Source organism: Nocardia sp. NPDC059240, from assembly GCF_042753865.1.
In the GTDB taxonomy this organism is placed as follows: Bacteria; Actinomycetota; Actinomycetes; order Mycobacteriales; family Mycobacteriaceae; genus Nocardia.
The window spans coordinates 228407-284276 of record NZ_JBHZAC010000003.1; the positions used below are offsets into that span (position 1 = coordinate 228407).

Below are 55870 nucleotides of genomic sequence, written 5' to 3' on the forward strand. Positions count from 1 at the left end.
GAGAAGATCCCCGCGTCGTGGGAATTGATGACCGTTACCTGGTCGCCGTGCTGCTTGCGCAGCTCCCGCAGTCGCCGCTGATTGGCCCGGTACGCGTCGCCCACGATGGCCCCGGTCTCGTACATCTTCCATCCGAAGGGCGTGAACGGTTCCTCGGGATGCACGCTGGATTCGGTGACGAAGGCGTCGCCGGCATGCAGCAGCCACCTGTTGCCGTGATCGATGGCCACCCCGGCATGCCCGCGCGTGTGCCCGGCCAGCGGCACCACCAGGATCTCCGGCGGCAGCCCCGGCAGATCACGGACGGCGGTGAAGCCGAACCATTCTTCGGCCCCCTCGACCTCGTTGACCATCCACTTCGGTCCGTGTGACCACTGCGCCGCGCGGTAGCGCAGCTTCTCCGAGAGCGTGGGTTTGGCGGTGGCGGCCCGGAATTCGGGTCCGTGCACGTGCACGGTGGCCTCGGGGAAGTCCGAGAGTCCACCGGAATGGTCGAGATCGAGGTGGGTGAGGATGATGTGGCGGACGTCGCGCGGGTCGTAGCCGAGCCGCTGGATCTGATACACCGCGGTCTCGGCCTCGTGCAGCTTCGCGCCCAGCGCGAACCGCCCGGCACCCAGCATCTTCGCGGGCTGCCGCACCGCGTCCACCCCGAACCCGGTGTCGACGAGCACCAGCGCGTCGCGCGTCTCGACGAGCAGACAGTGGTCGACCAGGCCGAATCCCATGGTGCCGCAGTTCAGATGGTGAATCCGCATGGCCCGAGCGTTTCAGACGGTCTGGGACGGCGCAACCGCGCAGGTGCCGGATATGTCCCGCCACCCACCGCCGGTTATGTCCGGCCTCACTCCGGTCGGCACTCGCGAATGATCTCGGCCAGCAGGTCGTAGTCCTCGCCGCGCGCCGTGGACGAACGAAACGCCAGCCCGACGGTGCGCCCGGGCGCGGGTGCGGCGAAGGTGGCGATATCCAAGGTGCCGCGCGCGGTTTCGGCACCGACGGCCATGGCCGGGATCAATGTCACCCCGAGACCGCCTGCCACGCACTGCACCACGGTGGCCAGCGACGCGGCCCGGGTGTCGCCGACCGCACCCGGATGAGCCTCCGCGGCCCGGCACAGATCCAGGGTTTGATCGCGCAGGCAGTGGCCCTCGTCGAGGAGCAGCAGCGGAAGCGCGTCCAGCTCGGCGGCTTTCAGGTCGGAGCGTCCGGCCAGTTCGTGGCCGCGCGGCAGCACCAGCACGAACTTCTCGGTGTAGAGCGGTATCTCGACCAGTCCGGCGGCGTCGGCGGGCAGCGCGATCAAGGCCACGTCCAGCACGCCCGAGCGCAGGCCGGTGAGCAGCCGCGCGGTCTGGTCCTCGATGATGTGCGGCACCAAAGTGGGCATTCGCCTGCGCAATTCGGGCAGCAGCGTGGGCAGGACATAGGGGGCGACGGTCGGGATGATGCCCAGCCGCAGCGCGCCGCCGATCCCCTGCCCCGCCGCGGATACGACAAATCGGTCAGCGGCTTCGAGCGTGGCAATGGCTTGCGGCAGTAGCCGTTTACCGTCGACGGTGACCAGCACCCGGCGCGTACTGCGCTCGATCAACTGGAGCCCCAGTCCGTTTTCCAGTGATGCCAGGGCCTGCGATAGCGTGGGTTGGCTCACGCCCAGCCGGGTCGCCGCGGTGCCGAAGTGCCGGTATTCCGCGATGGCCACGAACGCACGCAGCTGTGACAGGGTGGGCTGATAAGACTGATCAGTCACGCCTATGAGTGTAGTGCGACCGATCACGTTTACCTGTCACAGCAGTTCGGCCAGGATCAAGAATCGTATATAGGTCTCGACACAATCGGTACGACTACATATGAGGAGCAAGCATGGCCCTGCTGACCATCGGCGACCAGTTCCCCGCCTACAACCTGACGGCAGTCATCGGCGGTGACCTCTCGAAGGTGAACGCTCAGCAGCCCGACGACTACTTCACCCAGATCTCGAGCGACGACTACGTGGGCAAGTGGCGCATCGTCTTCTTCTGGCCCAAGGACTTCACCTTCGTGTGCCCGACCGAGATCGCCGCGTTCGGCAAGCTGAACGACGAGTTCGCCGACCGCGACGCCCAGGTGCTCGGCGCGTCTGTCGACAACGAGTTCGTGCACTTCCAGTGGCGGGCCCAGCACGAGGAGCTCAAGACCCTGCCGTTCCCCATGCTGAGCGACCTCAAGCGCGAATTGGCCGCCGCCACCGGTGTTCTCAATGCCGACGGCGTCGCCGACCGCGCCACCTTCATCGTCGACCCGAACAACGAGATCCAGTTCGTGTCGGTGACCGCGGGCTCGGTGGGCCGCAATGTGGACGAGGTGCTGCGCGTGCTCGACGCCCTGCAGTCCGACGAATTGTGCGCGTGCAACTGGAAGAAGGGCGACCCGACCATCAAGGCCGGCGAGCTCATGACCGCCTCGGTGTAGGCACCGAGCATTCTTCAACCACCAGCACTCGCAAGGGAATTCGTCGTGACCATCGAAAATCTGAAGAACTCGCTACCCGAGTACGCCAAGGATCTGAAGCTCAACCTGTCCTCGCTGTCGCGCACCACCGTGCTCAACGAACAGCAGTTGTGGGGCACCCTGCTGGCGTCGGCGGCGGCCACCCGCTCGGCCACCACGCTGCGGGAGATCGCCGAAGAAGCCGCCGATGTGCTGTCGGCCGAGGCGTACAACGCCGCGCTCGGCGCCGCGTCGATCATGGGTATGAACAATGTGTTCTACCGCGGCAAGGCGTTCCTCGAGGGTCGCTACGACGATCTGCGGGCGGGCCTGCGCATGCAGATCATCGGCAATCCGGGTGTGGACAAGGCGGATTTCGAACTCTGGTCGTTCGCGGTGTCCTCGATCAACGGGTGCCAGCACTGTCTGGAGGCGCACGAGCACACGCTGCGTGAGGAGGGCGTGTCGCGCGAGGTGATCTTCGAGGCGTTGCGGGCGGCGGCGATCGTGGCCGGGGTCGGCCAGGCCGTGGCCTCGACCGAGGCGCTGGCGACGGTCACCGCGTAATACCCCGAAAGGGGCTGGGCAATTACCCGGGAAGGGGCTGGGCACCGCGAGGTGTACAGCCCCTTTCTCGTTTGCCAACAGATTGCTGCAATCGGGTCACCGGTCGGCAACAATGCCGGGATGGTCCGGAATGCCGACCTAGACTCCCCCGCATGCCCCCGCGCTCCCGGACCCCCGCCCGGCGTCGAAGGCGCAAGTTCCTGGCCTCCTCGGCCATCCTGCTGGTAGTCGCCGCGGGCGCGACGGCGTTATGGCTCGACCGCCACCAGGCCCCCGAACCCGCCCCACCCCCACTCGGCGGCGCCTCGGGCACCGCACTGCTGGACGCCGCGCAGGCGCGCGGTGGGCTCGACCGGCTCACCGTCGCGTGGAACCGCAATTGGGAGTCCTACCAGCGCAATGCCTTCGGCCCCGGCTGGTCGGGCCGCGGCGGCGAACCGGTGCTGCCCGACGGCTGCACCGCCCGCGAGGCCGTCATGAAGCGTGATCTCACGGAAGAACGTGCGGGAGACGGCAATTCATGTCTGGTGCTGTCGGGCACCCTGATCGATCCCTACAGCGGGGAACGTCTGCCCTACGACCGGTCGCACGCCTCGGAAATCGAGATCGATCATGTGGTGGCGCTCGGGGACGCCTGGCGCTCGGGCGCTTCCGAGTGGCAGGCCGACCGGCGCGAGCAGTTCGCCAATGATGTCGGCAATCTGCTGGCGGTGCAGAAGCAGGCCAATCAGGACAAGGGTTCGAAGACGCCGGACCAGTGGAAGCCACGCCAGGCGTACTGGTGTGATTACGCACGCCGCTGGATCAGCGTGAAGGCGCGATGGGGCTTGACCGTGCAGCCCACCGAGAAGAGCGCCCTGGCGGACATGCTCGACAGTTGTACGGCTCCCGCGAATCGATAACTGTCGGTAAGCTCGCGTGGCATGACCGTTCCGGAAAGCGATGGCGCTCAAATCGAAGTCGTGCGCGTGTTCACCGACCCGGCCGGACGCTTCGGCAATCCCCTCGGCATCGCGCGGCATTCGGCCGTCGAGAACGTCGACCATCAGGCGCTCGCGGCGCGGGTCGGCTACAGCGAAACCGTGGTGGTGGACGATCCGGCGGAGGGGCGGGTGCGCATGCGCATCTACACACCGACCGTCGAACTCCCCTTCGCCGGGCATCCCAGCGTCGGCACCGCATGGTGGCTCAACGACCAGCAGACGCCGGTCAAGGTGATCGACGTACCGGCCGGGCCGGTCGAGGTGACCCTCACCGACGGACTGACCTGGGCCCGCGCCCGCGCCGAATGGGCGCCGAACTTCGAATTCCACCAGTTCGAGGACGCGGCCGAGATCGCGACGCTGGATCCGGCCGATTTCCCCGACGGCAAGCACTACTGCTGGGGCTGGACCAACGAACCGCGCGGTGCGGTCCGGGCGCGAATGTTCGCTCCCGCCATGGGAGTTCCCGAGGACGAGGCGACCGGCGCGGCCGCCATCCGGCTCACCGCGCTGCTCACCCGGGGCCTCAACATCACCCAGGGCGAGGGGTCGCAGATCTTCACCGAATGGGATTCCGACGGCTGGGCCCGCGTGGGCGGTCGCGTGGTCGCCGACCACCCGATCACCATCTAGACCCGCGGGCTAGATCCGCTGCCCGAAGGCGAGCCGGTGACCACCGGGGATGCGGAGCACGAAATCGCGCAGGCCCCAGGGATGTTCGGTCAGGCCCGTAACGATATCGGCGTTGTGTAACACGCAGTGTGCATGCAGCGCATCCACATCGGCCACGCCGACGTACCCGGCGGTGGTCTCGTTGACGGCGGGGTTCGGGGTGGCGACGATGCCCAGCCCGACCCCGTCGCGACGCATCAGCGCCAGCCCCATCGCCGGTTCGTGCACCTCGACGGTGAAGCCGAGGACATCGCGCAGGAACTCGACGGTAGGGGTGAGATCGGCCACCTCGAGGTTGGCCCGGTAACTCTCGAATTCGACCATTCCCGCAGCGTACCGCCGGCCTGCCCGGGAAATTCGGTTGCGAACCTGTCGGTGGGCGATGAGAAGGTGGAGTCTCGGCCGTCTTCATCGGCAAAAGCTCAGCCTGGATCGGAAGGACTATTCGTCGTGGACACCGTCATGCCATCGACCACGCTCGCGGGGTCCGAGCGGGCGGGACGCCGCGAATGGATCGGCCTCGGCGTGCTGGCGCTGGCCTGTCTGGTCTACGCCATGGATCTGACCGTGCTGCACCTGGCCGTGCCGGAGATCAGCGCGACATTGCATCCCAGCAGCACCGAACTGCTGTGGATCATCGACGTCTACGGATTCATGCTGGCCGGTCTGCTGATCACCATGGGCACGCTCGGCGATCGCATCGGCAGACGGCGGCTACTGCTGCTCGGCGGCGCACTGTTCGGCGTGGTCTCGATCGTCGCGGCCTTCTCCCCCAGCGCCGAATTCCTGATCGCGTGCCGCGCATTGCTGGGCATCGCGGGCGCCACCATCGCCCCCTCCACCCTTTCGTTGATCTTCAATATGTTCCGTGATCCGCGCCAGCGCTCGCTGGCCGTGGGCACCTGGGTGAGCGCGTTCTCCGCCGGTGGCGTGGTGGGCCCACTGCTGGGTGGCGTTCTGCTGGAGCACTTCTGGTGGGGTTCGGTGTTCTTCCTCGCCGTCCCGGTAATGGCGCTGCTACTGGTACTCGGGCCCCGGGTACTGCCGGAGTTCCGTGACGCCGAAGCCGGTCGCCTCGATCTGGTCAGTGCCGCACTCAGCGTGGTCGCCATGATCTCGTTGGTACTGGCCATGAAGAAGATCGCGCAGGACGGAGTCGGCACGGTCCCGTTGATCGCGGCCGTGGTGGGACTCGCAGCGGGCGCGTTGTTCGTGCACCGTCAGCGCACCCGACCGGATCCGATGCTGGATCTGACCCTGTTCCGGCTGGGCGCCTTCCGAACCTCGTTGGGCATCAATGTGATCGCCATCTTCGTGGCCTTCGGCTACTTCCTGTTCGTAGCCCAGTACTTCCAACTGGTCCTGAACATGACCCCACTGGCCGCCGGCCTAGCCATGGCCCCCTCCAACATCGGCTTCATCATCGGCTCACAGGCCGCCCCGCGCATCGTCCGCGTGCTCCGCCCGGCCTATCTGATCGGCGCCGGAATGGTCCTGGCCGCAATCGGATTGGCCATGCTGACCCAGCTGTCGGTAACCGGCGGCCCCGCGATGGCGGTGATCGCCTCCCTGCTGATCGCCCTGGGCTTGGCTCCGGTGTTCGGCATCACCACCGAACTGATCGTCGGCTCGGCTCCCCCCGAACAAGCCGGCGCCGCCTCCGGCGTCTCCGAAACCGGCGCGGAACTCGGTGGCGCCCTGGGCATCTCGATCCTGGGCAGCATCAGCCTGGCCATCTACCGCAGCGACCTGGCCGATTCGCTGCCCCACAACGTGCCGGGAGCGGACTCCGTCCGCGAGACGCTCGGCGAGGCGGTCCAGGTGGCGGCCACCCTCCCGGCCGATCTCGGCGACACGGTCCTGACGGCTGCCCGCGCGGCCTTCATCCACGGCGTCCACATCACCGCCGGTGTCGCGGCGATCGGCGCGGTCGCCGTGGGCGTACTCGCGGTGGCCCGACTACGCCACGTGCCCGCTGGTGAACTCTCCGGCGGGCACGGGCACGACTGAACACCGGCTAGTTGTAGCCGTGTTGCTTGAAATAATCCGACGAGAAACCAATTGGAATAATATCGTCCCGCCCTTGTATGAACGCATCGAGATGCGCCTTTATTATTCCAAGATTAGGCTTGCCGCTCGAATCGAAGAATTCGTGAGTACGGCCATCGAATTCGTATTCATTGAACCTTTCGAACGTTCCCGGATGCGTATCGTTGTAGGCAGAAATCATTTCAACGTCTTTATAAATGGGGTCGATGTAACTCGTAGTGGGCGCTTGTTGCGTAGCAACGCTACTCGACCGGCCGGGATTCCCAGCCGAGCATCCGACCACAAGCAGACAGACGGCGCAGGAAACCGCAACAATCGGACCGAGAACAGCACACCTCATCGACTATCCCCGTCCTCCGGTTCGGCAACTGATATGTCGTCCTTCACCCAGCCCTGGTTATGATTCAAATCGTAGCGCCCGAGCGGTTTCTCCATTATGTCCGTCAGCGCCTGCTGAAATGCGTCCGGGTGCTTCTTTATCACTTCCACGTTGGGCCGACCTTGGTCGTCGAAGAATTTGTGAGTATGACCATCGAATTCGTAGGTGTTGAATCTTTCGAACGTTCCAGGGTTCAGCGAGTTGTAACCGCGGATGATGTTGACGTCCTGATAGAGGGGATCGGAGCTGCCGATACCCTGCGCCAGCGCGAGATCGTTGGACCAGTGCGTCGGGGTGAGATTGATGCCGTAGGTGTCGGGAGTTTCGATCTGGGCCTTGATAATCGGGTCGAGGATCCAGGCCGCGGTGGATATGGCCCCGCCTTCCGGGCCGAAGCTACCGGCTCCGTTGACGATTCCGGTGACAATGTCGGCGATTTCCAGCTTCTTGTTGTAGGCCGCGGTGGCAGCGTCGTTGGCGTTCAGGTGATCGATGTCGATCAGGGTTTTCAGCTCATCGTGCAGACCTGCCTGCATGGCCCCGGTGAGCTGGGCACTCTGGAGGGCTGCGTAGTCGTACCCGGCTCCGGCCTTGAAATCGAGTTGCCCGGCCAGGTGCGCAGCGGCCTCATTGAATTCCGTGGCAGCCTGCGGGTTCGAATCGATCACCTTGAACAGATTTGACAGATCGCCGGCGGTGTAGTCGACGCCGGCGTGTGTACCGGCGGTTGCGAGGTTGCCGGCGTAGTGATTGACGAGCAGGTCGGATTCGTGGATTCCGGCGTTGACTCCGACGAAGTTGGGGATGTAGGGCTCGAGTGACTTCGCTACGGCGATGCTCAGATTCGGGTTCAACTCGCCGAAGGAGACGTATCCGGAATAGCCCGGGATGTCATGCGACAGCGTTGCCTGGTTCTTGACGATTACATTCGCCAACGCAGTGGCTGATTCACCGGCACGCTGCTGGAGGAACTGGTTCGGGGAACCGGCATCCTGACCGATCCATGAGACGAGCTTCTGTGCGCCGAGCTGGTCGGGATTCCATTGGTGCTGAATGATGTCCAACACGTGGCTGTCCGCATCGTAATGTCCGCCGGGTGTGCAGGTGACATCCATGACGTTATCGGGGTTGGTGAAGGCGTCGCGAGCTGCGGTGTGGTCGCCGGCTGCGTCGAACAAGAACTTGTCGGCGAGCTTGCCGGTGTCGGAGTTCTTGTCGGTGTCGAGGGCGGCGATTTCGGCACCCTGCTTGATCAGGGCACGGTTGATGTCACTGCCTTGAATCGTGGTGTCGCCCTTGCTCATCAGGTCGGCCAGCGCACCCATTTGCTTGGTTCCGTCGCTCAGAGCGGCGGAGACGGCGGCATTCTTGTCTCCGCCGTTGGCCAGTGCGTCTTTGCCGTTCAGGTTCAACCCGGAAGGGTTGGGCCGCAGCCATGTTTGGACCGTGTCGGGGAGCTGTTTCATGCCGCCGGTGTCCGTACCGCTGGGTTGGCCGTCAAGGCCCGCGGCGTGGATCTGGGGGTTGGAGATGAGGCGGAAATCGTTGGCGATGGCGGCTTGGACCATGGATGGTTCGTTGCCCGGCAGGGTAGATCCAAGCTTGTCGATGTCGGCTGGAGACATGCCGTTCATGGCCTGAGTGAAGGCCTGGAGGTAGCCGAATTGGGGCAGGTTCACCGATTTGGTGCCGTCGGTATCCAGGGCGGTGGAGTCGTCGGCGGAGAGGTGGGTGGCGAGGCGGAGTCGTTCGACGGTGGACGGGTCGGCGGTGCCGTTCTTCAATGATTGGAGGTCTTTGCGGGCCTGGTCGGGGGTGAGCTGGTCGAGCGGGTTGGTCGCTGCCAGTTGGGCTTTGGTTGGGGCCATGCCGGAGATGGAGTTGATGGCATCGAGGATTTTCGGGGCCCAGTGGTCCATCGACTCGCCGATCGCCCGCGCCAGTCCCTGCAGGCTGACGCTGTCGTTGGCGGCTTGGTTCTTGTCGTTGTCGCTGGGTTTGTTGGTTTTGGACTGGTTGGGCGCTGTGACGGTGAAGTCCTCGGCCACCGACCAGCCCGTCGGCAACGATGTGAGCGTGGACTGGATTTGGCTGATCGGGTAGTCGATTTCACCTTCCGCGCCTTCGAGGGCGAGAGCGAAATTGTCGTACGAGGTGGCCAGGGCCCGCTGCTGGATCTTTTCGCTGTCTGCGCGGCCGAGTGCGCCGTCGTGGGCCGCTCCCGACCAATCCAGAGCGGAGATGGTGCGGTTGAGAGTGTCAGCCTGGGTATCGATGGCGTCGCGGACCTTGCCCGCGTCCAGTGCGATCTGGCCTAGTACCCCGGTCTTCCAGCTCATCACCTGCGACTTCGTCGGAGTGGCCATCAGACTTCGCTCGCGTTCAGATCGACCAGACCCTTGAACTGTGCGGCGAGCTCGGTGTCGGTATCGGCGAAGGTGACCGCCGCCTGCTCCAGCAGACCGGCGAAACCCGCGTAGCGGGAAGCGAGGACGTTCATCGCCTGCGCGCCCACATCATCGGCCTTCATCGCGAACAGCGAGCCGCCCAGTGCGGCCGCGATCTTGGAACCTTTCAACGCGTCCACCCCGCGCTGCGCGTTCAACGGCGGGAACACCGCGGTGTCCTTGACCGCCTCACCGAGCTCGCCGATGTTGACCGCGGCGCTCGTCAACGAATCCGGATCGATCTTCATGCCCCCACCTCAGGTCCCCTCCCAGGCCGATATTCACAATCGAGTCATCGACGCTATCCAAGACCGAAATGCCTTGCAATTACGCATCATTGACGATCAGGCGGGGATGGGGGGCAAATGCGCTGGTGGCCCGGGCGTCTGCCCGGGCCACCAGTTCACCGTTGTTCAGATTTCGTAAAGGACGCCGATTCGGGTCAGCCGAGGGCGGCGGCGAAGCGGGCGGCCATTTCGGCGACCTGGGGCTCGGTGATGACGAAGGTTGGGGAGATTTGGAGGGCTCCCTGGCCGGCGGCGCGGGTTGAGACGCCGTGGGCACGGAGGGTTTTCACCATGGGGAGGGCCTCGGCGGGGTCGGCGAGCTGGACGGCGGCTACTGCGCCGAGGCCGCTGCGGACCTCGGCGACGCGCGGGTGGGCGGCCAGCGGCGAGAAGTACTGGTGGAGGAGGGATTCCAGGTTCTTGCTGGCGGCGAGGAGGTTCTCGCGCTCGAAGATGTCGAGGTTGGCCATGGCCGCTGCGGCCGCACCGGCGTGGCCGCCGTAGGTGTAGCCGTGTCGCCACCACACGCCGCCGGAGAAGAACGGTTCGGCGATGCGGGGGGCGATGAAGACCGCGCCCATGGGGACGTACCCGGAGGTGAGGCCCTTGGCGGTGGTCATGATGTCGGGTTCGAGGCCGAATCGTGAAGAGGCGAACCAGGATCCGCCGATGCGGCCGAAGCCGGTGACGACCTCGTCGGCGACGAAGAGGATGTCGTTGTCGCGGCAGATCTGGCGGACCTCGGTCAGGTAGCCCTCCGGCGGCAGGTAGACGCCACCGGCGCCGATGATGGGTTCGGCGAAGAAGGCCGCGATGCGGTCCGCGCCGACCTCTTCGATGAGCGCGGTCAGACCCTTGGCCTGATCCCACTCGATGGTGCGGGTGTCGGGCATGAACACGCCCGTGTAGCCCTCGCCGTTGACCGGGATGCCGGCCAGCGAGGTGCCGCCGACGTGCATGCCGTGGTACGCCTTCTGGCGGCCGACCAGGATGGTCTTGTCGGGACGGCCCATCTCCTGCCAGTAGCGCCGGGCCAGCTTGGCGGCGGTGTCGATGCCGTCGGAGCCGCCGGAGGTGAAGAAGATCTTGCTGCCGGGCACCGGCGCGATTGCCGAGAGCCGTTCGGCCAGATCGCGGGTGACCGGGGCGGCGAAGTCACCGAAGTTGGAGTAGTGCGCGACCTGGGTCAGCTGCGCGGCCACCGCGTCGCCGATCTCGCGACGACCGTGTCCGATATTGGCGAACCACAGTCCGCCGGTGGCGTCGAGATACTGCGTGCCACCCTCGTCCCAGATGTACGCGCCCTCGCCGCGCGTCACCACGAACGCACCGTCGCGCTCGACCGCGCCCATATCGGCGAAGCCATGCCACAGCGAACCCATCAAGCACCTCCATCACCCGGCACCGGCCACACCCAATCGGGCGAACCGACTCAACCTCTCTATCTCACCATTTCGACGGTGATCAGGTCGAACGGCCCCCGGGTCAGGCGGTCGCGGCGGCCACCAGCATGTAGGCGGTACCGAGATCCATCACCAGGTGCGGGATGACGGTCAGTGATCCGGGCGTCCCCATGGGGTGCGGGAACACCCGTGGCAATCGGGCGCGCAGGGCGGGCACGGCCATGACGAGCGCGTCCACCGCGAACAGGGCCGCCAGGGCGTACATCGGTGCGGGCGCGGGCCCCCCGTGCCCGCGCATCACCATCTGCCCGTGCGACCCGTGCCCGCTCATCGCGTACAACATCGCCGCGGCCGTCACCACGTGATACGCGAACACGCCGACCTTGCCCCCGCTGTCGACGGTCCCGATCCCGCTGCGCCACCGCAGCATTCGATCTCCCAGCACCAGGGTGTACACCACCACCATCGCCGTCAGGACCCCGCGCACCGCGTCGGGTCGGACGGCCATCGGAAACACCAGCATTCCCAGCATGACCAGGCACATCAGCAAGTGCGCGGCATCCGAGCTCTGATCCGCACTCTCACCGGGCCGCTCCCGGCCCTGCCCCAGCCTGGCGACCACGATGACGGCCGCCGTACAGAAGGAGATCACCGCAATCCAGCGCAGTACCCCGTACTGCTCCACGAATTCCACCGCATCCCACCACCTCTCACCGCGGCGATCGGCTTCCACTTCCATGGTGACACCGGCCGGGCGGAACGCGTCCGCCCTTGCGCTGCCGAATCCGCCGCCCCCGCACCGCCACTGGGTGACCGATTGACCGGCCGATTCACTCGGTGCCCTCACCCTGCGACGGTTGCTGCGTTTACGAATAAACAGAGGAGTACCCAATGCGGCCGCGCCCGAACGCCGAAGAGATCGACCCCATCGCCGATTTACGAGCGAACCTGAACCTGCTGCGCTATTCGGTCGAGCAGATGACCGAGGCGATGAAGAGCATCCTGCAGGACATGCGCGGCTTCGACGCGCGGCTGAGCGCACTGGAGGCGAGCTGCGGGGATCGCTCACCGCGGGACTGATCGCACCGGAGCCCCGGAGCTGACCCGGAAGGGGTTGCGGGTCAGCGGATTCGGAAGACCGGCCCGTGCGGACGGAATGGCAGGGACGCGCCGGCGGGGATGAGGTAGGCGTGTTCGTGGCGAATGCGCAGCACATCGATCGCGCCATCTGTGATCACCAGAATCGGCCCCTCGGGCGGGAAATCGTCGGCACGCTCGAGCAGCCGGATCCCCGGTTGCAGCACGGTGCCGCCGCGCCCGCGCACCCGCACACCGGCGGCGATCTCGTCGACGGGCAGATACCCGGCGTCGTGGGCGGCCGCATCGCAGTAGACGACGCGGGCACGCGGCACGTCCCGGGCGGTGGCGTAGGAGGCGATCGCACCCAGACCCTTGCCCATGAGCGCGGCCGACATCGATCCCGAGGTATCGAGCACGACACCGAAGGTGGGCAGCCGCACCGCTTCCTCGGGCCGCATCCACGCCGGGCGCGGAATGTCGGGCGTCGAGGATTGGCGGCGGGAGGCGCGCGCGTAGCTGCGACGCTTCTCCACCGCGGGGATGTGCTCGTCGAACCACTGCGCCAACTGGGCGTCCCAGGGCAGCGGCGGCTGGTCGAGCGCACGGATCTCCTGTTCGAGTCCGGCGGGCAGCAGGCCGCGGCCACCGGACTGGTGGTAGGCCAGCCCGGTGCACATCGCGTTGCGGTAGTACTCGTCCAGGTCCAGGTAGCGGCCGGGAGTGTGACTGTGCGGCAGCGGCTCTCCGAAGATGTCGCTCTTGCCACGCCCACGCAGGGTGGCGATCTTGCGCAGCCGGCGCAGGTCGATGGCGATGCGGTCGTAGACCTGTTCGGCGGACAGCCCCTTCAGATCCGGGTCGTAGAGCAGGCCGTCCGGCAACTGCCCGACACCCATCTCCACCAGCCAGCCGTTGACCACGTAGTCGCAGGCGACGTTGAACAGGTAGTGGTCGCGCCAGCCCGCGCGCTCACCGTGCCGCAGCGCGGCGTGCAGCATCTCGTGGGCGAGGACGAACTTCCACTCCTCGTCGGTGAGCCCGGCGAACGGGTTGATGTAGATCTCGGCCGCTTCGGCATTGACGGCCGCGATCGAAATGTCCCAGCCGCGTGCCACGTCCGCGTCGGCGACGATCTTCATCCCGGCGGCCAGCGCGCCCAGCAGCGGGTAGGAAGAAACGAACCAGTTGAGGGCCCGGTCCCACACCCGCATCTTCTCGACCCGGCCGCGGGTGACATCGTGACCGGCCTCGGCGAGCGCGTCGCGGGCCGCCTCGCCGATGCCGATGGCGAAATGCGTTTGGTGGTCGTGGCTTTTCGCCAGGCCCGCGGAACCGATGAAGAAGTCCGGGAACTCGGGCCGACGATACGGCTCCGGAACGCTTGTCTGCCACCAGCGTTCGGCCAGTGCCTGCTCGTCGGAACCGGCGGGCGGGGGCGGCAGCGGTTCGGGCGGATGACCGATCTTGAGGGTCAGCAGGTACTGGTCGACGATCGCGCAGCAGGCGGCTCGGTACACCGGATGCGGTTCGTGCGGTGCGTCGATCCAGGTGCGTGCGTACGCGTTCACCGCCAGCGCGCGCTCGGGGACGGCACGCGGATCGAGGTGACCGAAGCCGAGGTGCAGCAGCAGGTGCGCGAACACCCAGGCCCATTCGTCGGCGGTGCCACGCTGTTTCGGGTTGTAGCGCACGGTGCCGTGCGGTGAAGCGACCGCCCACACGTCCCGGGGCAGCCGGTCAGCGTCGTCCTCGTAGCGCTGGCAGCTCATCCGCCGGAAGACGGCGAGCCCGTTCACCTGCCGCCACCCGGCCTCGATGTGCTCGCGCCACGGGTCGATCACCTTGCCGCGCTTGCGATTCGAACGTCCGGCCACGGCTACCTCCGGGCGGCCAGGCGAGGCAGGTCGCGGGTGACCTCCACGAGGAACCAGGACGGCAGCACCGGCAGGCCGTCGTCGTCGGAGGCGATCACCAGTTGCGCGCACTCCACCGAGATCTCGGCCAGTTCGGTGAGCATGGTCTTGGCCCGCAATACGAATCGCTTCAGCCCGGCCGAGACGTGTTCACGGGAGTCGGGCAGGTCCTTGATCAACCGGGCGCGGAAGGCCTCCGACAGGAAGTACAGCAGGTCGCGGTCGGCCGGATTGCGCGGCCAGCCCGCGTCACCCTTGATGACCGCCTCCAGGTCGTAGGCGTGGCGCACGGTCTTGACGAAGGCGCGGAAGCCGGAAGCGTGTGCGGTGGTGAGGATTCCGGAGGCGAGCACCCACAGCACGGTGTCGTCGATCTCGCCGCCGTAGGAGTGCAGGGCGTCCGACAGCATGTGCCAGCCGCGCGGGGTCGAGAACGGCTGCTCGGTCTTGGGCGGCTGCGCCCACAGGTGATCGGGCCGCTGCATCAGGTATTCGACGATCCACGGGTGAATGTCGTTGCCGGCTGCCCACTTCAGCCAGTCGTCGACATCGGCACGCAGGTGCACGTGCACCATGCGGTTGACCAGCGCGGAGGCCATCGGCCGCGCGAGCGCGTTGTCGGTGGCGCGGTTGCCGGCGCCGATGACGACCGACCCGGCGGGCAGCTCGTAGTTGCCGATGCGCCGATCCAGGATCAGCGAGTAGAAGGATTTCTGCACCTCGGCGGGCGCGGCATTGAGTTCGTCGAGGAACAGGCAGTAGGGCTGCTCACGCGCGATCATCTCCGGCGGCGCGAATCGGCTGCGGTCCCCCACGATCTGCGGCACGCCGATGAGATCCTCGAGCGCCAGCTGGGTGCCGAGCAGGGTGACGCACTCCACGCCGAGCTCGTCGGCGAAAGCCCGCACCAGCGAGCTCTTTCCGATTCCGGGCGCTCCCCACAGAAATACCGGACGCACCACCGCGATGTGCAGCAGCAGCTCCGGCAACTGATCCGGAGTCACCGTGACAGTCGCTTCCAAGTGGTCCTTTCAGGTCGAATGTGCACCCAGGGTAGAAGCGCCCATTCGGTCCCGGCCACCGATTTTTCCGGCGGCGCACCCGGATCGGAAGGTCAGTACAGCAGCGGGGCGAGACCGGCGGCACACTCGCGGGCCGGGTCGCGGTGCGTCTCGAGGGCGGGTAGGCGATTGCTCGGACCGGTCAGGCACAGCGCGCCTGCGAGGGTGCCCAGCGCGTTGTAGATGGGCAGTGCCAGGCACGCGACCCCGGGCACGAGTTCATCGGCGGCGCGGGCGTATCCGATGTCGCGCACCGACTGCAGATCGCTGGCCAGCGCCGGATGATCGATCTTGGTGCGCGGCGCGATGCGCGGCGGATTCGCCACCAGCGTGCGCCATTCGGTGTGCGAGGCCAGCAGCAGTTTGCCCGCCGCGGAGGCGTGCAGGTGCCGGGAGAGTTCGCGCTCGCCGGGGATCGGATGGTCGGGGTCCTCGCTGAGGACCTGGACGGCCGCCGGGCGGAAGTTCATGAGGTGCACCGCGAATCGGGTGGAAGCCCGGAACTCGTCGAGCAGGGTGCGCGCGGCGGTCGACAGCACCGGCACATTGATCGCGGCGGCGAAACCGCGCAGCCGCGCACCGAGCGCGAAGCCGCGCAGGTCGGCGGTGCGGACCAGATATTCGTCGGCCACCAGGGAATTGAGCAGCCGGTAGGTGGTGGCGGGGGCGATGCCGAGATGCGCGGCGATCTCCTTGGCGGTGACGCCCGCGCCCCGATCGGCGACCGCCTCGAGGATGGCGATCGAATTGGAGACGGTATTGGTGCGGCCGGAGTCCTTCATCGCGCTTACCGGAAGGTGACGTTCTCGAGCAGGTCGCCGCGCTGTGGCTCATCGTAGATGCCGATGCCGCGCAACCGATCCGGCGCACGCCACCGCAGGATCAGGGTGAACGCCACCGCCGCCGCCATGACCGCGGCATACGTGATCACCACGGTCACGTTCTCGTTGCGGGCCGAGACGGCGGCGGCGACCATGAGCACCCCGAGCAGGACGGCGGTCACCGTGCCGAGAATCGCGATCCACCGCGAGGATTCGCCGATACGGCGCAGCAGCGCGGGCGTGGCCAGGCACGCGGGCAGATACGAGCCGAGATAGCCGAGCGCGCTCAAGGTGAGGAAACTGCGGATGCCGTCCTGCGGTTCGGCCCCCGACACCAGATACCCGACCGTGCAGAGGGTGATCGCGGCCATCGCCGCCACGATCGCGGGCGCGGGCGTGCGGAATCGCGGATGCGCACGCCCGACCGCGGCCGGGGCGATACCCTCGCGGCCCATCGTGAACAGCACCCGCACCAGGGCGTTGACCGAGGCCACCGTGCACGCGAAGAACGACGCCGCCACACCCAGATCCAGGATCGAGGTCAGCGCGCGCGAATTGTCCTGCAGCAGCAGATCGGTGACGGGTGTCGAACTCGCGGCGATACCCGGCGACGCGGACGCCAGTGCCACCGCTTGCGCGCCGACCGCGACCAGATAGATGACCGCCGCCGCCACCGGCGTCCAGGCCAGGGTGCGCGGCACCGACCGGAACGGCCGATACGCCTCGGCCGAGAGCGTGGTGGCGCTCTCGAATCCGACGAAGGCACTGATCGCCACGACCGCGCTCATGGCGAGAGTGCCGGTGCCACCGTGCCATTCGAACGCGTGGGTGGCGGTGGCTCCGTGCCGGGTCAGCAAGTAGCCCATGAGCGCCAGCACCGTCACCACCGACACGCATTCCACCAGCAGCGTCGTGGACGCGGACAGTCGGATGCCACGCACCATGAGCACCGCCGCCACCACGGCCGCCGCCAGCAGCAGGGCGATGATCGTGGCGGTGCCGCCGAATCCGCTGATTCCGGCGGTGACCGCGATCTGATCCAGATAGGTGCCGACCGAGATCAGGCCCGACACACTGACACTCGCGTACCCGACGATCGCCGACCAGCCGACCGGCACCGCCACCACGGGGCCCAGCCCCTTGGCCACGTACGTGTACAGCCCGCCGGTCACCGCCAGCCGCTGCGCCATCGGCCGGATCACCAGCGCCACACCCCAAGCCAGCACCGCGGCCGCGAGGAACGCGACCATGCTCATCCCGCCGCCGCCCGCGGCGATCACGAAGGCCGGGGTGACCACGGCCGTCCCCGAGGGCGCGATGGCCGCCACCGATTGCGCGAACACCGGCACGAAAGGCAGTTCGCGCCGGGTCAATCCGCGCAGGGGTGAACGTTCGGCCACCGGGGGTGGGCTCGGCGGAGCCGCTGTCATGCGCGTGGTTCCCTTCTCACAACGGGTTGCCACAGCGTCGCCGACTCGTATTGCACGCACGTAAACGCCGGTAACGGCGGTTTGTCGCGAGGTGGGAGAAAACTCTCGCGGCTTTCTCGCCGACGGTCACCGTCGTACGCCCGCCGCTGTTACAGACCGCCTATAGCGTTCCGCCGCATCGAGATCGAACCCGCCACCGGCTGTTTCCGGGGCGGGTGCAGTAGAGAGACGGAGCCATGACGCAGCAGATAGATCGCGCCACCGCCGCGCCACCCGGTGCGAGCACCGGCGAGGGAGTGCACCGCCTGAAGGCCAATGCCATCGGTTTGCTCGGTGTGGTGTTCATGGCCATCGCGACGGCCGCGCCGATCACCGCCATGACCGGCAATGTGCCCTTCATGATCTCGGCGGGCACCGGCAAGGGCACACCCGCCGCCTTCCTGATCGCCATGGTGGTGCTGGCGGTGTTCTCCGTCGGCTTCACCGCCATGAGCAAGCACATCACTGCGACCGGCGCCTTCTACGGGTTCATCTCCTTCGGCCTGGGCCGCTCGGCGGGACTGGCGTCGGGCATGCTGGCCACCTTCGCGTACATGGTGTTCGAGGGTTCGCTGGTCGGCATCTTCTCCAGCTTCGGCACCAATACCGTTGCGGCACAGTTCGGCTGGCATGTGCCGTGGTGGGTGTTCGCGATCGTGATGCTGGCGATCAACGCGCTGGGCACCTGGTTCGGGGTGGCCGTGGCGGAGAAGTTCCTGGTCGTACTGCTCGGCACCGAGTGCCTGGTGCTGGCGATAATGGGTGTCGCGGTGGCGCTGCACGGTGGTGGGCCGCACGGCTTCCAGTTCGCGCCCCTGAATCCGGTCAACGCCTTCACCGGGCCGTCGGCGGGCCTGGGATTGTTCTTCGCGTTCTGGTCGTGGGTCGGGTTCGAGTCGACGGCCATGTACGGCGAGGAATCGCGCGACCCCAAGCGGATCATCCCCAAGGCCACCATGATCGCGGTCATCGGTGTCGGCATCTTCTACGTGCTGGTGTCGTGGATGGCCATGTCCGGCAACGGACTCGACGAATCGGCCACCCTGGCCGGCGGCGACAACCCGATGGACGTGTTCTTCCACCCGACCCAGACCTACGTCGGGCACTGGGCCGTCAGCGCCATGCAGTGGCTGATGATGACCGGTTCGCTGGCCTGCGGCATGGCCTTCCACAACTGCGCGGCCCGCTACCTCTACGCGCTGGGACGTGAAGGCGTGTTCCCCGTGCTCAAGCGGACCGTCGGCCGCACACACGCCAAGCACGGTTCGCCGCACATCGCGGGTCTGGTGCAGTCCGTCGCGGCGGTGCTGCTGGTCGCCGGGTTCGGCATCGCGGGCAAGGATCCGTACAACGGCACCTACACGCTGCTGGCGATTCTCGGCACCATGGCCATCCTGGTCGTGCAGGCCGTCTGCTCGTTCGCGGTGCTGCGCTACTTCCGGCGCAACCACCCCGAATCCCGGCACTGGTTCCGCACTTTCACGGCACCGCTGATCGGCGGGCTCGCCATGATCGGTGTGGTGCTGCTGCTGGTCACCAATATGGGTACCGCCGCGGGTACCGAATCCGGGTCGCTGGTGCTGAAGGCGACCCCGTGGCTGGTGGCCGCGATCGCGCTCGGCGGCTTCGGTTTCGCCGAATACCTGAAGCGCCGCTCCCCCGACCGCTACGCCCTGGTGGGCCGGACCGTATTGGAGGAAACCCACGAACGATGACCTCCGGCCAGGCTGAGCCCCTCCTCACTCGGCATGGCAACGGCCCGGCGCCTCTCGGCCGCCGGGCCGTCTTTGTTTGCTTCGGTACAGCGTGCACGTATCCGACGCCCCGCGCTGGCACCCTCGGAAAGTGCACGTTGCGGTTCGCCCCACGATGTCCCGAACAACCGGATCTGGTTCCCGAGATCACGAATCCGGTCCGGCCACAACGAGTGTCACCGTTACCCACGCGCAGCGCGAGCGCTGGACGGCGGACGGCACGCTAGGTCGGCCGGTTGGCGCGGGAGGTCAGTCGATAGCCTGACCGCATGCGCATCGAAATCGACGACCTGACCGGCCCGGATGTGATCGGACTGCTCGAAGAACACGTCGCGGAGATGCTCGCGAATTCTCCCGAGGACAGCATGCACGCGCTGGATGTCACCGCGCTGCGGAAACCGGAGCTGACGTTCTTCTCGGCGTGGGAGGGCGACGCGTTGGCGGGGTGCGGGGCGATCAAGGAGCTCGATCCCACGCACGGGGAAATCAAGTCGATGCGTTCCACCGCGACGTTCCGAGGACGCGGGGTGGGGTCGCTGATGCTGCGGCACCTGCTCGAGGTGGCTCGCGATCGCGGCTATCGGCAGGTGAGTCTCGAGACCGGCTCGTCGGAGTTCTATCTGCCCGCGGTGCGGCTCTACGAGCGGTACGGGTTCGCGCACTGCGGGCCATTCGCGGATTACCTCGAGGATCCGCACAGCGTGTTCATGACGCTGTCGCTAGCCTGACGCCGCCGCGCGGCGGTCGCGGAAGCGACCCGCCATCTCACCGAGCGATGTCACCGCGATCGCCAGGATCACGAATCCGATGACCAGGAACACCAGTCCGATCGCCATCGGGCCGTAGCCCTGATCGCGTGGATCGATGAACGGGTACGGATACCAGTCGACGATCGGGCCGCGGATCAGCGTGTAGACGCCGTACACGACCGGATAGGCGAGCAGCCATCCGATCAGTCGGGCGCTGACACCCAGCGCGGCCGGGACCAGCAACCAGTCCGCCAGCGCGACCAGCGGGGTCACCCGGTGCAGCACATCGTTGGTCCACGGGTAGGCGATGCCGACACTGATCTTCTGCAGCAGCACCGCGTACACGATGCCGGTGATGGTGATGTACAGCGTCGACGCACACCGCACCAGCTGCCAGCTCCGACCCTGCGGATCGACCAGTGCGACGGCGATCCACACCGCCAGCACGATCAGATTCGATTGGATCGTGAAGTAGCTGAAGAAGTTTCCGACCGTCCCCGCCGCCGGTCCCAGATGTGTGGCGCTCCAGAGGATGGCGGCGATGTCGAGCGCCGCGACCGCGAGTAGCAGCAACCGGCCCCACAGCGGATGTACCGCAACGCTGTTCATCCCCCGATATTCGCACGCCGGACCGGGTAAATGCGGACAATACGCCGATACCAGCTTCCGGCGGGCAACCACTGTTTCCGATCACCTGCCACACCGCGCCGACCGGCCCGGATGAACTCTTCGCTATCGTTGACGGTGCAATGACCAGGACCGCCGCCACCTCTCGCGAGCTTCGTACCCGCCTGGCCGATCTCTCGATCCGCGACGAGCACCGCTTGCGTCGCCGACTCGACAAGGCCCGCGGCAACGATCTCACCGACCTCGAAGCCGACATCGACGCCGCCCAGCGCCGGGTGGATGCCCGCCGGGCCGCCGTGCCCGTCATCGCGTATCCGGAGCAGCTACCCGTCTCCGCGCGCCGCGACGATATCGCCAAGGCCATCGCCGACAACCAAGTGGTGATCGTGGCCGGTGAGACCGGTTCCGGCAAGACCACCCAGATACCGAAGATCTGCCTGGAACTCGGGCGCGGGATCCGCGGCACCATCGGCCACACCCAGCCGCGGCGACTGGCCGCGCGCACGGTGGCCGAGCGCATCGCCGAGGAACTGGGCACCGAACTCGGTGACGTGGTCGGTTATACGGTCCGCTTCACCGATCAGGCGTCGGACCGCACGCTGGTCAAGCTGATGACCGACGGCATCCTGCTCGCCGAGATCCAGCGCGACCGGCTGCTGCGCCGCTACGACACGATCATCATCGACGAGGCGCACGAGCGCAGTCTCAATATCGACTTCCTGATGGGGTATCTCAAGCAGCTGCTGACCAAGCGGCCGGACCTGAAGATCATCATCACCTCGGCGACCATCGACCCGGAGTTGTTCGCGCGGCACTTCTGTGACGAGAAGGGCACGCCCGCACCGATTGTCGAGGTGTCGGGGCGGTCGTTCCCGGTGGAGATCCGGTATCGCCCACTGTCGCTGGAACTTCCGGTCACCTCCGAGGATCCCGACGACGAGGACACCGAGATCGTCGACCGCGACCCCACCGACGCCATCGGCGACGCGGTGCGGGAACTGCAGGCCGAGGGCGACGGCGACATCCTGGTCTTCCTTTCCGGTGAACGCGAGATCCGCGACACCGCCGATTCGCTGCGCGATATGCGCCTGCGCCACACCGAGATCCTGCCGCTGTACGCGCGGCTCTCGGCGGCCGAACAGCACCGGGTGTTCGAATCGCACACCGGACGGCGCGTGGTGCTGGCCACCAACGTGGCCGAGACCTCGCTGACCGTGCCGGGCATCCGGTACGTGATCGACCCCGGCACGGCCCGCATTTCGCGCTACTCCATGCGCACCAAGGTGCAGCGGCTGCCGATCGAATCGGTCTCGCAAGCGTCGGCGCGCCAGCGTTCGGGCCGCTGTGGTCGTGTCGCGGACGGTATCGCCATCCGGCTGTACTCCGAGGACGACTTCGAATCCCGGCCGCAGTTCACCGAACCGGAGATCCTGCGCACCAATCTGGCCGCGGTCATCCTGCAGATGACCGCGCTCGGGCTCGGCGATATCGAGAGCTTCCCGTTCGTCGAGGCCCCTGACAATCGCGCGATTCGCGACGGCATCGCCCTGCTCGAGGAGCTCGGCGCGCTCGCCCGCCCGGAAGCCGAATCGTCCGCGCGCACCGAGATTCCCGACGCCGGACTGATCCTCACTCCCATCGGCCGCGAGATGGCGCAGATCCCGGTCGACCCCCGCATGTCCCGCATGCTGGTGGAGGCCAACCAGGGCGGCTGTCTGGCCGAAGTGCTGATCATCGTGGCGGCCCTCTCCATCCAGGACGTCCGCGAACGCCCGGTCGAGCACCAGCAGGCTGCCGACACCAAACACGCCCGCTTCATCGTCGAAGGCTCCGACTTCCTGTCCTACCTGCGCCTGTGGGACTACCTCCGAGAACAGCGCAACGCCCTGTCCTCCAACCAGTTCCGCCGCCTCTGCCGCGACGAATTCCTGCACTACCTCCGCATCCGCGAATGGCAGGACCTGCACGGCCAACTCCGCACCATCACCCGCGGCCTCGGCTGGAACACCGAAGGCTCCGACGCCCAATTCGACCGCACCGCCACTGATTCCGACGACGCACAGGACAACGGCCGCAATCGCCGTGGCCGAACCCCGGGTCGTGGTGGGTCCCAAGGCGGACGCGGAAACGCACGTGGCGCGGCCACGGGCGGCGGTCGAGCGGAGTTGGCCGAGAAGCTCGCCGCGAAGGCGGGGCTCGACAATGATTCGCTGCCTTGGGATGTGACGGCTGTTCATCAGGCGTTGCTTTCGGGGATGTTGTCGCATCTCGGGGTGCGGGAGGCGGAGACTCGGGAGTTCCTGGGGGCTCGCAATGCGAAGTTCATGATTTTTCCGGGGTCTTCGCTGGCCAAGAAGCCGCCGCGGTGGGTGATGGCGGCGGAACTCGTCGAGACGTCGCGGTTGTGGGGGCGGACGGCGGCTCGGGTGGAGCCCGAGTGGGCCGAGCGGCTGGCCGGGGACTTGGTGAAACGTACGTATTCCGAGCCGCATTGGTCGGCCAAGCGGGGGGCGGCGGCCGCTTATGAGCGGGTGACGTTGTACGGCCTACCGCTGGTGACGCAGCGGCGGGTGGACTTCGGGCGGATCGATCCGGAGCTGTCGCGGGAGCTGTTCATTCGGCATGCCCTGGTGCAGGGTGAGTGGCAGACGAAGCACGCGTTCTTCGAGCGCAACCGCGAATTGCTCGACGACGTGGCGGATCTGGAGCATCGGGCGCGGCGACGCGACATCCTGGTCGACGATCAGGTGCTCTTCGACTTCTACGACCAGCGCATCCCCGCCGACATCGTCTCGGTGCGGCACTTCGACAGCTGGTGGCGCACCACCCAGCGCAAGGACCCCGACCTGCTGGACTTCACCGCCTCGACCGTGGTGAACGAGGATGCGGCACTGCTGGATCCGACCTCCTACCCCGACCAGTGGCGGCAGGGTGAGCTGACCTTCCCGGTCACCTACCAGTTCGAACCGGGTCAGGCCGACGACGGCGTCACCGTGCACATCCCGATCGCGCAGCTCGCGCACGTGCGTTCGGTCGGCTTCGACTGGCTGGTCCCGGGCATGCGCGAGGAACTCGCAGCGGCGTTCATCAAGACACTGCCGAAACAATTGCGCCGCACCGTCGTCCCGGCCCCGGACTTCGCGAAGGCCGCGCTGGAACGGCTCACCCCACGCGCCGAACCGCTGCGCACGGGCCTGGCGCGGGAGCTGTCCCAGCTGGGTTCGGTGACCATCACGGCCGCGCACCTGGATCCGGCCGGCCTGCCCGACCATCTGCGCATGACCTTCGCCGCCGTCGACCCGTCCGGCACGCTCGTCGCCCGCAGCAAGAGCCTGGCCGAGCTGAAAACCAAGCTGGCCGAACAGGTCTCGAAGTCGGTGGCGCGCGCCAATAACGCCGCCGAACGCGCACCCACCGCGGTGTGGACCTCGGAATCGCTGGGCACGCTGCCGACCTCGGTCAAACGCCAGGTCGCCGGTCAGACCATTACCGGATATCCGGCCCTGGTCGCCGAGTCGGAGGGCGTGGCCGTGCGGGTGCTCAGCTCCCCCGCCGAGCAGGCCGCCGCCATGCGCGCCGGAACCCGAGCCCTGCTGCTGGGCGCGATCACCACCAATACCCGGGCCGTCACCGCGAGCCTGCGCCCCACCGATCGCCTTGCGCTGACCCAGAATCCGTACGGTTCGCTCGACGCGCTGGTCGAGGACTGCCGCGCCTGTGCCGCCGACGAACTCATCGCGGCCAACGGCGGGCCGGTACGCAGTCCGGAGCAGTTCAAGACGCTCGTGGAGAAGGTGCGGCCGCAATTCACCACGGCGGTAGCGAATATCGTCCGCTCGGTGGTCCCGGTCCTGGCCGAGGCACACCGGCTGCGCGCCGCGCTCGCCGAGAACCGCGATCGTGATGCTGGCGACGATGTCACCCAGCAGCTCGACGAGCTGATCTTCCAGGGCTTCATCTCCGAATGGGGCAGTGCCCGTTTGCGGGAGCTGCCCCGGTATCTGGACGCCGCGCGGCTGCGGCTGGAGGCGTTGCCCGCCTCCGCCAACCGCGACCGCGCGGGCATGACCGAACTCGATCGGGTGCATGCCGCGTACGACCGGCTCGTCGCGAATCTCCCCGAGAACCGCCGGGGCGGCCGCGACATCCTCGAAATCTGGTGGATGATCGAGGAACTGCGGGTCAGTCTCTTCGCCCAGCAGCTCGGCACCCCGTACCCGGTCTCCGCCAAGCGAATCGAGAAGGCCATCGACGCGGCTCGCCGCCCGCCCCAGCAGCGCTGAGCCGGGCAATCCGCACTGCCGAGCCGAAACCGAACGGTCCGGCCCCGAATACTTCGGAGCCGGACCGGAAATCGGTGTCGATCGTGGGCTTACTCGACGATCGCACCCACGGCGTTGTCGGCGCGGTGCGCGCGCAGGTCGGCGATCTCACGCTCGAAATCCTCGGCCGAGCTGAAGGATCGGTAAACCGAGGCGAAGCGCAGGTAGGCCACCTCGTCGAGGTTGCGCAGCGGACCGAGGATGGCCAGTCCGACCTCGTGGCTGGGGATCTCGGGGGAACCCTTGGCGCGCACCGCATCCTCGACCTGCTGGGCGAGCAGGTTGAGGGCGTCGGAATCGACCTCGCGGCCCTGGCAGGCGCGGCTGACGCCGCGCACGACCTTCTCCCGACTGAACGGTTCGGTAACGCCGCTGCGCTTCACCACCGACAGGATCGCGGTTTCGACTGTGGTGAACCGGCGCCCACACTCCGGACAGGCACGCCGCCTCCTGATGGCGCTGCCTTCCTCGGCTTCACGTGAGTCGACCACCCTCGAATCGGGATGGCGACAATACGGGCAATGCATCCGGGATCCTTCGTCGATGCCTGGGATCAGAAACCTCGAGCAATATCGAGGATACCGTGACCGGAGTAGTTCCCGACGTCCGCCCGGGTCACCCGGCCGGAATCAGGTGGTCACCTGCCATTGCGCGGTCATATCCGCGAGCAGGTCCGGCAGGCGCTGGACCAGGCGGCCGCTGCTCAGCATCACCGGGAACGGCACCGCCAGAACCGGTCTCGCGACGGCCGGATTCGCGCACAGCTCCAGGTAGCGCGGCAGCAGGTCATGGGTGATGTAGTTCCACCGCGTGTCGCGGTCGGCCCAGTTGAAGTCGGGCAGCGGGGCCCGCAGCGACATACTGCCCGCGGTGAGGGTGACCGGCGCGAAGACGCCGGGTGCGCGCACCCCCGGGACCGCGGCCTTGCCCGCGATGGTGCTCACGTACGTCATGACCCGGCCCATCGACCCGCGGCCGTGCGAGGTGACATCCCACTGGTCGGCGATGATCTGGTTCTGCTCGCGGTCCGTCATACGCAGGGCAGCGTCGGCCAGCCCCGCGCCGGTGCCGGTGGCCACTTCCCGCCACGCGGTGATGGCGTTGTCGTCGAGTACGCCCGCCCGATACATCTCCTCGACCCCGGCCGAGCCGTCGGCCGCGTAGGCCTCGTGCATGGGGACCTGGTCGATGAAGATGTGCTTCTGCATGATCATCAGCCGGGTCTGGTACCAGGCCAGATCGTCGGCGGTAAGCCGCTCGCCCTCGGTGCCGAGGGCACGGATGTCGGCGGGCAGCAGATCCAGCAGCTGTGGCGGAGTCCCGCGCAGCAGGTCGGCGACCGTGCCGCCGAGCTGATGCAGGCCCGGTACGCCGAGGAGCGCGGACACGTCGCCCATATCGAAGAAGCCCGAGGCGAACGATCCGCCGGCCAGACCAGCCAGGCCGGTCCACCAGAAGTCGGGATGAGAGTTGTTGAGCCGCAGGTAGTTCACGTACACCTGGGTGAAGGTGCGGGTATTGGCCGCCACCCCGCGGTCCGGATCCCAGGCGGCCAGGTCGATATCGGCGTTATGGGTCGCGACGACCAGCCAGTACTGATGCAGCAGTGTCGCGTAGTGCCGCGGCTCGATACCCGCGGCCCGGGCCTCGTCGAGGGCCTCGCGCAATTCCGCCGGATCCAGCGGCAGTGCCGGGTTCAAGCCGCCGCCGCCCGCGCCGTCGCCATTGACCGACGGTAGATCCAGGTATGCGGCATAGGCGGATTCGGCGTGCGCGGCCGGAGCCGTCACCAACCCGATCATCAGGCAGGTGAGGACCCCGGCCGTCCGGATCAGCCCTCGAAGTTTCGGCATTACGCCCCCTGTCGCAGTGGTAACCGCTGTCACATTCAGGGGGACGGTAGCAACACGTTTCAGTTTTCAATCTGCATTTTCGGCCATCGTGGTGGCCGTCGATCCGGATCATGAACGCGGGCTATGGCACGGCAACCGCCACAGCAGCGCCACCGCTATCACTATCGCGCGGGCGCGGGGGCCAGCTGCACCACGGGCGCGGTGGTCTGCGAATCGAAGTCGCCGGAACGCAATTGGGCCAGGCCGATCAGACCCGCCACGGCGAGCGCACTTACCAAAGCGGTGACGGCCAGTGCCGCGAGACTCGCCTGCGCACGCTGCATCCGATCGAGCGGATGCACGCCCCGGGCGCGTCCGGCCGCGTGTCGCACGACGACATGGTCGCGTCGAACATCGGTGCGAGCCACCGGACGCACCCGGGCGCGGCAGGGCCGATGGACGATGGCGGGACGCGAGATCATCGCGGGCAGGTCGGTGGGCGCACCCTCCGAACGCAGCTCCCACGGGATGCTGTCGAATCCCAAATCACTTCCGAGAGTGTCGATTTCGCTGACCACGGCGCGCATCGAAGAAACCTCCAAGGTAGGGCGGACCGAATGATGCTGGACAACTGACTCGATCATGTGTTCGAAGAACTGATGTTCGAATTTCTACCACGGCCTACCGACAATGTCACTGATTTCCACGACATGCGTCGAACAGATGTTTGATCACACGCGTCACACGGACTACAGTCGAGTCACGAGTTCCCCGGACGCACGGAATCTTCGGATCCAGAGGAGATCAACCGGCGCCGGGAACGAATTCCGGTGAGCGACAGCAGTGAACGGAGGACAGCGGCGGTGAGCGAACACGGCGGCGCGGAAGGTGACAACGGACCCCTTGGTCTCTCAGGAGGCGACTCCCCCTCCGCCGAGTCCACGGGCTCCGGCACGGACCTGACGGTGCGCCAGCGCAAGGTGCTGGAGGTCATCCGCTCCTCGGTGCACGACCGCGGCTATCCGCCCAGCATCCGCGAGATCGGCGATGCCGTCGGTCTCACCTCCACTTCCTCGGTGGCACACCAGCTTCGCGCCCTCGAGCGCAAGGGCTATCTACGCCGCGACCCGAATCGTCCACGCGCCGTGGATGTCCGCGGTCTGGACGAGACGGTCATGCGCGCCGCCGCGGGCATGCCGAAGCTGCGTGCGGTCAATACCGAGGCGGAGTCCACCGACGAGCACCCGATCCCCACCTATGTCCCGGTGCTGGGCCGGATCGCCGCCGGTGGTCCGATCCTGGCCGAGCAGGCGGTGGAGGATGTCTTCCCACTGCCGCGCGAACTGGTCGGCGAGGGCTCGCTGTTCCTGCTCAAGGTCGTCGGTCAGTCCATGATCGATGCCGCCATCTGCGACGGCGACTGGGTGGTCGTGCGTCAGCAGAATGTGGCCGACAACGGTGACATCGTGGCCGCCATGATCGACGGGGAGGCCACGGTGAAGACGTTCAAGCACACCGGTTCCCAGGTGTGGCTGATGCCGCACAACCCCCTGTTCGAGCCGATTCCGGGTAATGACGCCCAGATCCTCGGCAAGGTCGTCACGGTCATCCGCAAGATCTGACCGTGCCGCACTGTCGTGACCCGGTGACCGCCCCGCAGACCGGCCGCCGGGTCACGACAGTCGCTTTTTCCCGATGATTGCGCAGTACTAGTGGGATTGCGCAGTACTAGTGGTTGAGCACGCCGTTCCACACCGCGTGCGCGCCCGAATCCCCCACCCGGTAGGTCTGCCACGCGGCCGCACCTCCCGCAGCAAGTGCCACGATGGCGATGGCCGCGACCGCGGCCCGTCCCACCGGCTTGTCACTCCGCTGCCGCAAATGCGCGAGCACCAGCAGCAGCGCCGAAATCAATAGCGGCGCAACGAAGTACAGCATCTGATGTCCGAGCCTGGCGTGCTCGTCGACGACGGGCGGATTCCCCAGTTGCTTCTGAAACCACTCCCCCGCCTCGATGGTGACCGGCGTCAAGGCCGTGACCACGACCGCGAGCGCGGCGGTCGGCCAGATCAGCCGGGCACGCGCCGCGGGCCAGAACGCGCACAAGACCACCAGCCCCGCGGTCAGCGGTACCAGCACGACGATCACGTGCACGAGCAGGACATGGGCGGGCAGCCCATTGAATGTCGACATATATCGGCTCTTTCGAACTCGGCGAAAAGCCCGGCGTATCAGTACAACGTATGTCGCCCCCATCCGGTTCGGTCCCCGCCCCGAGTCCTCCGGCGAGTCCCGCCGACGGCCCGCCCACCCGGATCGGCCCCCGCGTGGCAGCAGTCGACCCGCCCGCCTGCCACCCCGCGCCGCGAAGCCGTCCAGACCCCGTCATTCCGACCTGCTTCCAGCCGGAATCCACTGAAACCGGTTGCACCACCCCGACGTACGTCGGGGCCGAGAACACGGCGGGATGACGCAGCGCCACCAGGACGCGGCGTTGTCGCGCCAGGCCCGGCCCGCCGGTGACCCCGGTCGATATCGGCGGTCAGCGGAGACACTGGCCGGCGGGAGCCATGGGGTCGGCGGAATTACTCGCCTTCGGTGGGTACCACGATTCGCGTGATGAGTTGTGTGGGCGCCTCGTCCGAGTGCGCGACCGGTGCCGCGGTCGGCGCGGGGGTTTCGGGCGCAGGCTGCGGCTGTGCTGCGACCTCCGGTGCGGGAGACGCAACGGGCTCGGGCGCGACGGGATCGACCGACTGGGGTGCCGGGGTTTCACGGGCGGGAACCGGGAGGACGTCGGCCGGGGCGGCGAGAGCCGGGCCCGGCGGGACCTCGAGTGCGGGGGCGACCGGGGCAACGGGTGCCGGGGCAACCAGTCCATGGGCAGCGGGGGCCGAGACGGGCGGGGCAGATGCCGCGGGCGCGTCAGCCGAGAGGGCGGCGAGGCGGCGGGCGCGGAGGTCACCGCTCAAAACGGCGGTGGCGTGATCGGGGAGGTCGGCGGGGGCACGAACGATGCGGCGGGTGACGTCCTCGGCGGGGGCGGAGGACTCGGGGGCGGCACCGGTGGCGAAGCCGAGGACCTCGTACTGGGCGCCGATGGTCATGACGGCCGAATTCTTGTCGTGCGCAATGTATCCCTGGTTGGTGCCCAGGACGCGGCGCAGGGATTCCAGCCAGCGATGGTCCAGGACCCGGCAGTCGGCCCAGGGGAAGTACTCGAGTCCGGTGCGGAGGTAGAAGCGGTCACCGATGTTCGCGCCGCGCAACAACTCCAGCAGCCAGGCGTCGACGAGATTGGGCTGGGCATTGCGGTAGATGCGGGTGCGCGGGGGAACGGAACCGTTCGCGAATTCGCCGAAGGAGTTCAGCAACTCACCCGGAAACTCTTCTACCTTCCCAAAACCGACGACATCCAAACCAAGAAGTTGCTCCGGAAGTTGGGCGGCAATCCTGCGCTCGTCATGCAGTTTGAACTTCCTATTGATGTTCTCAGTGCGCATTTGTCTCCGACTTCCACCTCACGACTCACGAAACACTAGCATGAACCCAACCGTTTCAGACCAGTTTGGTCGGGCGCCCAGGGTACTCACAGCGCAGCTCCCGCTACAAACCCGCTACCAGCGGTAACGGCTATCACCGCGCAACGAACGGCCCGCTACGAGTCACCGCGGCGCACGGCCCGCAATGATTTCCCCCTGCGTCCGCAGACCTGGATTGCCAGGCTCCCAATAGTTTCCGTGAGCGAACACATCAATCGGCAAGGTGCGCACGACCGGAAGGTCGACAGTGGCTCCGGAAGATGTGAAAACTGTTGCGCGAAATTCGCGATCGGTGGGATCGGTCCCGTGCACGTACTCACCGACCCGGGGTACCGGATCCGCCGGGTCTGCGGTAGCAAACACATGCGCACCGTTGCGGCCCGCAGGAATACCCGCCAATCGCAATTCCGAAACGTTCTCGACCCCGACGCCGGGACTGCCCACGAACACCACCGCATCGGCGTCGAGAAAGTTAGCTCCGGACGCGGCCGCACCGATCACCGTGCTCCCGTAGCTGTGCCCGAGGACGGTGTGACGCGCGGCGATCCCCGGGTGCGAGGCGCGCAGTCCCGCCTCGAAGCGATCCAGCGCGGCCGCGCCGTCACGCGCCCGGCGATCCCCCAGTGCCGCGCGCACATCCGGTGGCGCGTCGTAGCCGTACCACGCGATCACCGATGTCCGGGCGGACGGATCGGCCCGCTGCGCGGCGGCCAGCAGGGCCCGCGAACGCTGCAAGCCCAACCCGATCGCGCTGAGCGGGGAGCCGGTACCGGGGACGAAGGTCGCGATATTGGCCGCGGTATCCGGATTGTTGAGCGCGATCGCGCCGTGGCCACGCTCGTCGACCGCCAGCAGCAGCCGATCCGGCGACGGCGGTCCGAGTTGCTCGGTGAGCGCCGCATACCCAGCGAGGCGCGTCTGTATTTCTCGACGCTCGGCTTCCCACTGCCGCAGCCGAATCCAGCCGTCCTCGGTGGTTGGCGGGCGGACCAGGTCCGGATACCCGTCGAGCAGCCGCCGCTCGGCCTCGACGGCGAGTTTCCTCAGCCGCGGCACCGCACGCCGGTTGTAGTGATCGCGAACCAACGCGGGCAACCCGTCCCGCGAACCGAGCAGCGGATCGGCATCGAACAACGCGTCCTGATCCGCCGGCGAGAGCGAATTCCACAGCGCGCACAGCGCTTTCGGATCCTGCGGCAGTTGCACGGTGCCGTCCAGGAATCCGGCGACCCGCGTGCTCGGCCCGCCTCCGCACGGGTCCACCCGGAGGGCCGAGAGTGCCGCGACCGCGGCGCCCACCCGCGTCCCCGCCCGCTCGTCGACTTCCCCCGCCGTGTCCAGCAGCGGCCCCAGCCGCGCCTGCAATTCCCGAGCCTTGGCGTCGAACCCCGCCTGAAAGATCAAGTCCAGCGCCGGATCTCCGGTCTCCGACCGCGGCGCGTGTACGTCCCCGTGCTCGGAGATCCGGCACCCGTTGTCCCGCGCCTCCTCCGAGATCCCCCGCACCAACCCGCACACCCGCTCGAGCACCACCGCCTCGGTGAGCGCCTCCGCGATCTCGAGCAGCGCGGCCCCCAGGTGATCCCCCGCCAACCGATCCCCCACCGCACGCAGCGCCGCCGCCGTCCCCGCCACCCCTTCCCACCCACTCACCGCAACGTCGACCAGCCGCCCGACATGCGTCATCGCCCCGCCACACACCTCATCGGCCTCCGCGACCGCCGCGCCCGCGAGCCCGATCGCCTCCGGCCCCCACCCGAGCACCTGTGACACACCCGCACGAACCATGCTTCTCCCCACCCCTCGCGCTACCCGACAAGCCCGTCCGCTCAGCACCTCTATCCCTGCGCTACTCACCTCTGTCTGTGCGCTACACCGAACTCTGTCTGCGCGCCCTGCTCAGAAGGTTCGTGTGCAGAACGGGTGCCCTTCGGCGCGCCGTCGGCTCCGGACGCGAATATCGTTGCGGCATTGCGGGCCTCGTGGGCCATCCCCGGCTGGTTTCCGGCCGTGGAGAACGCGGGCCGCCACTTCGTCGACGGCGGCGCGGCCTCCACCGCCCTCGGCCATAACCACTTGCCGTCATTCCGGCCTTGTCCGAATGACGAAAGGGTTCCGACGCAAAGTCTCTGGCGGCTTCACCCCCGTCAGCGCCCTACCGGCACTCGCGTGCCTACGGTTTCGATGTAGCGCGCGGCCGCGCGCCTCCGGGTGGACCGGTGGTCAGGCGGTGGGGTGTAGGTAGGCGTCCAGCTGGGTTTTCAGGGTTTGTTCGGTGGCCTCGTAGGTGGCGCTTGCCTGGTCGGTGGCGTCGGCGAGGGAGTGCAGGCGGTCGGCGAGGTGGTGCAGGGTGGCCACCGCGGGGGCGGCGACGGTGGCGGCGGCCGAGCCGAGGGCCGAGTTGGGCATGGAGCGGGCTACTTTCGCAAGGAGATCGACCGGGTCGATGGTTGCGATGGTGTCGGCCTCGTTGCGGATGCCCGCAGCCATGATTCGCAGCGCCGTCAGATCCGCGTGCAGCATTTCCGTCATGTTTCCCCCCACGTCGTTGTGGTCCACACCCTAGCGGGGGCCGGGCCAGGAGGCGGGGCGAGCAGCGTGGGGTGTGGACAGCGCAGCGGCTGTTCACATTTCGGGGCGGGGCAGGTCAGCGGGCGGCGCGGGCGGCGTCTCGGGCCAGGGCGCGGTCGCGCTGTTCCTCGAAGCGCACGACGTCCTTGGCCATCTTCTCCAGGAAGGCGGCCAGGCCCTCGCGGAGGCGTTCGCCGCGGGCGGTGAAGTCGGTGCGGTCGAAGACATTCCATTTGCGCAGCACGGGCCAGATGACCTCGTCGAGGTGCTGGCGCAGATCGTAGATGCCGTGTTTGGCGATGATCACGCTGTTGCGCCGGAAGTCCGGCATGCCCGCGCCGGGCATGCGGAAGTTCTCGATAACGGCGCTGATGGCGGCCAGCGCGTCGTCGGGGACGAGGTCGAGGGTGGCTCCGCAGATATTGCGGTAGAAGACCATGTGCAGGTTCTCGTCCGCGGCGATGCGGGTGAGCAGGCGGTCGGCGATCGGGTCCTGGCAGACCTTGCCGGTATTGCGGTGCGAGACGCGGGTGGCCAATTCCTGGAAGGTCACGTAGGCGACGCCGTGCAGGACCGCGTGGTCGCCGGTGCCGGTGGGGTCGTCGACACCCTGTGACATGCAGGCCATCCGCGCGTGTTCGAGCGCGACCGGGTCGACGCCGCGGGTGACGACCAGGTAGTCGCGCAACACGATCCCGTGCCGGTTCTCCTCGGCGGTCCAGCGGTCCACCCAGGTGCGCCAGGCCCCGTCGCGGGAGAAGGCGTCGGAGATCAGCCGGTGGTAGGAGGGCAGGTTGTCCTCGGTGAGCAGATTGGTGACCATGGCGGCCCGGGCGACTTCACCGAGCCTGGATTGCTCGGGCTCCCAATCGATTCCGCCCATGGCGGCGAAGTTGCGCCCCTCGCTCCAGGGCACGTAGTCGTGCGGGTGCCATTCCTTGGCCAGCGACAGATGCCGGTTCAGATTCGCTTCCGCCACCGGTTCGAGTTCGGCCAGTAGTGCTTCGGGCGTCATGGTTACGGCCACGTCGGGTCCCTGCTGTACGACTTTGTTTTCTATTCTCGGTCCGCCTCGACCGATCCCCGTTCGCGAGCCTACCCGGATATTTGCGGTATCGCCTTGCCACCGCTGGAAGACGACCGTTCGATTTTGATCTTCGATTCGTGTTCAATGTGACGGGCATCGTGTTCGATGTGACTGGCAATCGAATTCCCGCAGGCCGCGAATCCACGCGACTATTCGGGCAACACCCGTGATCCCCGCGCCGACCGCGTTAATGTCGATCTGCGCGTGCGCGATTCACCGGGGAAATATGCGATACCTGAGGAGGGCAGATGGCGGCCGTTCCCGCAGCTGCGAGAAAGGCACTACCCACCGTCGTATTCACCGCGCTGGTCGCGGCCGCCGCCGTCTGGCAGCGGGATGCGGTCCTGACCGGCGTGCACGCCCTCGCCGGGGCCGACCCGCGCTGGCTGCTGGTCGCCGCGCTCGCCACCCTGGCCCTCTGGCCCACCTCGGTTTTCATGCTGCGCGGTTCGATTCCCGCCGATACCTCCGCCCGGCAGTTGTTCGCACTGCAGCTCGCGGTGCCCGCGATCGGCCTGGTGCCCGCCGCGTCGTTGCTGCTGCGGGTTCGCTTCCTGCGCCGCACCGGCCTGTCGCACGCGGGGGCGGTGGGTTCCATGGCGTTGATGGGATTCGCCGCGCTGATGGTGCGGGTTCCCCTGGTGATCATCGCGGCATTGGCCGCACCCGGCCTGATGAGCCGCAATGGCGCGCAACCGCCGTGGCACGGTCTGGGCGCTCGCATCGCGGGCTGGTGGCACCACGGTGTCACCGATAATCCTTGGCGCACAGCCGGATTCATCGTCGCCGCGGTGGCCGTCGCCGGAATTCTGCTGGGGCTCGCGGCGCTGGCATTGAATCGCCGGGTGCGTGAGCACGGCGGGTGGCGGGGGCTACCCGCACGGGTGCGGCACGCCCGCTCGGATGCCCTGATCGCCTGGAAGTCGGTGGCCGCCACCGCGATCCGCCCGCGCCGGGCCGCCGCGCTGTGGATCTGCGCTTTGATTCAGCCGCTGCTGATGGTGGTGGCGCTGTGGGCGGTGCTGCACGCGGTCGGCGCGGACCTGAGCCTGCCCGATACCTTCGTCGTCGAACTCGTGACCGTGGCCCTGGCGCCACTGCTGCCGTCCCCGAACGGCGTGGCCACCAAGGAGATCACCATCGCGGCCGGGCTGACCGCCGTGGCCGGCTTGACCGGCGGGGTGGCGGTGGGTGTGGCCCTGGGGTTCCGGTTGCTCACCTTCTGGTGCCAGATTCCCCTGGGCCTGGCCTCGTTCGCCTATCTGAACCACCGCCGCGCCATCTGAGCGCACGCGTCCGGCGGTCCGGATCGGCGGGTGTGACTACTTGTTGATCTGGCAGTCGATGGTCGAGAACTTCGCGACGCCACCCCAGGTGGTCTGGGCGACGCCCTGCGCCTGACGCTTGTTGCGCTTGGCCTCCACGGTGAGCGTCGGCAACGCCTCTCCCGCCCAGGTCTGCGCATTGCAGGTGTAGGTCGCCACGTCCGCCTGCGCGGGGGCGGCGACGGCGGTGACCGCCGGGGCGAGGGCGAACATGGCCACGGGCAGGCCGATCAGATACTTCTTGCTCACTTCGGACTCCTTGTGCGATCTCGGGGTGAGCCGGGCAAACAGCAGCCTGGATTCTCGCACGACCTCGGCGAGCCCGCCGACGAAGCGGCCGATCATGGTCGACGATGGGGGCACTTTCTACGGCCTGGCACCGTTGATCACGGTAAGGCGGCCACTACGAAGGAGTTCGCCATGTCGTTCATCGGGAGCCTGCTCGGTCTGGCTCTGACCCTGTTCATGCTGGTGTTGATCGCGCGTCTGATCCTGGATTGGATCGTCACGCTCAGCGACAACCCGCAGGGCATCCGCAAGCCCCGAGAGATCGTCTACAAGATCACCGAACCCGTCATCGCGCCGGTGCGCCGGGTGTTGAAACCGGTCCGCTTCGGCAGTGTGCAGGTCGATCTGGCCTTCACGGTGGTGTTCATCGCGGTGCTGATCCTGCGCGCGGTGGTGTTCAGCCTGTAGCGGTCAGCGTGCGGGTTCGATCCGCACGAGGGTCGTGTACTGGGCCGCGGCCACGATATCGCCGGGGTCCGGGGTGCCGTCATCGCGATTGCGCACCCCGTAGTACTTGGAGTCGCCGGGCATGGCGCTCAGGAACTTTCCCAGACTCTGCGCGACCGCGGTGGGGTCGGTGATCGGGGTGGCGACGGCGGTCACGGTGCGCCCGGCCAGCAGCAGTTGGACGGGTGCTCCGCCGCGCAGGTTCTGCCACCACTTGCTGTCGGTGTAGCAGTTGAGCACCTCCCCGTCGGGGAAGTAGCGGACGACGGCGGTGTAGCGGTTGCCGCTCTTGCGACCGGTGAAGGTCAGCAGCATGGTGTTTCGGCTCATCACCCGGTGCAGCGGCGAACGCAGCAGGGCTTTGACGACGACATTGACATAGCCCGGGACCGTGGGCGGGGCGGTGGTGGCGCTCATGCTCTCCACCGAACCACCGGCACGGCCGCCGCACATCGGGACTATCCCTGAGATGCGCCCGGATTCGCGGACACCATCGGTTCGACGGCGGTCTCGGGAAATCGATTGGGGCGCAACAGGAGAATGGTCGCGAGCCCGAGCAGCCCCGCGCCGGCGATGGCGATGCGGGCACCGGTGAGTGTGGCGAGCAGGCCGCCCAGCGCGGTCAAGGTGGCGATGGTGGCACTGCTGGTGATCGACCAGGCCGACAGGGTGCGGGTGGTGCGGTCGGCGGCGGTCTGTTCCAGCCGGAAGGTGGCGTAGACGGGATTGAAGACCCCGCAGCAGGTGATGAGCCCGGCTTCCACCGCGACCACCAGCAACAGCCCACCGGTTCCCGGGCCGACCAGCCCCAGGGCGGGTAGCCAGCAGGCCCGCAGCATGCCGGCCCCGAGCAGCACCGAGCGCTGACCGAATCGTTCCACCAGCGGGGTGGCCAGCCGCGAACCGAGCAGGCCGCCGAGGCACGGCAGCCCGTACGCCAGCCCGTATTGCCAGGGCGCGAACCCGAGATCGCGCAGCATGAGCACGGCCAGCAGCGGTGAGGTCGTCATGACCAGCCCGTTGAGCAGCACGGTATTGAAGAACAGGGGTCGCAGGGTGCGGTGGCCGAGGATGTATCGCCAGCCTTCGGCCAGCTCGCTGAGCCGGAATCCGCCACTGCCGCGCGATGTTTCATCGTTGCCGGCCCGCACGGGGTACGCCTCGCCGCCGCCGATGGCACGAATGCCCAACGCGGACAACAGAAAGCTGAACGAATTCGCCACGACCGTCAGCATCGGCCCGAAGATCCCGATCGCCGCGCCTCCGAGCGGCGGACCCAGCACCGCGGCGGTCCACATGGTGGATTCGAATCGCCCGTTGGCGGTGAGCAGCTGTTCTCGGGGCACCAGCATCTTCAGGTGGGCTCCCGAGGCGGCCTTGAACACCATGTCGGAGGCCACGACGAGCACCGAGACCACCAGCAGCTGCGCGAAGCTCAGCAGCCCGGCCGCGTAGGCCAGCGGCACACTGAGCACCACTGCGAAGCGCACCAGATCGGTGGCGATCATGACCGGCCGCTTGCGCCGGAATTCCAGCCACGGCCCGAGCGGCACCGTCAACAGCGCGCCGACCGCCAATCCGGCGGCCGCCAGCAGCGAGATCTGTCCCGGGCCGGCGTGCAGGACCAGCACCGCGATCAGCGGAAACGAGTCGAAGGCCAGCCAGGTTCCGGCGGTGCTGACCGCGAATGCGGTCCACAGCCAGCCGAATTGGCGCCCCAATGATCGTTTGCCCGCCATACCCGTCCGCCTCCACACCGTCGACCCTCACCCGTTCTGCCGCCGCAAGAGAAGCAGAGTCGCGGCGGCCGGATCAAACAACCGCGTCCCACGCGAGCCACAACCCGCCGTTGTACACGCTGATGAGCGACCAAGCCTGAGATCCGGTGCGGGTCGCCGCGAGATCGGCCGCGTGTCCCGGAATATCCTCCCGCCGACGGTGATTGGATCCAGGCATGACGAGCGCTGACTTGCTGGTGGATGGCTTCGGACGAATCAAGGAGAACGTGCACGGCGCGCTCGCGGGCCTCACACAGGAGGAGTTGGGCGTCCGCATCGACGGGACCGCGAACTCCATCGCCTGGCTGATCTGGCATCTGACCCGGGTGCAGGACGACCATGTGGCCGATGTCGCCGGGATCGAACAGGTGTGGACGGCGGCGGGCTGGGCCAAGCGCTTCGAGTTGCCCTTCGACGAGGCGGCGCACGGCTACGGGCACAGTTCGGCGGATGTGGCGGAACTGGCCGGCGTTCCGGCCGAATTGCTGCTGGGCTATTTCGACGCGGTCCACGATCAGACCATTGAGTACGTTTCTAAGTTGACCGACGCCGATCTCCCCCGCATTGTCGATACCCGCTGGGATCCGCCGGTTACCCTCGGTGTCCGGTTGATCAGTGTGATCGACGACGACGCCCAGCATTCGGGCCAGGCGGCGCTGCTTCGCGGCATTCTGCTGCGGCGGCGCTGATCGCATTAATCGGTATGACCGTTTTCACCCAACGGCGAGATCGATAGCGTTGATCATGAAATCGATCGGGCGGAGAATAGCGAAATGGCTTTCTCCGTCGATCGATTCGATCATGTGGTGATCAACTGCTCCGATCCCGCGGCCACCGCCGACTGGTATGCCCGGGTGCTGGGCATGACCGTCGAGAAGTTCGGCCCGTCCGGGCGGACCGCGTTGCGCTTCGGCAATCAGAAGATCAACCTGCGCCCACTGGGCGCGCTGGACACCGATCCCGCGTGGACCACCGCCGCCACCGAAGCCGCCGGGGCACAGGACCTCTGCTTCATCACGACGGCCTCGCCGGACGAGGTGGGCGCGCACCTCACCGCATGCGGGGTGACGATCGAGCAGGGCCCGGTGACCAAGATCGGGGCGCTGGGCGACATGACCTCGCACTACTGCCGCGACCTGGACGGGAACCTGATCGAGATCGCCGTCTATCCGTCCTGACGAGGATCCTTTCAGCGGCCCGGTGCGGGAGCGTTCGGAGTCGGAGTGGTGGCGGGTAGCCCCGGTAGTCCGGCATCAGGGGTTCCCGCACCGGCCTTGGAGCCGATGTCCTTGTAGCCGAACACCTTCCAGGCTCCATTCACCTTCATCAGGTCGACGTACTCGGTGACCGAGCCGGCGGTCGGATCGGCCTGCCCCGGGGCCTTGCCGGTCAGCTTGACCACGCCGAGGATGCGGATCAGATTGTCGTTCTGGCTCACCACCGCCGTATCGCCGACGGCACCGGTCATGCTGGCGTCGGCCTCGGTGAGCAGGCTCAGCATCGCTTTGGTCTGGCGCACTTGATCTTTGAGAGTGTCGGTGGTGGCCGCGATCATGGCGGTATTCCACTTGTCCATGCCCTTGTCGCGCTCGGCGTCGACGGTGTACGCGGTGACCAGGAAGTCCGACCCGGCCTTCAGGGCGGCATCGCGGTCGGACTGCTGGGCGCGCTGAACCGACGCCGTCTTGTCGAGATCGGCTCGGGCGGTGGCGAAATGGACGGCCCCGAACCCGAGTCCGCCGACCCCGACAGCGACCACCGCCGCTGCGGCGGCCACGAGGGGCAGCCGTACCGTGCGCTCCCGAGGCGGCGTGGTGGTCTTCTCATCCTTGGTGGTCATGTGATTCCGGCTTTCGGGTCAGCGGGGTGCCTGGTCGGGGGCGGGCGCGGCGGTGCTGGTCGGCGCGGGGGCGGATTTCGCGGCGGGCATGCCACCGGCGGGGCCGTAGCCTTGGACCTTCCACGTGCCGTCGATCCTGCGCATGTCCACCACCGCCGAGCTGTCGGTCGTCCCCGGCTGCGCCGAGTTGGGGTCGGTGTTGCCGGTGGATTCGATGACCGCCAGCAGCGTCACCGCGTCACCGTTCTGCGAGACCGGGCCGATGTCGGTGATCACGCTGCTCATCTGCACGTGCGCCTTGACCAGCTTCTCGAGCACGGCCCGCCACTGCGCGAGCTGATCGTGCATGGAGTCGGTGGTGGCGGCCAAGACCGCGCTGTCCCACCGGTCCAGGCTGCCGTCATTGACGGTGAACATGGTGGTGAGGAAGGTCGAGGCGGCCTTTGCGGCGGCATCCCGGTCGGTCTGCCGGGCCTGGGCGGCTGCGACGTCCGCGGCCGCCGTGTGCTTCTCGTACGCGAAATACCCACAGGCCGAACCGATTCCGCCGAGCAGCAGCAGGGCCGCCAGCCCGGCGGCTCGAACCCGGCGCTTGGTCACCGCGATCTCCCGGTCGCGCCACGACCGGGGCTTGCGGGCGGGACGCGTCCGCTTGCGTGGCTTCAGTGCGAGGACGGTCGCGTCCGTGTCGGCCGAAACCTCGACCGCTTCTTGCTCTTTCGTTTCCACGGTCGATCTCCTAGCGGGGTGTTGCGGGCAGGGACGGGTTGGCGGGTGACTGCGGTCCGGGCGGTTGCGCGACGCCGGAGACGTTCCCGGCCAGCGCTTGATCGCCGCGCCCGGAGTCGGCGGCCTTCCACACGCCGTCGACCTTGGTGAGTTCCACCCATACCGCCGAGGTGGTCTTCACCGGGTCGGGTGTCTGGAAGTTCTGGGTCTGTTCGTCGAGCTGGGCGATCACCCGCACCCCGGTGCCGGCCTGCGCGGCGCACGCGGCGTCGGCGACGGTGGCGGACTTGACGAGCCTGCCCGCCTTGATGAGCTCGCTGTTGTCGTGCGCCACCTGCGCATTGGCGAAGTAGTCGTGAATCGCCCCCGACGACAGCGATGCCATCTTCGGGGTCCACTCGTCGGGTTTGTTGTAGCTGAAGTTATTGGCGGCCAGCAGGAAATCGGTGCCCGCCTTGATGGCAGCGGCGCAATCGGATTCCTTACGCCGGGCATCGGCCAGCGAACCGGTCAACGCGGCATTGCGATTGGACAGGTCCCAATTGCGGTAGCCCATCACGCCGGTGACCGCGGCCGCGATCAGCAGCAGCGTGGCCACACCCAGCAACGGAATCCGTATCCCGTTGGCGCTCCAGTCTTTCCAGAGAGACTTCATCCCTCCCCTTCCTCAGTGCGGGATGTCGACCAGCAGCCGGAAACCCTTGTCGGCGGGGAAGGCCGCGAGCAGCCCGTCCATCGCCTTGCCCGGGTCGTAGTCGATGTGCTCGAGCGGGTCCAGCACGTAGGGGCGGATGATTTCCAGTGCGGGACCGCCCTTCTGGACCAGCACCTGCAGGTATTTCATGAGCCGCTGCGCGAGCGGAATGAACGGGATGACCTGCTTGCCGCCGCTGGTCTCGGTGATGGAAATGAATTGATCCAGCAGCGCGGGCAGTTCCGGGGCCAGCGTTCGGGCCAGCCGGTCGGCGCTGTCGCGCAGCAGGGTCATCTTCTCGCCGGAGGATTCACCGGCCGCGCCGGCCAGGAACGACACCATGCGCTGGATCAGTTCCCGGTTCTGGCGCAGCGTGGTGGCGAACATGCTGCCGGAGTTGACCAGTCGTTGGATGCTCGGCCCGACATCCTGGATCGCGATATCGGTCCCGGACAGGATCTGGTTGATGCTGTCGGGATTGATCTGATCCATGACGCCCTGCACCCCGCCCAGCGCCCGCGCGATGGTCAGCGGCGCAACCACATGGTCGGTGGGCACCACGGCCCCGTCGCCGAAGTACGGCCCGGCCACGGTCTTGGGCGCGAAGTTGATGTACTGCTCCCCCACCGCGGACAGATTGGCCACGGTCACGGTGGAATCCATCGGGATCCGGTATTCCGCCCGCACCGCCAGGCGCGCGGTGATGCCGCCCTCGGACTTCTCCAGCGTGGTCACCCGGCCCACTTGCAGACCGTTGAAGGTGACCGGCGAGGTCTGCATGAGCCCACCGGAACTCGGCAGCACCACGGTCATCGAATACGTCTTGGCGCCCGGGTGATACCCGAACACGCCGTAGGTCAGATACAGCGTGGCGCTGACGGCCATGACGAGCATCGCCAGCGCCGAGGCCAGGACCTTGCGGGTCATCGCGCCAACCCCACCATCTTCAGGATCGGTGTCACCCGATCGTGGAACGCCTGTTCGTTGGCTGCCGTAATGCGCTGGTCGGCAACGGGATCCCCGGTCAGCAGTTCGGGCGGGGTCTGCGGCACCACGTCCGAGATCACGATCGAGGGAAAGCCGCGTGCCGAGAGGAATGGCACGATCTTGTTCTGCAGCAGTGCGCCGATCGATCCGATCGTGCGCGGGAATTCGGTGGGCGAGGCGATGAGCGCCTGCGCCAGTGGCGTCCACACGTCGATGAACCGGTTGGCGGCGTCCAGGCGCGTTCTGGTCTTGGGATTGTTCGGATCGACCAGCAGTTGGTTGGCCCAGTCGGCCAGGTTGCGGATGGCGTCGATGAAGTAGGTGAAGTCCGGCAGCACCTGCTGCACGACGCCCAGCAGCACCGGCGCGGAGTCGAAGACGAAGTGCCACACGTCTTCCGCGGTCCGGAAGGTGTCGATGGCCGCGGTGGCGTTGTTCAGGATGTCCGACAGCTGCCGGGTGGAGGCCCCGATCCGGTCGAGCTGCTGCGAGAACTTCTGCATGAAGTACCGGAAGTCTCCGGAGTCGGCCGGGAACGCCTGGTTGACGTTGGTGACGAAGGAGTCCACGAACGGGATGTTGCCGCCGGTGACCCAGCCGACCACCGCCGCCATGTACTCCTCGACATTGGTCGCCTGCTTGGTCTGGGTGATGGGGATGACGCTGCCCTGGGTCAGGGTTCGGCCCGAAACCTGCGGCGGGATGGTGAGTTTCACGAAGGTGTCACCGAAGAGGGTGCGCTGCGCCATCTCGACCTGGGTCTCGGCAGGCAGCCGCACGTTCTTGTCGATGTCGAGGATCGCGGTGGGCTGATAGTAGGGCTGCTTGTCCGCCGCCAGCGCCGGCACGTGGGCTTCGGGATTCGGTCGCACGCTGACGGATTCGACGACGCCGACCTTCGCGCCGTTGAGTTCCACCGCGGTCTTCAACGGCAGCGACAGCACATCGCCGAATTCGACGCGGACCTGATAAGTCGGTTTGCCGTACTGCATGCCCGGCAGCGGCATGTCCAGTGGCCGCACCGCGCAACCCGACACCGCCGCCACCGTCAGCACGCCGAGCACGGCACCGCGAAAAGGCTTCCTAACCATTGCTTCTCACCTCCCGGCCGCGGCCATCATCAGTTGCACCACACCCAGGTCGACGGTCTGCCCGTCGGTGAAGTCGCGGTCGCACGGCGCATACCAGGGCTTGGCCATCGCGCAGATGTCGCGCGCGAGGCCCGGGTCGATGCGGAAGCTGGGCGGCACGTACTGCAGTTGCCCGGCCCCGAGCTTCTCGTTGAACAACCGCCCCGCCCCTTCCAGCCCCGCCGGAACGTTCTTCAGGAAGTCCACGAAATCCGGTGTGTGGTCGAGGATCTTGAAGATCACCGGGAACGCGCCGTCGGCCACGGCCATGATCACCTTCAACCACTTGTAGATCAGCAGATTGGCCAGCGGCGGCACCCACACCCCGATATCGCTCATGATCCCGGTGATATCGGGCAGTACCCGGTTGGCGATGTTCATCGCGTCGGTGACCGAACCGAGCAGGAAATCCAGGTCGCCGCTGCCGGTGTCGAGGTTCTCACTGATCTTGCGCATCTGCTTGAGGATCGCGCCGATGATGTAGTTCGCCCCGGCCGCCGAATCGCCGAGGATGTCGGAGATGTTCTTGATGGCCCCGTTCAGCGGCACCGCGCTGTCGTGCACCTGCTGGGCTATGCGGGCCAGCGAGTCGCCCAGGACGGCAGGCTCCTTCTCCTGTAGCGGCGCGTCATGCGATTTGCCGGTCATGTCCTCGGTGAGGGTGGCCATGGCCCGCATGGCCTCGGTGAAGCCGACCGGAGTCTTGGTGCGGTCCACGGGAATACAGTTGCGGTAGTCGAAGGTGCCGCCGCCGGTGTAGGCGGGGCCGAGCTCGATGTGCCGGTCGGTGACGATCGAATTGGCGATGGTGACCGCGCCGAGCTGCTGCGGCAGCCGCACCTTGCGGTCCACGGTCATCGTCACTTCGACGCCGTCGGCCTTGGGCCGGATGTCGGTCACATTGCCGACCTGGATGCCGAGCATGCTGACCTTGTTGCCCTTGTACAGGCCCACGGCGTCACGGAATTCGGCGCACAGGGTCAGCGGCGCGTTGTGGCTCTGGTAGTACTGCTTTCCGGTCAGCGCCACGATCGCGCCCATCACCAGGGCGATGACCAGGACGGCGCCCTTCAGTTTCGCCATGGTTCAGCACCCCGGCTTTCCGGCCGGGCACAGCGGAGTGTCGGTGACGACCGCACCGGACTGATCGACTGTGACATACGGGTTTTCGGTGTTCTTGGCGAAGAAGTCGAGCAGTTGCACGAGATTCTGGTCGAGCCCCGCGAGGGCGTCCTTGTTGTTCACGAGATCGGCGACGGCCTTGTCGATGGTGTCGTAGAGCGGTTCCAGCACGGGCCCGAGTTGTTTGTCGGCCGCGTCGAAGATCGGGGTGATGTAGTCGAAGGCGCGGCGGATCTCGCCGATGATCCGGATCAGCCCTTCACGGTTGGCCGCGATCACCCGGTACAGGTCGAGCACGTGCTGACCGGCGAGCTGGATGCGGTCCATCTTGTTCATCACCACCTCGAGGTAGGTCTTGGCGATGTCGAGGGCGCGGGAGAATTCGGCCCGCCGCGCCGCCACGATGGACGAGAGACTGTTGACGTTGGTGAGGATGTCGTTGAGCGCCTGCGGTTGCTGGTCGAAGGCGCCGGCCAGTTTCGAGATGGATTCGCGCAGCTTTCCGGCATCGATGCCGGCCAGCGCCGGGGTGGCGTCCTCGAGCGCCGCCGACAGGTCGTACGGCGTCTTGCTGTGCTCGCGCGGAATGATCTTGCCTGCGGCGGAACCGCTTCCGGCCGGTTGCACGGCCAGATACCGGCCGCCGATCGGGGTCATGAGTTTGACGCGCAGGGTGGTGTCGAGGCCGATGTGCACCTTGGAGTCGACGTCGAAGGAGATCTCGGCGTGATCGCCGACCAGTGTCACCGCGCGCACCTTGCCCAGCGTGATGCCCGCGATCCGGACATCGTCGCCGGCGCGCAGGTCACCGGAGTTGGCGAAGTCGGCGCGATAGACGGTCTGCCCGAACGGAATCACGTACGCGCCGACGGCGGCGAGCAGTGCGCCCACCGTCACCAGGATGGCCGCGATGCCGATCCGGAATTCGAAGCGCCGCTGATGTTCGGTGCTGCGCACGGTCAGCCGCGGCAGGCTCGGCAACGAAATCCGAGGCAGCGGGACGCGTTCCAGCAGTGTGGTGCTCATTTGCAGGCCTCCATCCGCTCGGTGCCCAGGACGATGGTGGTGGGGATCGGCAGCCCGTTCAGGCAGCTCCAGCGGTCGCCCGCTTTGGGTTCGAGGGTGAGACTGTCGAGCGTCTGCATCGCCAGCGGCGCGGCTGCCAGGGTCTGCCGGATGAAGGTCACCATCTCCGGGCCGAGCAGCATGTTGTAGAGCCGCTCCATGCCGCCGAAGTTGTCGTAGTAGACCGCGACCAGCCGGTCGAACAGCGGCAGTGCGGTGTCGATGCCCGGAATGCCCTTGGCGATGAGGTCTTTGAGCATGTCGAGCTTGCCGTAGACGTAGTCGACCAGACCGAGGATCTGCTCGATCATGTGGTCGATCTTGGGTGATTGTCCTTCGAAGCGGGCCAGCAGTGCCGAGAGATTGTCGGCCAGCAGCGTCACCACGGGTTCCTGGCTCGAGGCCACCTGGATGATCTTGTCCAGATCGTCCATGACCGGCCCCAGCCCGCGCCCGTCACCGGACACCACGAGCAGGATGTTCTCCAGGAACTTGTCCACCGACCCGGAATTCAGCGTCTGGAATATGGGCCGGACGGCGTCGAAAAGTTCGGAGATGTCGAACGAACCGTGCGTGCGTTCGAGGGGGATGGTGGTCCCGGCCGCAATCTTGTTGCCCGGGGCCACCTTCTGTTGCAGGGCCAGGTAGCGGTCCCCGATCAGCGACTGGAACAGGACTGCGACCTCGGTGTTGTCGTACAGCTCCTGCCCCTCGGCGACGGTGAATCGCACATAGGCGACCGTCCCGTCCAGCTGGATCTCGGTGACCTTGCCGACCTGCACCCCGGCCATGCGCACATCCGAACCCTGTTTCAGCCCCGACACATCCGCGATGTGCGCGGCATAGCTGCGGGTCTGCGCCTTGACCGGGGTCTGCAACGCCGTCCAGATCATCACCCCCATGAGCAGGATGACGACGCCGACGACACCCAGCCGAACGGCCGCGCTGCGCACCGATTTCACCGGTCACCCCCCGACGGTGCGGCCGGAGTCGAGCCGAACAGGCCCGGCGGGATGGCGAGGCCGGGGATGCTCGGCAGCCCGGGAATCACGGACGGTGCGTTGGGCACGGTCTGCGGACCGGCAGCGATGAGCTTGGGATCGCCTGCGAGATACGGCATGTGGGCGAGCAGCAGTTGCACCTGGAGCGAGACCGTCCCATCCGGGTTCGGGGTGAACGCCTTGTCGACCTGATCGAGCAGCATCGGCAGGCGGTCGTAGAAGCTGGTGATCCCGCCCGCCGTCTTGCTGATCGGGGTGGCCAGGCTCAGTAGGGCGTCGACCACGCTGTTGAACTCCGGCTGCGGGAAGATATTGATCAGATCGCCGATCACCTTGCCGACGAAGGTGATGATGGCCTCCAGGTCGTCGTGCCGGTCGGTGAGGAAGGCGACGCGACTCGCGTTGGCGCGGAAGCCGTCCAGCACGCCGCGGGCCGCGACCGTCAGGTCCGCGGTGCCACTGGCCGCCGAGTTCAGCGCCGGTCGTGGGTCGATGGCGACGAGGATGTCCTCGCCCACCTTCATGCGCCCGATGTCGATGGCGGTGGCGATCATCCGGCCGATGCCCTCGGTACTGCCGTCGAACGACAGCACCGAACCGATGCGCCCGACCGGGCCGGTGTCGATCTCGGCCAGTTGCTGACCGACCATCCGGATCACCGAGGTGACGGTGACAGTCTGGGAATCCTTGGGAATGGCGACGGTCGCGCCGTCGTGCAGCGCCCGGCCACGCGGGCCGAGGTAGAACAGCTCGAGCGCGGTCATGCCGAGGGTGTTGGAGGAGACGAAGCGCGCCTGCACATTGTCGGCGAGGAACTTCGCGTCCTTGGGGTCGACGGTGATCCGCATGAATTGCCGGTCCACGCCCTGGGTTTCGACCTTGGTGACCTCGCCGATGCGCAGGCCGTCCATCTTCACGTCCGCGCCCTCGAAGACGCCCTCGCCGACTTGCTCGGCCTGGATGTTGACGGTGAACTCGGGCTTGAATCCGCCCTTGACGAAGGTGGTGAACAGCAGCGAGATCGTCAGCAGCACAGTGCCGCCCACCACGCCGATCGCCAGCAGCGTGACCGGTCCCGGCCCGCGCCCGTTGATGGCTTGATACTTCCGCACACTCATCGCGCCGCTACCCCGTGATCCGTAGATCGGTGACGAGCATTCCCCACAGCGCGGTGGTCAGCGTCAGATCGAGCACGATGATGAGCACCAGCGACGTTCGGATGGCCCGCCCGGAAGCGACCCCCACGCCCTCCGGCCCGCCCGAGGCGTAGAAGCCGTAGTAGGAGTGCACCAGGATGATCACGACCACGAACACGACGGCCTTGAACAGCGACAGGAAGATGTCCTTGGGGTTCAGGAACGCCTGGAAATAGTGGTCGTAGGTGCCGCCCGCCTGACCGTGCACGACCTTGATGAAGAAGGCGGTGGCGAAGTAGCTGCACGCCAGCGAGGCCAGATACACCGGTATGACGATCAGCACCCCGGCGATGACGCGGGTGGTCACCACGAACGGAATCGGTTCCACCGCAGTCGCTTCCAGCGCGTCGATCTCCTCGGAGATGCGCATGGAACCCACCTCGGCGGTGATCCGGCAGCCCGCCTGTGCCGCGAAGGCGATGGCCGCGACCAGCGGGGCCAACTCGCGGGTATTGGCGAAGGAGGAGATGAATCCGGTCAGCGGTCCCATGCCCAGCATGTCGAGCACCTGGAAGGCTTCGATGCCGATGATGGCCCCGGTCATCAGGCCCATGAACACCACCACGCCGACGGTGCCGCCGCCCACGATGACCCGGCCGTTGCCCCAGCCGATATCCATGAACACGACGCCGATCTGGCGCCGATAGCGGTGCAGGGTGCGCGGAACCGCCCGCAGTACTTGATAGGCGAAGGCGAACTGGTGGCCCAGCGCCACCACCGGCACGAACACGTCGGCGGCCCGATGCGCCGACCGCACGCCCAGCGCCCGGTATCGGGACGGGATGACCATCAGAACCCCAGCTTCATCGGGAACCAGATCGAAAGCAGCTGTGTGATCAGCACATTCGCGGCGAAGGTGGTCATCACTCCGAGCACCACGGTGGCATTCACGCAGTCGGCCACGCCCTTGGGACCGCCGGACGCCTCGAACCCGCGCTGCCCGGCCACCAGCACCACCAGCAGGCCGAAGATGACCGTCTTGACGACCGCGATGATCAGATCCGTCGTGGAGGCAAAGGCCGCAAAGGAATTGAAGAACGCGCCCGGCACACCGCCCTGCAGCAGGGTCATGGTGTAGATGGTGGACAGGCCGACGAACACCACCAGGATGCACATGAGCGGTCCGACGATGAACATGGCGGCCAGGCGCGGGGCGATCAAGCGGTGATTGGGATTGATACCCAGGGTGCGAATGGCATCGATCTCCTCGCGGATCTTGCGCGCCCCCAGGTCGGCGGCAACCGCCGCGCCCACCGCGCCGCCCATGAGGATGCCCGAAATCATCGGGGCGGCTTGCTGAATCACGCCGATGCCGCCCATGGCCCCGGCCTGCGAGGTCGCGCCGACCTGTGAGGCGAGAGAGCCGACCTGGATCTCGATGATCGCCCCCAGCGGCACCGAGATGAGGATGGCCGGCCAGCCGGAGACGCTCATCATGAACCAGGCTTGAGTGAGCGTCTCCTTCCACGGGTGGTTCATTTTCACGATGTCGCGGAACAGGCCGTAGAAGGAGTCGGTGGCCAGCAACACCAGACGGCCGAAGGTGCCGATCGAACCGAGCAGGGTCCGCCACGCCCACAGCACCAGCCTGGCAATCGGGCGCAGGACCGTCGGCACCTGCCATTCGGGTGGGCTTTCACCCGCGTTCTCGATCTCCGGATCGGCCGCGGGGCCTTCCGTATCGGTTGTCGCGCTCTGCATTGTCAACTCCCCGCAAACAATTGTCTGAGACAGACTAGCCTCGAGCGGACGACGCTGTCCGCAGAATGATCGATCACTTGACGGATGTCGCCAGACACCACGCAACTAAGGCATCCACCATTGGATGACCGGCTGCGATACCACCTCTCCACCCGCGAGCGTCACCGTCAGTTCCCCCTCAGACAGCTGGACTGAGGACACCTCGACGCGGATCGGAGTGGCCGTGCGCAGGTCGTAACCCTTGAACTCACCGCCGCAGACGGCGAACAGAATCCGCTCGGTCTCCCCGACCGCCGCGGCCCGCTGCCACTGGTCACAACGCGCCGACACACCGTCACCCCCGAACCAGCCGTACGGGCCCGCCAGGGAGTGCCCGAAATCCGGCTGCGCACTCGCGGGCACCCCCGTGTAGGCCTGCACGTCGGGCACTTGGTACGGAATCGATTCCGGCGGAACCGAAATCGAGTTCGTCGGCGCGATGGTGCGGGAGGACGGCACGGCCGCGGTAGTGCTGACCGCCGGCCCCTGGGCGACCACCACGATCGGTGGCGGTGCGCCGAGGTGGGTACGGAGGTAGGCAGCGATACCGATCCCGCCGCCGATCAACGCCGTGACGGCGACCAGGGCCGAACCGTAGGCGACCGCCGTTGCCGGGGTTTTTCCGGTCCTCACCACCAGACCCCTCCTGACCAAAGTCGATCCAACTGACTGAGACAGTTGTTAGCATACTGTGACGCAGCCCGCTTCGTTATGCAAACTGCGATCGCGATCACAGGAGGATCAAGGGTGGATATCAAGCGCAAGAATGCATTTCCGCTGGCCGTGGCGAGTGTCGCATTGTCCGTGACACTTACCGCGTGCGGTGGCGGCAATGTCCGCAGCAGCGATGTCACCATCACGGTCGCGCCCACCAGCGTCGCCGCGAGCACGGCCGCCAACGGCAAGGCGCCCGATCCGCTCACCGCCGATCAGCTCGACAAGAAGCTGCAGGATCTGTTCGGCAAGAAGGACGTTCCCGACGATCAGCGGCTCTCGGTGGTGCAGAACGGCGAGAAATTCCGGACCGACCTGCCCTCGCTGGTGAAGGCCATGAACGAGAACCCCCATGCCGAATTCGGTGTGGTCGCCGATTCGGTGACGCTCAACGGCGACACGCTCGAGGCCGAGTTCTGGCTGGACAAGGACGGCAATGGCAATCGACGGTCCGCGCCGCTGAATCTGGTTGCGGTGAACGGCGAATGGAAGATCACCTCCAGCGATATCTGCGGGCTGATCGCACAGACGGATTACAAGTCGCCCGCCTGCTCGTAGCGGGTCGACGCGATCGGAGGGGAGATCCGAGCAGTGTTTCAATGGTTGGGGCGGTGGATGTACCACGCCCGCTACGCCGTGGTCGCCGGATTCGTTGTGGTACTGGGCCTTTCGGGCCTCTACGGGCTGGGCTACCAGGACAGGCTGACCGCGCAGGGCTATTTCGACGACACCAGCGAGTCGGTCATCGGCACCGAGCTGGCTGACGACACCTTCGGGCGTGACTTCGACGGAGACGTCATCGCGATGTACACCGCGCCGCCCGGCAAACGCATCACCGACCCGGACCTCGAACAAGCGGGCAAGACGCTCACCCAGCAGCTGCTGTCGGACGACAGGACGCAGATCAAGGATGTCAGCGGCTACTGGAACGCGGGCCTGGGCAAGCCGCGATTCATCAACGCGGACGAGACGAAAGCATTCATGAGCATCGGGTTGCAGGGCGTCGGCGACCAGGACAGCGTGAACTTCTATCACGGGATCGAGGACAAACTCGCGATCCCCGGGCTGACACTGCAGGTCGCGGGCCGGGTACCGGTCTCCGACGCGGTCGGGCTCACCCTGCAGCACGATATCGAGCGCATGCACCTGATCGCGCTGCCGCTGGTGGCGATCGTGCTGTTCTTCGTCTTCGGCGGAGTCGTCGCGGCGTCGCTGCCGTTGATCATCGGCGGGCTCACCATCGCGGGCGCGTGGGGAATCATGCAGCTGTGCACCGACTTCATGAAGGTGAACAGCTTCGCCGACGCGGTACTGCAGCTCATCGGACTGGGCCTGGCCATCGACTACGGACTGTTCATGGTGAGCCGGTTCCGCGAGGAGATCGCCGAGGGCCGCACCGTGGAGGAGGCGGTGCGGACGACGGTCTCGACGGCGGGCCGCACCATCGTCTTCTCGGCGACCATCATCGTGGTGTGCGTGGCGGGGGTGCTGATCTTCCCGCTGGTGTTCCTGCGCTCGGCCGCGATCGGGGCGCTGGCCGCGGTGGTATTGGCGGCGCTGTTGTCGATCACCGTCCTGCCCGCGATCCTGGGCATTCTCGGAAAACGCGTGGACGCCTTCGGTTTCCGGCGCTTCAGCCGCACCCGCACCACCGCGCAGATCGACGCCTCGTTCTGGTCGCGGCTGGCGCTGTGGTCGATGAAGCGGCCGGTACTGGTGGCGCTGCCGATCATCGTGGTGCTGGCCGGGCTGATCGTGCCGTTCTTCAAGGCGGAGTTCGCCGGCATCAGTGAGAAGTACCTGCCGCCGGGCAATGAGACCCGCGTCGCACAGCAGGATTTCGACGCGACCTTCCCGAAGGAGCGCGTCTCCCCGCTCAAACTGGTGATCCAGAATGCCGACCGGGCGACCGAGAAGGCGATCGTGACCGCCGCGAATTCCGCGGTGGCGGACAAGCATCCGGGGGTCGTGGGGGAATTCCAGAAGCCGTTCTCCAATGGCGTCGCCAAGGCGGGCGTGAATGTGAAGGTGTATCAGGCGAGCCTGGCCGATCCGCACGACGCCGATGCGGTGATCGCGGCGCTGCGCGCCTTGCGCGCGCCGGTGGGGGTGAACTTCTATGTCACCGGAATGCCCGCGCTGGAACGGGATTCGATCCACGGCGTCATCCACCGGCTGCCCTGGCTGCTGGTCATTCTGGTGCTGGCCTCGTTCGTGATGATGTTCCTGGCCTTCGGCTCGTTCGTACTGCCGGTCAAGGCGATCTTCGTCAGCCTCCTGAGTCTGACGGCCGCGCTGGGCTTCCTGACCTACGTCTTCTACGACGGGCACGGCGCGGGGCTGCTGGACTTCACCCCGCAGCCGCTGTCGTTCCCGGTACTCGTGATCATGATCGCGATCATCTTCGGACTGTCCACCGACTACGAGATCTTCCTCATGTCACGGATGGCTGAGGCGCGCGAAAACGGTTCCGAAACCAGGGAATCCATTCGCTACGGGACGGCGCACACCGGCGGCATCATCACCGCCGCGGCCCTGGTGCTGATCGTGGTGACCGGCTCGTTCGGGCTGTCGGAGCTGGTGCTGATGAAGTACATCGCCTACGGCATGATCGTGGCGCTCATCCTGGACGCCACCGTCATCCGCATGCTGCTGGTGCCCTCGATCATGCGGATCCTCGGCGACGCCTGCTGGTGGGCTCCGGCGTGGGCGAAGCGGCTGCACGCGCGCATCGGACTGGCCGAGTACAAATCCCGGCCCGCGACCCCACCCGAACCGGCCGCCGAGGAGGTCTCGGTATGAAGCGCACCCGCGAAACACCCTGCTAGTCACTGAAACACACAGAATTCTTTGTCGACGAGGCCCGCAGGACGCGGGCGGAATGGGGCGAGTTCCGATGTCACGACTCCAGGCGGAGCAGGGGAACGATGTGGAGGCGGTGATCGAGCGGCTCATCGACGCCAGCGTCGCCTACACCATCGACGAGATGACCGGGGATCGGCTTGTCGCACAGGTTGATTCGATCCTGGGCGACATCTTCACGGTCGAGGAGAGCCTGAAGGTCTCCGACATCCTCGATCGCGCGTCGGTTCAGGCGTCCGCGCTGACGCTCATCGAGGTGCTCAACAGCAGTGCCCTCAACCGGCACCTGTTCGAGGCGCTCGCCGACGCCATCTACGACCTGGCGGCCAATGAACGCTTCCGGCTCGGAGATGTGCTCAACCGCAACGCCATCGAGCATCTGATCGTCACGGTCGCGGGCATGCACACACTCTTCGAGCGCGGACTCGACCGCTTCGCCGAGAGCCCGATGGTCGCGCACGTCGCCTCCACCTTCGTCAATCGCATCGTCTCCGGGGTCGGCGATGCCGCCCGCAGCCGGGCCCAGCGCATCCCGGTAGTGAAAACCGCGCTCTCCCTGGGCGACAGGACCGTCGGCAAGGTGTTCAGCGCCGGCGACAAGGCCTTCGGTGAGCGCCTCGGCGACGCCACCGCTGCTGCGGCACAATTCGCGGTGCGGCGCACCAACCACGCCATCCTGACGGTCATCAAGGAGACCCCCGTCGCCGATGCCGCCCTGGAGGTCTACGAGCTGTTCGCCAACGAACCGGTCAGCGATCTACGCGAGTTCATCGAGGTCGAGGAGTTGCGGGCACTGATCTCCGCCCTGTTCGATCTGGCCACCACCGTGGAGAACCCGGACTATCTGGCCGAACTGGTCGGCGACGCGGTCGACATCCTGCTCGGCTACTACGGCGACTACACGGTGGCCGGTCTGGTCAAGGAGGTCGGCCTCACCCCGGAGATCCTCCGCGACGAATTCTGCCGTTACGCACCGCCGGTCCTCGAGGCGGCGAAGCGCGACGGCGTTCTGGCCGGACTGATCCGCCAGCGGGTGGAACCGTTCTTCCGTACCGAGGTGGTGCGCCGGATCCTCACCGGCGCAGCCTGATCGAGCACCGGCACCACAGGAGCCCAGGTCCGACCGGACCTGGGCTCCCGGCGGGCTCGTAACGGGTCAGACCGTGGTTGCCCGGGTGGCGGGCCAGGCGTAGTGGGTGTCGGTGAGGCGTTCGCTCAGGTGCCAGAGCCAGCGGGCGTAGGAGCGGCTGTGCGCGAGGGGGTTGCGCAGGGTGCGGCGGGGGTAGCCGGCGAACTCGAATCCCGGGCCGATGTAGGTGTTTCCGGGGAGGTCGGGGGCGGTGGCGGCGTAGAGCTGCGGGAGGGCGCCCATGTGATCGGGCTGGGCCAGGGCGAGCAGGAGTTGCTGGGGAATGGCGGCGAGGGTGCCCGCGAGACCGCGTTCGCCGTTGCGGTCGTAGAGGTGAGTGGCCGAGAGGCCCGGGTGAGCGGCGGTGGCGGTCAGGGCGGTTCCGGCGGCGCGGGCACGGCGGTCGAGTTCGGCGGTGAACAGCAGATTCGCCAGCTTGGATTGCGCGTAGGCGGGCCAGCGCAGATACAGCACACGCCAATTCGGGTCGGCGGGGTTGATGGCCCCACCCCACGCGGCTATCGAGGATACGTTGACCACGCGCGGCTGCGGGGCGCGCAGCAGGGCGGGCAGGATCGCGCCGGTGAACGCGAAGTGGCCCAGGTGATTGGTGCCGAACTGGGCGTCGAAGCCGTCGGCGGTGCGCGAACGCGGCACCGCCATCACGCCCGCGTTGTTGACCAGCAGATCCACGACGCCGACACTGACGTCGATATGGTCGGCGGCACGGCGCACCGAGGTCAGATCGGCCAGATCCAGCGGCAGCACTTCGGGTTTCGGCCCGGTGGCCGCCTCGGCCACCGCCTCCACCGCACCGGCCGCCTTGATCTCGTTGCGGCAGGCCAGCAACACCCGCGCGCCCTTGGCGGCCAGCGCCTCGGCAGTGCGCAGGCCCAACCCACTGTTGGCCCCGGTGACGATGGCGGTCTTGCCGGTCTGGTCGGGGATGTCGGCCGCCGTCCAGCGGCGCGGAAGGATGGGTGCCGAACTCATGGGTGGATACCCCCTGCGTCGAGATGGTCGAAATCCGCGAAGAATACTGTCCCAGACAATGTATCCGATGGTGTTAGGATGCGACAGCCCGGCGGCTAGCGGCCGCCGCGGAAGGACCGACGAAGGGTCTCACATGGCCGTCCACAACCACACCTACGACAGCGCGATCGAGCTCCGGCCGAACCCGGTGGAACGCCTGCTGCGGCACCTGGTTTCCCGATTCGCGGCCTGGGCCGGCCCCAAACTGCGCGCGGCCGGGAAGTTCGTACTGACCGAACTGATCCGCGGCGTGATCGCAGCCGCCCTGCTCGGATTCGCCTTGGTGGCGGCAATTTACGGGGCCTCGTACTTCATCGACTTCCTGATCGGCGTGCTCGATACCCGACTACCGCACTGGGCATCGCTGCTCATCACCGCGACCGCCCTGCTGATCCCCGCCGGGGCGGCCACGCTCCTCGGCCTGTGGCAGCTGTCCACCATGAAGACCGCCCGGGCCGGAGCCGGCATTCTTACCCGGCTCGCCACCCTCAGGCGGTACGCCGGTCTGTCGGCGCATCCACCGCAGTACTGAAGTGCAGTTCCGGGGTCGCACACAACGAGGTGAGCACATGACTGTTCGTTGGACCGGACGACGGCCGGGGAGCACGACGGGCACGCCGCCGGTCCGCCGGGCGGTCCGCACCGCCAAGCTCGCCGGACTGCCCGTCGCGTTCGCCGGTCGGCAGGCCGCCGGGATCGGCAAA

Annotated in this window: 56 protein-coding genes and 1 pseudogene (2 of these 57 cut by a window edge); 20 read left to right on the top strand and 37 right to left on the bottom strand. The window is 67.0% G+C overall.

Annotation, left to right across the window (positions count from 1 at the left end; all coding sequences use genetic code 11):
* Both ACFXHA_RS11330 and ACFXHA_RS11335 read right to left on the bottom strand, forming a co-directional pair.
* A protein-coding gene (locus ACFXHA_RS11330; protein WP_379355478.1) for an MBL fold metallo-hydrolase crosses the window boundary here: on the bottom strand, positions 1 to 758 show its 5' portion. It extends 28 nt beyond the left edge of the window; the window shows 758 of its 786 coding nt (coding positions 1-758); the start codon lies at positions 756 to 758; its stop codon lies beyond the left edge, outside the window.
* An 86-nt stretch (positions 759 to 844) separates the two neighbouring features.
* On the bottom strand, positions 845 to 1753 hold the full coding sequence (locus ACFXHA_RS11335; RefSeq protein WP_379355480.1) for a hydrogen peroxide-inducible genes activator: 909 nt from the start codon (positions 1751 to 1753) through the stop codon (positions 845 to 847).
* Between the two features lie 113 nt (positions 1754 to 1866).
* On the opposite strand from ACFXHA_RS11335, the gene ACFXHA_RS11340 reads away from it, so the two are divergent.
* From ACFXHA_RS11340 to ACFXHA_RS11355, 4 genes are all read left to right on the top strand, one after another.
* The gene (locus tag ACFXHA_RS11340; RefSeq protein WP_379355482.1) at positions 1867 to 2454 is read left to right on the top strand and encodes a peroxiredoxin; all 588 of its coding nucleotides are present in this window, start codon (positions 1867 to 1869) and stop codon (positions 2452 to 2454) included.
* Positions 2455 to 2499: 45 nt separating this feature from the next.
* Positions 2500 to 3039, top strand: a complete 540-nt coding sequence (locus tag ACFXHA_RS11345; RefSeq protein WP_379355484.1) for a carboxymuconolactone decarboxylase family protein — start codon at positions 2500 to 2502, stop codon at positions 3037 to 3039.
* Positions 3040 to 3191: 152 nt separating this feature from the next.
* Entirely contained in the window at positions 3192 to 3941 is a 750-nt protein-coding gene (locus ACFXHA_RS11350) for an HNH endonuclease family protein (protein ID WP_379355486.1), read from the top strand.
* 21 nt (positions 3942 to 3962) lie between these two features.
* A complete protein-coding gene (locus ACFXHA_RS11355) occupies positions 3963 to 4655 on the top strand; it encodes a PhzF family phenazine biosynthesis protein (protein WP_379355488.1) in 693 nt (230 codons plus the stop codon).
* A gap of 9 nt (positions 4656 to 4664) precedes the next feature.
* Here ACFXHA_RS11355 and ACFXHA_RS11360 read toward each other — a convergent pair whose 3' ends face one another.
* Positions 4665 to 5018, bottom strand: coding sequence for a VOC family protein (locus tag ACFXHA_RS11360; RefSeq protein WP_379355490.1), 354 nt, complete (start codon positions 5016 to 5018; stop codon positions 4665 to 4667).
* A gap of 138 nt (positions 5019 to 5156) precedes the next feature.
* Here ACFXHA_RS11360 and ACFXHA_RS11365 point away from each other — a divergent pair, with 138 nt between their 5' ends.
* Positions 5157 to 6704, top strand: coding sequence for an MFS transporter (locus tag ACFXHA_RS11365; RefSeq protein ID WP_379356633.1), 1548 nt, complete (start codon positions 5157 to 5159; stop codon positions 6702 to 6704).
* A 7-nt stretch (positions 6705 to 6711) separates the two neighbouring features.
* On the opposite strand, the gene ACFXHA_RS11370 is transcribed toward ACFXHA_RS11365, so the two are convergent.
* The 5 genes from ACFXHA_RS11370 to ACFXHA_RS11390 all read right to left on the bottom strand — a co-directional run bounded on the left by ACFXHA_RS11370 (position 6712) and on the right by ACFXHA_RS11390 (position 12106).
* Complete coding sequence (locus ACFXHA_RS11370; RefSeq protein ID WP_379355492.1) at positions 6712 to 7083, bottom strand: hypothetical protein; 372 nt, start codon at positions 7081 to 7083, stop codon at positions 6712 to 6714.
* Entirely contained in the window at positions 7080 to 9488 is a 2409-nt protein-coding gene (locus ACFXHA_RS11375; RefSeq protein WP_379355494.1) for a hypothetical protein, read from the bottom strand. Before ACFXHA_RS11375 ends, ACFXHA_RS11370 begins: the two co-directional genes overlap by 4 nt.
* Positions 9488 to 9817, bottom strand: a complete 330-nt coding sequence (locus ACFXHA_RS11380; RefSeq protein ID WP_379355496.1) for a hypothetical protein — start codon at positions 9815 to 9817, stop codon at positions 9488 to 9490. The genes ACFXHA_RS11375 and ACFXHA_RS11380 overlap by 1 nt, the downstream gene beginning before the upstream one ends.
* A gap of 194 nt (positions 9818 to 10011) precedes the next feature.
* A complete protein-coding gene (locus tag ACFXHA_RS11385; protein WP_379355498.1) occupies positions 10012 to 11238 on the bottom strand; it encodes an aspartate aminotransferase family protein in 1227 nt (408 codons plus the stop codon).
* A 103-nt stretch (positions 11239 to 11341) separates the two neighbouring features.
* On the bottom strand, positions 11342 to 12106 hold the full coding sequence (locus ACFXHA_RS11390; RefSeq protein WP_379355500.1) for a DUF5134 domain-containing protein: 765 nt from the start codon (positions 12104 to 12106) through the stop codon (positions 11342 to 11344).
* Between the two features lie 44 nt (positions 12107 to 12150).
* On the opposite strand from ACFXHA_RS11390, the gene ACFXHA_RS11395 reads away from it, so the two are divergent.
* Entirely contained in the window at positions 12151 to 12339 is a 189-nt protein-coding gene (locus ACFXHA_RS11395; RefSeq protein ID WP_379355502.1) for a hypothetical protein, read from the top strand.
* A 41-nt stretch (positions 12340 to 12380) separates the two neighbouring features.
* Here the strand turns inward: ACFXHA_RS11395 and ACFXHA_RS11400 are convergent, their stop codons facing one another.
* The 4 genes from ACFXHA_RS11400 to ACFXHA_RS11415 all read right to left on the bottom strand — a co-directional run bounded on the left by ACFXHA_RS11400 (position 12381) and on the right by ACFXHA_RS11415 (position 17564).
* On the bottom strand, positions 12381 to 14213 hold the full coding sequence (locus ACFXHA_RS11400; protein WP_379355503.1) for a hypothetical protein: 1833 nt from the start codon (positions 14211 to 14213) through the stop codon (positions 12381 to 12383).
* Between the two features lie 2 nt (positions 14214 to 14215).
* Positions 14216 to 15274: an ATP-binding protein gene (locus tag ACFXHA_RS11405; RefSeq protein ID WP_379355505.1), complete on the bottom strand. Its 1059-nt coding sequence runs from the start codon at positions 15272 to 15274 to the stop codon at positions 14216 to 14218.
* 92 nt (positions 15275 to 15366) lie between these two features.
* Complete coding sequence (locus ACFXHA_RS11410; protein WP_379355507.1) at positions 15367 to 16095, bottom strand: IclR family transcriptional regulator; 729 nt, start codon at positions 16093 to 16095, stop codon at positions 15367 to 15369.
* Positions 16096 to 16100: 5 nt separating this feature from the next.
* The gene (locus ACFXHA_RS11415) at positions 16101 to 17564 is read right to left on the bottom strand and encodes an APC family permease (protein WP_379355509.1); all 1464 of its coding nucleotides are present in this window, start codon (positions 17562 to 17564) and stop codon (positions 16101 to 16103) included.
* Positions 17565 to 17800: 236 nt separating this feature from the next.
* On the opposite strand from ACFXHA_RS11415, the gene ACFXHA_RS11420 reads away from it, so the two are divergent.
* Positions 17801 to 19318, top strand: coding sequence for an APC family permease (locus ACFXHA_RS11420; RefSeq protein ID WP_379355511.1), 1518 nt, complete (start codon positions 17801 to 17803; stop codon positions 19316 to 19318).
* Between the two features lie 308 nt (positions 19319 to 19626).
* Positions 19627 to 20085, top strand: coding sequence for a GNAT family N-acetyltransferase (locus tag ACFXHA_RS11425; RefSeq protein WP_379355513.1), 459 nt, complete (start codon positions 19627 to 19629; stop codon positions 20083 to 20085).
* Here the strand turns inward: ACFXHA_RS11425 and ACFXHA_RS11430 are convergent.
* Positions 20077 to 20715: a Pr6Pr family membrane protein gene (locus ACFXHA_RS11430; protein ID WP_379355515.1), complete on the bottom strand. Its 639-nt coding sequence runs from the start codon at positions 20713 to 20715 to the stop codon at positions 20077 to 20079. The genes ACFXHA_RS11425 and ACFXHA_RS11430 overlap by 9 nt on opposite strands.
* A gap of 140 nt (positions 20716 to 20855) precedes the next feature.
* Here ACFXHA_RS11430 and hrpA point away from each other — a divergent pair, with 140 nt between their 5' ends.
* Positions 20856 to 25016, top strand: a complete 4161-nt coding sequence (hrpA, locus tag ACFXHA_RS11435) for an ATP-dependent RNA helicase HrpA (protein ID WP_379355517.1) — start codon at positions 20856 to 20858, stop codon at positions 25014 to 25016.
* Positions 25017 to 25105: 89 nt separating this feature from the next.
* Here hrpA and nrdR read toward each other — a convergent pair whose 3' ends face one another.
* The 3 genes from nrdR to ACFXHA_RS11450 form a co-directional block, all read right to left on the bottom strand.
* Complete coding sequence (gene nrdR, locus ACFXHA_RS11440; protein WP_379355519.1) at positions 25106 to 25582, bottom strand: transcriptional regulator NrdR; 477 nt, start codon at positions 25580 to 25582, stop codon at positions 25106 to 25108.
* A gap of 102 nt (positions 25583 to 25684) precedes the next feature.
* On the bottom strand, positions 25685 to 26908 hold the full coding sequence (locus ACFXHA_RS11445) for a hypothetical protein (protein ID WP_379355521.1): 1224 nt from the start codon (positions 26906 to 26908) through the stop codon (positions 25685 to 25687).
* A gap of 161 nt (positions 26909 to 27069) precedes the next feature.
* Positions 27070 to 27474, bottom strand: a complete 405-nt coding sequence (locus tag ACFXHA_RS11450; protein ID WP_379355523.1) for a hypothetical protein — start codon at positions 27472 to 27474, stop codon at positions 27070 to 27072.
* 243 nt (positions 27475 to 27717) lie between these two features.
* Here ACFXHA_RS11450 and lexA point away from each other — a divergent pair, with 243 nt between their 5' ends.
* Positions 27718 to 28509, top strand: coding sequence for a transcriptional repressor LexA (lexA, locus tag ACFXHA_RS11455; RefSeq protein ID WP_379355525.1), 792 nt, complete (start codon positions 27718 to 27720; stop codon positions 28507 to 28509).
* 106 nt (positions 28510 to 28615) lie between these two features.
* Here the strand turns inward: lexA and ACFXHA_RS11460 are convergent, their stop codons facing one another.
* The 3 genes from ACFXHA_RS11460 to ACFXHA_RS11470 form a co-directional block, all read right to left on the bottom strand.
* Positions 28616 to 29080, bottom strand: coding sequence for a DUF2231 domain-containing protein (locus ACFXHA_RS11460; RefSeq protein ID WP_379355527.1), 465 nt, complete (start codon positions 29078 to 29080; stop codon positions 28616 to 28618).
* A gap of 392 nt (positions 29081 to 29472) precedes the next feature.
* Positions 29473 to 30390: a hypothetical protein gene (locus ACFXHA_RS11465; RefSeq protein ID WP_379355529.1), complete on the bottom strand. Its 918-nt coding sequence runs from the start codon at positions 30388 to 30390 to the stop codon at positions 29473 to 29475.
* Between the two features lie 162 nt (positions 30391 to 30552).
* Positions 30553 to 32217 carry an alpha/beta hydrolase gene (locus ACFXHA_RS11470; RefSeq protein ID WP_379355531.1) on the bottom strand — a complete coding sequence of 555 codons (1665 nt, stop codon included), beginning with the start codon at positions 32215 to 32217 and terminating at the stop codon, positions 30553 to 30555.
* Positions 32218 to 32346: 129 nt separating this feature from the next.
* Here ACFXHA_RS11470 and ACFXHA_RS11475 point away from each other — a divergent pair.
* Positions 32347 to 32511: pseudogene (locus tag ACFXHA_RS11475) on the top strand (patatin-like phospholipase family protein); the annotation flags it as partial.
* 141 nt (positions 32512 to 32652) lie between these two features.
* Here the strand turns inward: ACFXHA_RS11475 and ACFXHA_RS11480 are convergent.
* The gene (locus ACFXHA_RS11480) at positions 32653 to 32961 is read right to left on the bottom strand and encodes a hypothetical protein (protein WP_379355533.1); all 309 of its coding nucleotides are present in this window, start codon (positions 32959 to 32961) and stop codon (positions 32653 to 32655) included.
* A gap of 115 nt (positions 32962 to 33076) precedes the next feature.
* Complete coding sequence (locus tag ACFXHA_RS11485) at positions 33077 to 34015, bottom strand: acyl-ACP desaturase (RefSeq protein ID WP_379356635.1); 939 nt, start codon at positions 34013 to 34015, stop codon at positions 33077 to 33079.
* 320 nt (positions 34016 to 34335) lie between these two features.
* On the opposite strand from ACFXHA_RS11485, the gene ACFXHA_RS11490 reads away from it, so the two are divergent.
* Positions 34336 to 35373 carry a lysylphosphatidylglycerol synthase domain-containing protein gene (locus tag ACFXHA_RS11490; RefSeq protein WP_379355535.1) on the top strand — a complete coding sequence of 346 codons (1038 nt, stop codon included), beginning with the start codon at positions 34336 to 34338 and terminating at the stop codon, positions 35371 to 35373.
* 36 nt (positions 35374 to 35409) lie between these two features.
* Here ACFXHA_RS11490 and ACFXHA_RS11495 read toward each other — a convergent pair whose 3' ends face one another.
* Positions 35410 to 35661 carry a hypothetical protein gene (locus ACFXHA_RS11495; protein WP_379355537.1) on the bottom strand — a complete coding sequence of 84 codons (252 nt, stop codon included), beginning with the start codon at positions 35659 to 35661 and terminating at the stop codon, positions 35410 to 35412.
* A 171-nt stretch (positions 35662 to 35832) separates the two neighbouring features.
* Here ACFXHA_RS11495 and ACFXHA_RS11500 point away from each other — a divergent pair, with 171 nt between their 5' ends.
* On the top strand, positions 35833 to 36108 hold the full coding sequence (locus ACFXHA_RS11500) for a YggT family protein (RefSeq protein ID WP_379355539.1): 276 nt from the start codon (positions 35833 to 35835) through the stop codon (positions 36106 to 36108).
* Between the two features lie 3 nt (positions 36109 to 36111).
* On the opposite strand, the gene ACFXHA_RS11505 is transcribed toward ACFXHA_RS11500, so the two are convergent.
* The gene (locus tag ACFXHA_RS11505; protein WP_379355541.1) at positions 36112 to 36564 is read right to left on the bottom strand and encodes a hypothetical protein; all 453 of its coding nucleotides are present in this window, start codon (positions 36562 to 36564) and stop codon (positions 36112 to 36114) included.
* A 41-nt stretch (positions 36565 to 36605) separates the two neighbouring features.
* The gene (locus tag ACFXHA_RS11510) at positions 36606 to 37886 is read right to left on the bottom strand and encodes an MFS transporter (RefSeq protein ID WP_379355543.1); all 1281 of its coding nucleotides are present in this window, start codon (positions 37884 to 37886) and stop codon (positions 36606 to 36608) included.
* 215 nt (positions 37887 to 38101) lie between these two features.
* Here ACFXHA_RS11510 and ACFXHA_RS11515 point away from each other — a divergent pair, with 215 nt between their 5' ends.
* Both ACFXHA_RS11515 and ACFXHA_RS11520 read left to right on the top strand, forming a co-directional pair.
* Positions 38102 to 38614 (top strand): DUF664 domain-containing protein, encoded by a 513-nt coding sequence (locus tag ACFXHA_RS11515; protein ID WP_379355545.1) that lies wholly within the window; start codon positions 38102 to 38104, stop codon positions 38612 to 38614.
* Between the two features lie 84 nt (positions 38615 to 38698).
* Positions 38699 to 39103, top strand: coding sequence for a VOC family protein (locus tag ACFXHA_RS11520; protein ID WP_379355547.1), 405 nt, complete (start codon positions 38699 to 38701; stop codon positions 39101 to 39103).
* 11 nt (positions 39104 to 39114) lie between these two features.
* Here ACFXHA_RS11520 and ACFXHA_RS11525 read toward each other — a convergent pair whose 3' ends face one another.
* The 12 genes from ACFXHA_RS11525 to ACFXHA_RS11580 all read right to left on the bottom strand — a co-directional run bounded on the left by ACFXHA_RS11525 (position 39115) and on the right by ACFXHA_RS11580 (position 50065).
* A complete protein-coding gene (locus ACFXHA_RS11525; protein WP_379355549.1) occupies positions 39115 to 39765 on the bottom strand; it encodes a hypothetical protein in 651 nt (216 codons plus the stop codon).
* Between the two features lie 18 nt (positions 39766 to 39783).
* On the bottom strand, positions 39784 to 40494 hold the full coding sequence (locus ACFXHA_RS11530; protein ID WP_379355551.1) for a hypothetical protein: 711 nt from the start codon (positions 40492 to 40494) through the stop codon (positions 39784 to 39786).
* 10 nt (positions 40495 to 40504) lie between these two features.
* Positions 40505 to 41149 (bottom strand): hypothetical protein, encoded by a 645-nt coding sequence (locus tag ACFXHA_RS11535; RefSeq protein WP_379355553.1) that lies wholly within the window; start codon positions 41147 to 41149, stop codon positions 40505 to 40507.
* A gap of 12 nt (positions 41150 to 41161) precedes the next feature.
* Complete coding sequence (locus ACFXHA_RS11540) at positions 41162 to 42115, bottom strand: MlaD family protein (RefSeq protein ID WP_379355554.1); 954 nt, start codon at positions 42113 to 42115, stop codon at positions 41162 to 41164.
* A complete protein-coding gene (locus tag ACFXHA_RS11545) occupies positions 42112 to 43266 on the bottom strand; it encodes an MlaD family protein (protein ID WP_379355556.1) in 1155 nt (384 codons plus the stop codon). The genes ACFXHA_RS11540 and ACFXHA_RS11545 overlap by 4 nt, the downstream gene beginning before the upstream one ends.
* 6 nt (positions 43267 to 43272) lie before the next feature.
* On the bottom strand, positions 43273 to 44388 hold the full coding sequence (locus tag ACFXHA_RS11550) for an MlaD family protein (RefSeq protein ID WP_379355558.1): 1116 nt from the start codon (positions 44386 to 44388) through the stop codon (positions 43273 to 43275).
* A 3-nt stretch (positions 44389 to 44391) separates the two neighbouring features.
* Entirely contained in the window at positions 44392 to 45453 is a 1062-nt protein-coding gene (locus tag ACFXHA_RS11555) for an MCE family protein (RefSeq protein ID WP_379355560.1), read from the bottom strand.
* The gene (locus ACFXHA_RS11560) at positions 45450 to 46454 is read right to left on the bottom strand and encodes an MlaD family protein (protein ID WP_379355561.1); all 1005 of its coding nucleotides are present in this window, start codon (positions 46452 to 46454) and stop codon (positions 45450 to 45452) included. The genes ACFXHA_RS11555 and ACFXHA_RS11560 overlap by 4 nt, the downstream gene beginning before the upstream one ends.
* Positions 46451 to 47611, bottom strand: coding sequence for an MlaD family protein (locus ACFXHA_RS11565; RefSeq protein ID WP_379355562.1), 1161 nt, complete (start codon positions 47609 to 47611; stop codon positions 46451 to 46453). The genes ACFXHA_RS11560 and ACFXHA_RS11565 overlap by 4 nt, the downstream gene beginning before the upstream one ends.
* A 7-nt stretch (positions 47612 to 47618) precedes the next feature.
* On the bottom strand, positions 47619 to 48479 hold the full coding sequence (locus ACFXHA_RS11570) for an ABC transporter permease (protein WP_379355563.1): 861 nt from the start codon (positions 48477 to 48479) through the stop codon (positions 47619 to 47621).
* Positions 48479 to 49390 carry an MlaE family ABC transporter permease gene (locus ACFXHA_RS11575; RefSeq protein ID WP_379355564.1) on the bottom strand — a complete coding sequence of 304 codons (912 nt, stop codon included), beginning with the start codon at positions 49388 to 49390 and terminating at the stop codon, positions 48479 to 48481. The genes ACFXHA_RS11570 and ACFXHA_RS11575 overlap by 1 nt, the downstream gene beginning before the upstream one ends.
* A gap of 105 nt (positions 49391 to 49495) precedes the next feature.
* A complete protein-coding gene (locus ACFXHA_RS11580) occupies positions 49496 to 50065 on the bottom strand; it encodes a hypothetical protein (protein WP_379355565.1) in 570 nt (189 codons plus the stop codon).
* Positions 50066 to 50176: 111 nt separating this feature from the next.
* Here ACFXHA_RS11580 and ACFXHA_RS11585 point away from each other — a divergent pair, with 111 nt between their 5' ends.
* The 3 genes from ACFXHA_RS11585 to ACFXHA_RS11595 all read left to right on the top strand — a co-directional run bounded on the left by ACFXHA_RS11585 (position 50177) and on the right by ACFXHA_RS11595 (position 54095).
* Positions 50177 to 50701 carry a hypothetical protein gene (locus ACFXHA_RS11585; protein WP_379355566.1) on the top strand — a complete coding sequence of 175 codons (525 nt, stop codon included), beginning with the start codon at positions 50177 to 50179 and terminating at the stop codon, positions 50699 to 50701.
* A 33-nt stretch (positions 50702 to 50734) separates the two neighbouring features.
* Entirely contained in the window at positions 50735 to 52945 is a 2211-nt protein-coding gene (locus tag ACFXHA_RS11590) for an MMPL family transporter (protein ID WP_379355567.1), read from the top strand.
* 94 nt (positions 52946 to 53039) lie between these two features.
* The gene (locus ACFXHA_RS11595; protein ID WP_379355568.1) at positions 53040 to 54095 is read left to right on the top strand and encodes a hypothetical protein; all 1056 of its coding nucleotides are present in this window, start codon (positions 53040 to 53042) and stop codon (positions 54093 to 54095) included.
* A 66-nt stretch (positions 54096 to 54161) separates the two neighbouring features.
* On the opposite strand, the gene ACFXHA_RS11600 is transcribed toward ACFXHA_RS11595, so the two are convergent.
* Positions 54162 to 55127: an oxidoreductase gene (locus ACFXHA_RS11600; protein ID WP_379355569.1), complete on the bottom strand. Its 966-nt coding sequence runs from the start codon at positions 55125 to 55127 to the stop codon at positions 54162 to 54164.
* 133 nt (positions 55128 to 55260) lie between these two features.
* Here ACFXHA_RS11600 and ACFXHA_RS11605 point away from each other — a divergent pair, with 133 nt between their 5' ends.
* Both ACFXHA_RS11605 and ACFXHA_RS11610 read left to right on the top strand, forming a co-directional pair.
* Positions 55261 to 55698 carry a phage holin family protein gene (locus tag ACFXHA_RS11605; RefSeq protein ID WP_379355570.1) on the top strand — a complete coding sequence of 146 codons (438 nt, stop codon included), beginning with the start codon at positions 55261 to 55263 and terminating at the stop codon, positions 55696 to 55698.
* 37 nt (positions 55699 to 55735) lie between these two features.
* Positions 55736 to 55870: the 5' end (the start) of an ABC1 kinase family protein gene (locus ACFXHA_RS11610; RefSeq protein ID WP_379355571.1), read on the top strand. Its footprint extends 1314 nt past the window's final position; the window shows 135 of its 1449 coding nt (coding positions 1-135); its start codon is at positions 55736 to 55738; its stop codon lies beyond the right edge, outside the window.

Bases quoted from the DNA above. Each gene is read 5' to 3' on its own strand.
- ACFXHA_RS11485 (WP_379356635.1), bottom strand. From the start codon at position 34,015: ATGACGCCCGAAGCACTACTGGCCGAACTCGAACCGGTGGCGGAAGCG.
- ACFXHA_RS11410 (WP_379355507.1), bottom strand. From the start codon at position 16,095: ATGAAGGACTCCGGCCGCACCAATACCGTCTCCAATTCGATCGCCATC.
- ACFXHA_RS11565 (WP_379355562.1), bottom strand. From the start codon at position 47,611: ATGAGTGTGCGGAAGTATCAAGCCATCAACGGGCGCGGGCCGGGACCG.
- ACFXHA_RS11500 (WP_379355539.1), top strand. From the start codon at position 35,833: ATGTCGTTCATCGGGAGCCTGCTCGGTCTGGCTCTGACCCTGTTCATG.
- ACFXHA_RS11450 (WP_379355523.1), bottom strand. From the start codon at position 27,474: ATGCGCGCCGTGGTCAGCGAAATCGACACTCTCGGAAGTGATTTGGGA.
- ACFXHA_RS11505 (WP_379355541.1), bottom strand. From the start codon at position 36,564: ATGAGCGCCACCACCGCCCCGCCCACGGTCCCGGGCTATGTCAATGTC.
- ACFXHA_RS11555 (WP_379355560.1), bottom strand. From the start codon at position 45,453: ATGAGCACCACACTGCTGGAACGCGTCCCGCTGCCTCGGATTTCGTTG.
- ACFXHA_RS11595 (WP_379355568.1), top strand. From the start codon at position 53,040: ATGTCACGACTCCAGGCGGAGCAGGGGAACGATGTGGAGGCGGTGATC.
- ACFXHA_RS11480 (WP_379355533.1), bottom strand. From the start codon at position 32,961: ATGACGGAAATGCTGCACGCGGATCTGACGGCGCTGCGAATCATGGCT.
- ACFXHA_RS11385 (WP_379355498.1), bottom strand. From the start codon at position 11,238: ATGGGTTCGCTGTGGCATGGCTTCGCCGATATGGGCGCGGTCGAGCGC.
- ACFXHA_RS11545 (WP_379355556.1), bottom strand. From the start codon at position 43,266: ATGGTTAGGAAGCCTTTTCGCGGTGCCGTGCTCGGCGTGCTGACGGTG.
- ACFXHA_RS11420 (WP_379355511.1), top strand. From the start codon at position 17,801: ATGACGCAGCAGATAGATCGCGCCACCGCCGCGCCACCCGGTGCGAGC.
- ACFXHA_RS11395 (WP_379355502.1), top strand. From the start codon at position 12,151: ATGCGGCCGCGCCCGAACGCCGAAGAGATCGACCCCATCGCCGATTTA.
- ACFXHA_RS11600 (WP_379355569.1), bottom strand. From the start codon at position 55,127: ATGAGTTCGGCACCCATCCTTCCGCGCCGCTGGACGGCGGCCGACATC.
- hrpA (WP_379355517.1), top strand. From the start codon at position 20,856: ATGACCAGGACCGCCGCCACCTCTCGCGAGCTTCGTACCCGCCTGGCC.
- ACFXHA_RS11370 (WP_379355492.1), bottom strand. From the start codon at position 7,083: ATGAGGTGTGCTGTTCTCGGTCCGATTGTTGCGGTTTCCTGCGCCGTC.
- ACFXHA_RS11605 (WP_379355570.1), top strand. From the start codon at position 55,261: ATGGCCGTCCACAACCACACCTACGACAGCGCGATCGAGCTCCGGCCG.
- ACFXHA_RS11350 (WP_379355486.1), top strand. From the start codon at position 3,192: ATGCCCCCGCGCTCCCGGACCCCCGCCCGGCGTCGAAGGCGCAAGTTC.
- ACFXHA_RS11510 (WP_379355543.1), bottom strand. From the start codon at position 37,886: ATGGCGGGCAAACGATCATTGGGGCGCCAATTCGGCTGGCTGTGGACC.
- ACFXHA_RS11355 (WP_379355488.1), top strand. From the start codon at position 3,963: ATGACCGTTCCGGAAAGCGATGGCGCTCAAATCGAAGTCGTGCGCGTG.
- ACFXHA_RS11445 (WP_379355521.1), bottom strand. From the start codon at position 26,908: ATGCCGAAACTTCGAGGGCTGATCCGGACGGCCGGGGTCCTCACCTGC.
- ACFXHA_RS11340 (WP_379355482.1), top strand. From the start codon at position 1,867: ATGGCCCTGCTGACCATCGGCGACCAGTTCCCCGCCTACAACCTGACG.
- ACFXHA_RS11415 (WP_379355509.1), bottom strand. From the start codon at position 17,564: ATGACAGCGGCTCCGCCGAGCCCACCCCCGGTGGCCGAACGTTCACCC.
- ACFXHA_RS11550 (WP_379355558.1), bottom strand. From the start codon at position 44,388: ATGGCGAAACTGAAGGGCGCCGTCCTGGTCATCGCCCTGGTGATGGGC.
- ACFXHA_RS11430 (WP_379355515.1), bottom strand. From the start codon at position 20,715: ATGAACAGCGTTGCGGTACATCCGCTGTGGGGCCGGTTGCTGCTACTC.
- ACFXHA_RS11515 (WP_379355545.1), top strand. From the start codon at position 38,102: ATGACGAGCGCTGACTTGCTGGTGGATGGCTTCGGACGAATCAAGGAG.
- ACFXHA_RS11465 (WP_379355529.1), bottom strand. From the start codon at position 30,390: ATGCGCACTGAGAACATCAATAGGAAGTTCAAACTGCATGACGAGCGC.
- nrdR (WP_379355519.1), bottom strand. From the start codon at position 25,582: ATGCATTGCCCGTATTGTCGCCATCCCGATTCGAGGGTGGTCGACTCA.
- ACFXHA_RS11540 (WP_379355554.1), bottom strand. From the start codon at position 42,115: ATGACCCGCAAGGTCCTGGCCTCGGCGCTGGCGATGCTCGTCATGGCC.
- ACFXHA_RS11520 (WP_379355547.1), top strand. From the start codon at position 38,699: ATGGCTTTCTCCGTCGATCGATTCGATCATGTGGTGATCAACTGCTCC.
- ACFXHA_RS11570 (WP_379355563.1), bottom strand. From the start codon at position 48,479: ATGGTCATCCCGTCCCGATACCGGGCGCTGGGCGTGCGGTCGGCGCAT.
- ACFXHA_RS11425 (WP_379355513.1), top strand. From the start codon at position 19,627: ATGCGCATCGAAATCGACGACCTGACCGGCCCGGATGTGATCGGACTG.
- ACFXHA_RS11470 (WP_379355531.1), bottom strand. From the start codon at position 32,217: ATGGTTCGTGCGGGTGTGTCACAGGTGCTCGGGTGGGGGCCGGAGGCG.
- ACFXHA_RS11490 (WP_379355535.1), top strand. From the start codon at position 34,336: ATGGCGGCCGTTCCCGCAGCTGCGAGAAAGGCACTACCCACCGTCGTA.
- ACFXHA_RS11460 (WP_379355527.1), bottom strand. From the start codon at position 29,080: ATGTCGACATTCAATGGGCTGCCCGCCCATGTCCTGCTCGTGCACGTG.
- ACFXHA_RS11360 (WP_379355490.1), bottom strand. From the start codon at position 5,018: ATGGTCGAATTCGAGAGTTACCGGGCCAACCTCGAGGTGGCCGATCTC.
- ACFXHA_RS11525 (WP_379355549.1), bottom strand. From the start codon at position 39,765: ATGACCACCAAGGATGAGAAGACCACCACGCCGCCTCGGGAGCGCACG.
- ACFXHA_RS11380 (WP_379355496.1), bottom strand. From the start codon at position 9,817: ATGAAGATCGATCCGGATTCGTTGACGAGCGCCGCGGTCAACATCGGC.
- ACFXHA_RS11535 (WP_379355553.1), bottom strand. From the start codon at position 41,149: ATGAAGTCTCTCTGGAAAGACTGGAGCGCCAACGGGATACGGATTCCG.
- ACFXHA_RS11375 (WP_379355494.1), bottom strand. From the start codon at position 9,488: ATGGCCACTCCGACGAAGTCGCAGGTGATGAGCTGGAAGACCGGGGTA.
- ACFXHA_RS11365 (WP_379356633.1), top strand. From the start codon at position 5,157: ATGCCATCGACCACGCTCGCGGGGTCCGAGCGGGCGGGACGCCGCGAA.
- ACFXHA_RS11575 (WP_379355564.1), bottom strand. From the start codon at position 49,390: ATGCAGAGCGCGACAACCGATACGGAAGGCCCCGCGGCCGATCCGGAG.